The 55,466-nt window shown below is 71.8% G+C and carries 52 protein-coding genes (2 of these 52 running past the window's edge); 20 read left to right on the top strand and 32 right to left on the bottom strand.

Annotation, left to right across the window (positions count from 1 at the left end; translation table 11 throughout):
- A protein-coding gene (locus AB0J55_RS26275; protein ID WP_364253627.1) for an FdhF/YdeP family oxidoreductase crosses the window boundary here: on the top strand, nt 1-123 show its 3' portion. Its footprint begins 2,184 nt before the window's first position; only the last 123 of its 2,307 coding nucleotides appear in the window; its start codon lies off the left edge, out of view; its stop codon occupies nt 121-123.
- On the opposite strand, the gene AB0J55_RS26270 is transcribed toward AB0J55_RS26275, so the two are convergent.
- From AB0J55_RS26270 to AB0J55_RS26250, 5 genes are all read right to left on the bottom strand, one after another.
- Nucleotides 114-722, bottom strand: a complete 609-nt coding sequence (locus AB0J55_RS26270) for a hypothetical protein (RefSeq protein ID WP_364253624.1) — start codon at nt 720-722, stop codon at nt 114-116. The two genes, AB0J55_RS26275 and AB0J55_RS26270, sit on opposite strands and share 10 nt — an antisense overlap.
- A 227-nt stretch (nt 723-949) precedes the next feature.
- A complete protein-coding gene (locus AB0J55_RS26265) occupies nt 950-2,356 on the bottom strand; it encodes an LCP family protein (protein WP_364253621.1) in 1,407 nt (468 codons plus the stop codon).
- Between the two features lie 49 nt (nt 2,357-2,405).
- Complete coding sequence (locus tag AB0J55_RS26260) at nt 2,406-3,158, bottom strand: SDR family oxidoreductase (RefSeq protein WP_364253618.1); 753 nt, start codon at nt 3,156-3,158, stop codon at nt 2,406-2,408.
- Entirely contained in the window at nt 3,155-3,280 is a 126-nt protein-coding gene (locus tag AB0J55_RS26255) for a hypothetical protein (RefSeq protein WP_364253615.1), read from the bottom strand. Before AB0J55_RS26255 ends, AB0J55_RS26260 begins: the two co-directional genes overlap by 4 nt.
- Nucleotides 3,280-4,635, bottom strand: a complete 1,356-nt coding sequence (locus tag AB0J55_RS26250; protein WP_364253612.1) for an OFA family MFS transporter — start codon at nt 4,633-4,635, stop codon at nt 3,280-3,282. Before AB0J55_RS26250 ends, AB0J55_RS26255 begins: the two co-directional genes overlap by 1 nt.
- Before the next feature lie 102 nt (nt 4,636-4,737).
- Between AB0J55_RS26250 and fdhD the strand changes: the two genes are divergently transcribed.
- Nucleotides 4,738-5,562 carry a formate dehydrogenase accessory sulfurtransferase FdhD gene (gene fdhD, locus AB0J55_RS26245; protein ID WP_364253609.1) on the top strand — a complete coding sequence of 275 codons (825 nt, stop codon included), beginning with the start codon at nt 4,738-4,740 and terminating at the stop codon, nt 5,560-5,562.
- On the opposite strand, the gene AB0J55_RS26240 is transcribed toward fdhD, so the two are convergent.
- Nucleotides 5,559-6,998 (bottom strand): carotenoid oxygenase family protein, encoded by a 1,440-nt coding sequence (locus AB0J55_RS26240; protein ID WP_364253606.1) that lies wholly within the window; start codon nt 6,996-6,998, stop codon nt 5,559-5,561. The two genes, fdhD and AB0J55_RS26240, sit on opposite strands and share 4 nt — an antisense overlap.
- Nucleotides 6,999-7,059: 61 nt before the next feature.
- Between AB0J55_RS26240 and AB0J55_RS26235 the strand changes: the two genes are divergently transcribed.
- Together AB0J55_RS26235 and AB0J55_RS26230 are read left to right on the top strand one after the other, a co-directional pair.
- A complete protein-coding gene (locus AB0J55_RS26235; RefSeq protein ID WP_364253603.1) occupies nt 7,060-7,767 on the top strand; it encodes a TetR/AcrR family transcriptional regulator in 708 nt (235 codons plus the stop codon).
- A gap of 79 nt (nt 7,768-7,846) precedes the next feature.
- Nucleotides 7,847-8,800 (top strand): alpha/beta hydrolase-fold protein, encoded by a 954-nt coding sequence (locus tag AB0J55_RS26230; RefSeq protein ID WP_364253600.1) that lies wholly within the window; start codon nt 7,847-7,849, stop codon nt 8,798-8,800.
- Nucleotides 8,801-8,812: 12 nt separating this feature from the next.
- On the opposite strand, the gene AB0J55_RS26225 is transcribed toward AB0J55_RS26230, so the two are convergent.
- The 7 genes from AB0J55_RS26225 to AB0J55_RS26195 all read right to left on the bottom strand — a co-directional run bounded on the left by AB0J55_RS26225 (nt 8,813) and on the right by AB0J55_RS26195 (nt 15,478).
- Nucleotides 8,813-9,733, bottom strand: coding sequence for an anti-sigma factor RsbA family regulatory protein (locus AB0J55_RS26225; protein WP_364253597.1), 921 nt, complete (start codon nt 9,731-9,733; stop codon nt 8,813-8,815).
- Between the two features lie 52 nt (nt 9,734-9,785).
- Nucleotides 9,786-10,193 carry a hypothetical protein gene (locus tag AB0J55_RS26220; protein WP_364253594.1) on the bottom strand — a complete coding sequence of 136 codons (408 nt, stop codon included), beginning with the start codon at nt 10,191-10,193 and terminating at the stop codon, nt 9,786-9,788.
- Nucleotides 10,194-10,243: 50 nt separating this feature from the next.
- Nucleotides 10,244-11,539 (bottom strand): ATP-dependent Clp protease ATP-binding subunit ClpX, encoded by a 1,296-nt coding sequence (gene clpX, locus AB0J55_RS26215; protein ID WP_004562779.1) that lies wholly within the window; start codon nt 11,537-11,539, stop codon nt 10,244-10,246.
- 230 nt (nt 11,540-11,769) lie between these two features.
- Nucleotides 11,770-12,423: an ATP-dependent Clp protease proteolytic subunit gene (locus AB0J55_RS26210; protein WP_364253591.1), complete on the bottom strand. Its 654-nt coding sequence runs from the start codon at nt 12,421-12,423 to the stop codon at nt 11,770-11,772.
- Between the two features lie 25 nt (nt 12,424-12,448).
- The gene (locus tag AB0J55_RS26205) at nt 12,449-13,054 is read right to left on the bottom strand and encodes an ATP-dependent Clp protease proteolytic subunit (RefSeq protein ID WP_364253588.1); all 606 of its coding nucleotides are present in this window, start codon (nt 13,052-13,054) and stop codon (nt 12,449-12,451) included.
- Between the two features lie 138 nt (nt 13,055-13,192).
- Entirely contained in the window at nt 13,193-14,584 is a 1,392-nt protein-coding gene (gene tig / locus AB0J55_RS26200) for a trigger factor (RefSeq protein ID WP_364253584.1), read from the bottom strand.
- Nucleotides 14,585-14,887: 303 nt separating this feature from the next.
- Entirely contained in the window at nt 14,888-15,478 is a 591-nt protein-coding gene (locus AB0J55_RS26195) for a TetR family transcriptional regulator (protein WP_364253581.1), read from the bottom strand.
- A gap of 138 nt (nt 15,479-15,616) precedes the next feature.
- Between AB0J55_RS26195 and AB0J55_RS26190 the strand changes: the two genes are divergently transcribed.
- Nucleotides 15,617-17,716, top strand: coding sequence for a fatty acid desaturase (locus AB0J55_RS26190; RefSeq protein WP_364253579.1), 2,100 nt, complete (start codon nt 15,617-15,619; stop codon nt 17,714-17,716).
- Nucleotides 17,717-17,733: 17 nt separating this feature from the next.
- Here AB0J55_RS26190 and AB0J55_RS26185 read toward each other — a convergent pair whose 3' ends face one another.
- Nucleotides 17,734-18,303, bottom strand: a complete 570-nt coding sequence (locus AB0J55_RS26185; protein WP_364253577.1) for a hypothetical protein — start codon at nt 18,301-18,303, stop codon at nt 17,734-17,736.
- A gap of 184 nt (nt 18,304-18,487) precedes the next feature.
- Here AB0J55_RS26185 and AB0J55_RS26180 point away from each other — a divergent pair, with 184 nt between their 5' ends.
- The 3 genes from AB0J55_RS26180 (at nt 18,488) to AB0J55_RS26170 (ending at nt 22,624) form a co-directional block, all read left to right on the top strand.
- On the top strand, nt 18,488-20,023 hold the full coding sequence (locus AB0J55_RS26180; protein ID WP_364253574.1) for a HAMP domain-containing sensor histidine kinase: 1,536 nt from the start codon (nt 18,488-18,490) through the stop codon (nt 20,021-20,023).
- A gap of 4 nt (nt 20,024-20,027) precedes the next feature.
- Nucleotides 20,028-21,959, top strand: coding sequence for a glycosyltransferase family 39 protein (locus tag AB0J55_RS26175; protein ID WP_364253571.1), 1,932 nt, complete (start codon nt 20,028-20,030; stop codon nt 21,957-21,959).
- Nucleotides 21,960-22,066: 107 nt separating this feature from the next.
- Nucleotides 22,067-22,624 carry a GNAT family N-acetyltransferase gene (locus tag AB0J55_RS26170; protein WP_364253568.1) on the top strand — a complete coding sequence of 186 codons (558 nt, stop codon included), beginning with the start codon at nt 22,067-22,069 and terminating at the stop codon, nt 22,622-22,624.
- Here AB0J55_RS26170 and AB0J55_RS26165 read toward each other — a convergent pair.
- Together AB0J55_RS26165 and AB0J55_RS26160 are read right to left on the bottom strand one after the other, a co-directional pair.
- Nucleotides 22,569-23,672 (bottom strand): hypothetical protein, encoded by a 1,104-nt coding sequence (locus tag AB0J55_RS26165; RefSeq protein ID WP_364253565.1) that lies wholly within the window; start codon nt 23,670-23,672, stop codon nt 22,569-22,571. The two genes, AB0J55_RS26170 and AB0J55_RS26165, sit on opposite strands and share 56 nt — an antisense overlap.
- Nucleotides 23,673-23,743: 71 nt before the next feature.
- Nucleotides 23,744-24,811: a helix-turn-helix transcriptional regulator gene (locus AB0J55_RS26160; RefSeq protein ID WP_364253562.1), complete on the bottom strand. Its 1,068-nt coding sequence runs from the start codon at nt 24,809-24,811 to the stop codon at nt 23,744-23,746.
- Nucleotides 24,812-25,044: 233 nt separating this feature from the next.
- Here AB0J55_RS26160 and AB0J55_RS26155 point away from each other — a divergent pair, with 233 nt between their 5' ends.
- From AB0J55_RS26155 to AB0J55_RS26130, 6 genes are all read left to right on the top strand, one after another.
- A complete protein-coding gene (locus AB0J55_RS26155; RefSeq protein WP_364253559.1) occupies nt 25,045-25,665 on the top strand; it encodes a hypothetical protein in 621 nt (206 codons plus the stop codon).
- A gap of 21 nt (nt 25,666-25,686) precedes the next feature.
- The gene (locus AB0J55_RS26150; protein WP_364253556.1) at nt 25,687-26,349 is read left to right on the top strand and encodes a Crp/Fnr family transcriptional regulator; all 663 of its coding nucleotides are present in this window, start codon (nt 25,687-25,689) and stop codon (nt 26,347-26,349) included.
- 82 nt (nt 26,350-26,431) lie between these two features.
- The gene (locus AB0J55_RS26145) at nt 26,432-26,704 is read left to right on the top strand and encodes a hypothetical protein (RefSeq protein ID WP_364253553.1); all 273 of its coding nucleotides are present in this window, start codon (nt 26,432-26,434) and stop codon (nt 26,702-26,704) included.
- The gene (locus AB0J55_RS26140) at nt 26,701-27,324 is read left to right on the top strand and encodes a hypothetical protein (protein ID WP_364253550.1); all 624 of its coding nucleotides are present in this window, start codon (nt 26,701-26,703) and stop codon (nt 27,322-27,324) included. Before AB0J55_RS26145 ends, AB0J55_RS26140 begins: the two co-directional genes overlap by 4 nt.
- Before the next feature lie 94 nt (nt 27,325-27,418).
- Nucleotides 27,419-28,675, top strand: coding sequence for a bifunctional glycosyltransferase family 2/GtrA family protein (locus AB0J55_RS26135; protein WP_364253547.1), 1,257 nt, complete (start codon nt 27,419-27,421; stop codon nt 28,673-28,675).
- Nucleotides 28,675-30,513: a glycosyltransferase family 39 protein gene (locus AB0J55_RS26130; protein ID WP_364253545.1), complete on the top strand. Its 1,839-nt coding sequence runs from the start codon at nt 28,675-28,677 to the stop codon at nt 30,511-30,513. The genes AB0J55_RS26135 and AB0J55_RS26130 overlap by 1 nt, the downstream gene beginning before the upstream one ends.
- 26 nt (nt 30,514-30,539) lie before the next feature.
- Here the strand turns inward: AB0J55_RS26130 and AB0J55_RS26125 are convergent, their stop codons facing one another.
- Nucleotides 30,540-30,968: a nuclear transport factor 2 family protein gene (locus tag AB0J55_RS26125; protein ID WP_364253543.1), complete on the bottom strand. Its 429-nt coding sequence runs from the start codon at nt 30,966-30,968 to the stop codon at nt 30,540-30,542.
- An 86-nt stretch (nt 30,969-31,054) separates the two neighbouring features.
- On the opposite strand from AB0J55_RS26125, the gene AB0J55_RS26120 reads away from it, so the two are divergent.
- On the top strand, nt 31,055-31,798 hold the full coding sequence (locus tag AB0J55_RS26120; protein ID WP_364253540.1) for a twin-arginine translocation signal domain-containing protein: 744 nt from the start codon (nt 31,055-31,057) through the stop codon (nt 31,796-31,798).
- On the opposite strand, the gene AB0J55_RS26115 is transcribed toward AB0J55_RS26120, so the two are convergent.
- Complete coding sequence (locus tag AB0J55_RS26115) at nt 31,786-32,520, bottom strand: AfsR/SARP family transcriptional regulator (RefSeq protein ID WP_364253537.1); 735 nt, start codon at nt 32,518-32,520, stop codon at nt 31,786-31,788. The genes AB0J55_RS26120 and AB0J55_RS26115 overlap by 13 nt on opposite strands.
- Nucleotides 32,521-32,632: 112 nt before the next feature.
- Here AB0J55_RS26115 and AB0J55_RS26110 point away from each other — a divergent pair, with 112 nt between their 5' ends.
- Entirely contained in the window at nt 32,633-33,343 is a 711-nt protein-coding gene (locus tag AB0J55_RS26110) for a serine/threonine protein phosphatase (protein ID WP_364253534.1), read from the top strand.
- A gap of 31 nt (nt 33,344-33,374) precedes the next feature.
- Here AB0J55_RS26110 and AB0J55_RS26105 read toward each other — a convergent pair whose 3' ends face one another.
- Together AB0J55_RS26105 and AB0J55_RS26100 are read right to left on the bottom strand one after the other, a co-directional pair.
- On the bottom strand, nt 33,375-33,872 hold the full coding sequence (locus tag AB0J55_RS26105) for a DUF2127 domain-containing protein (protein ID WP_364253531.1): 498 nt from the start codon (nt 33,870-33,872) through the stop codon (nt 33,375-33,377).
- 82 nt (nt 33,873-33,954) lie between these two features.
- Entirely contained in the window at nt 33,955-36,285 is a 2,331-nt protein-coding gene (locus tag AB0J55_RS26100) for a GH92 family glycosyl hydrolase (protein WP_364253528.1), read from the bottom strand.
- Nucleotides 36,286-36,404: 119 nt separating this feature from the next.
- Between AB0J55_RS26100 and AB0J55_RS26095 the strand changes: the two genes are divergently transcribed.
- Nucleotides 36,405-37,190, top strand: coding sequence for a MerR family transcriptional regulator (locus AB0J55_RS26095; protein ID WP_364253526.1), 786 nt, complete (start codon nt 36,405-36,407; stop codon nt 37,188-37,190).
- Nucleotides 37,191-38,513 (top strand): erythromycin esterase family protein, encoded by a 1,323-nt coding sequence (locus AB0J55_RS26090; protein ID WP_364253523.1) that lies wholly within the window; start codon nt 37,191-37,193, stop codon nt 38,511-38,513. It begins immediately after the preceding gene.
- Here AB0J55_RS26090 and AB0J55_RS26085 read toward each other — a convergent pair.
- The 4 genes from AB0J55_RS26085 to AB0J55_RS26070 form a co-directional block, all read right to left on the bottom strand.
- A complete protein-coding gene (locus AB0J55_RS26085; RefSeq protein WP_364253520.1) occupies nt 38,497-39,945 on the bottom strand; it encodes an amidohydrolase family protein in 1,449 nt (482 codons plus the stop codon). The genes AB0J55_RS26090 and AB0J55_RS26085 overlap by 17 nt on opposite strands.
- Before the next feature lie 309 nt (nt 39,946-40,254).
- A complete protein-coding gene (locus AB0J55_RS26080; protein WP_364253517.1) occupies nt 40,255-41,820 on the bottom strand; it encodes an ABC transporter permease in 1,566 nt (521 codons plus the stop codon).
- Nucleotides 41,817-42,725, bottom strand: coding sequence for an ABC transporter ATP-binding protein (locus tag AB0J55_RS26075; RefSeq protein ID WP_364253514.1), 909 nt, complete (start codon nt 42,723-42,725; stop codon nt 41,817-41,819). Before AB0J55_RS26075 ends, AB0J55_RS26080 begins: the two co-directional genes overlap by 4 nt.
- 2 nt (nt 42,726-42,727) lie before the next feature.
- On the bottom strand, nt 42,728-43,342 hold the full coding sequence (locus tag AB0J55_RS26070; protein WP_364253511.1) for a TetR/AcrR family transcriptional regulator: 615 nt from the start codon (nt 43,340-43,342) through the stop codon (nt 42,728-42,730).
- Between the two features lie 236 nt (nt 43,343-43,578).
- Between AB0J55_RS26070 and AB0J55_RS26065 the strand changes: the two genes are divergently transcribed.
- A complete protein-coding gene (locus AB0J55_RS26065) occupies nt 43,579-46,812 on the top strand; it encodes a S8 family serine peptidase (RefSeq protein WP_364253508.1) in 3,234 nt (1,077 codons plus the stop codon).
- A 55-nt stretch (nt 46,813-46,867) separates the two neighbouring features.
- On the opposite strand, the gene AB0J55_RS26060 is transcribed toward AB0J55_RS26065, so the two are convergent.
- Nucleotides 46,868-48,031, bottom strand: a complete 1,164-nt coding sequence (locus tag AB0J55_RS26060) for an ROK family transcriptional regulator (RefSeq protein WP_364253505.1) — start codon at nt 48,029-48,031, stop codon at nt 46,868-46,870.
- 97 nt (nt 48,032-48,128) lie between these two features.
- On the opposite strand from AB0J55_RS26060, the gene xylA reads away from it, so the two are divergent.
- Nucleotides 48,129-49,277: a xylose isomerase gene (xylA, locus tag AB0J55_RS26055; protein WP_364253502.1), complete on the top strand. Its 1,149-nt coding sequence runs from the start codon at nt 48,129-48,131 to the stop codon at nt 49,275-49,277.
- Nucleotides 49,278-49,324: 47 nt separating this feature from the next.
- Here xylA and AB0J55_RS26050 read toward each other — a convergent pair whose 3' ends face one another.
- The 7 genes in view from AB0J55_RS26050 to AB0J55_RS26020 are tightly spaced (at most 22 nt apart) and all read right to left on the bottom strand, a layout consistent with a single transcriptional unit that may run on beyond the window.
- Nucleotides 49,325-50,326 carry a sugar phosphate isomerase/epimerase family protein gene (locus tag AB0J55_RS26050; protein ID WP_364253499.1) on the bottom strand — a complete coding sequence of 334 codons (1,002 nt, stop codon included), beginning with the start codon at nt 50,324-50,326 and terminating at the stop codon, nt 49,325-49,327.
- A 22-nt stretch (nt 50,327-50,348) separates the two neighbouring features.
- A complete protein-coding gene (locus AB0J55_RS26045; protein ID WP_364253496.1) occupies nt 50,349-51,722 on the bottom strand; it encodes a nucleotide pyrophosphatase/phosphodiesterase family protein in 1,374 nt (457 codons plus the stop codon).
- Nucleotides 51,719-52,846, bottom strand: coding sequence for a metabolite traffic protein EboE (eboE, locus tag AB0J55_RS26040; protein WP_364253493.1), 1,128 nt, complete (start codon nt 52,844-52,846; stop codon nt 51,719-51,721). The genes AB0J55_RS26045 and eboE overlap by 4 nt, the downstream gene beginning before the upstream one ends.
- Nucleotides 52,843-53,694, bottom strand: a complete 852-nt coding sequence (locus AB0J55_RS26035; protein ID WP_364253490.1) for a TatD family hydrolase — start codon at nt 53,692-53,694, stop codon at nt 52,843-52,845. Before AB0J55_RS26035 ends, eboE begins: the two co-directional genes overlap by 4 nt.
- Entirely contained in the window at nt 53,694-54,239 is a 546-nt protein-coding gene (locus AB0J55_RS26030; protein ID WP_364253487.1) for an EboA domain-containing protein, read from the bottom strand. Before AB0J55_RS26030 ends, AB0J55_RS26035 begins: the two co-directional genes overlap by 1 nt.
- Nucleotides 54,236-55,057: a sugar phosphate isomerase/epimerase family protein gene (locus AB0J55_RS26025; RefSeq protein WP_364253484.1), complete on the bottom strand. Its 822-nt coding sequence runs from the start codon at nt 55,055-55,057 to the stop codon at nt 54,236-54,238. Before AB0J55_RS26025 ends, AB0J55_RS26030 begins: the two co-directional genes overlap by 4 nt.
- Nucleotides 55,054-55,466, bottom strand: the final stretch of a protein-coding gene (locus AB0J55_RS26020; RefSeq protein ID WP_364253831.1) for an SCO3242 family prenyltransferase. The gene runs 415 nt beyond the window's last position; the window shows 413 of its 828 coding nt (coding positions 416-828); its start codon lies off the right edge, out of view — the gene reads right to left on this strand; it ends in the stop codon at nt 55,054-55,056. Before AB0J55_RS26020 ends, AB0J55_RS26025 begins: the two co-directional genes overlap by 4 nt.

Genomic DNA, 55,466 nt, shown 5'->3' with positions numbered 1-55,466 from the left:
CGCGGCTGCGCGGCGGCGTACTTCCCGGAGGCGAACGCGCTGGTGCCGCTGGACTCGGTCGCGGACAAGTCGAACACGCCGGTGTCGAAGGCGATCGTGGTGCGGCTCGAACCTCAGCCCTGAAAGTTGCGCTGCAGGGTGCCGGTCATGTCCGTCATCGCGGCCTGGACGTTGTCCAGCGTCGCGGCCGTGATCAGCGCGGCCTCGGTGCCGCCGTCGGCCATGGCCAGCCCCAGCACGACGTTCCCGGTGCGCACGGCGGCCCACTGCTCGGCGACCCCGGCCTCGTCCCCGACCCCGGTGACGAGCCGGACGCCGGAGTGGTCGCCGAGCGCGTCGGTCATCAGCTGGCTCGCCTTCGTGGCGCCCTGCTCGGGGTCGGAATCGGTGAACCGCACCACGGCGATCGTCACCACCCGGTAGTCCTGCGGGTCGGCCTTCCCGCCGCCGAGGTCACGGGCGAACACGCGCTTGCAGCCGGTGGCCTCCGTGCCGTCGCCGGGCTGGTCCTCCGGGACCACCTTCGTGTCGGCGGTCTTCACCGAGCCGGCCGGGATTTCGACGGTCCCGGGCGCGAGCTGCGCCTGCAGGTTGACGCCGGGCAGCCGGCAGGCGTCGATCGCGCCGGGGTAGTGGACCGAAGCGGACGCCGACTGGCATCCGGCACAAAGCACGGCGAGGATCGGCAAGATCCACCGGCCGCGGGTGACGCTGCTGCGCATAAATCCCGGACTTTCCGTTTTCCCTGAAATTGACTTTCCACCGGGCTCACCGATCGGGTGAACTTTTCGGGCCGCCACGGGGTCCTGCCCGCCGACGGTCACCGCACCCTGCCTCACCAGTGCGGCAACGTCAAGACCAGTGACCCGGGTGGTCCGCCGTGGTCCGGTGCCGGGGAATTCCGGCAACATTTCAGGGAATCCGTCGAAATCCGGTTGCCCGGTGTCGATCAATAAACGCAGACGACCCCGCTCGAGGTGATCGTCTCGTCCCCGCCGGGGGCACCCCCGCCACCGGTCGCGCCGGGGCCGGAGTAGACCGTCCCGAGGACGACCTCGATGTGCCCGGCGGGGACCGCCGCGGACTCCTGCGTCGCCAGCCCGCCGAGCAGCTTCGCCACTTCGGCACCGCGCTCGGCGAGATCGGGGCCGAACCGGACCACCGACGTCCGCCGGCCGGCGGTGTTGCCGGTCGAACCCGGGGTGAACCCCTTGTCCTTGAGCACGCCCGCCACGCGGGCCGCGAGACCCTCCTTCGGGCCCGCGTTGGCGACGTCGACGGTGACCGGGGCGGCCGGCTTGCCGGACGGCGCCGGCGGGGTCCCGATCAGGCTCGCCGCGAAGGCCTTCACCGCGGCCGGGTCGACCTGCACCGCCGTCGCGCGCGGGTCGCTCTTGCTGTAGCGGTAGTCGACGTTCACCACCGGGATCGTCGCGAACTGGATCCCGCCACCGCTGACCCCGCGCATCTGGGCGACGAAGTCGAGGAGGTTCCACGAGGCGTCCAGCACCACCGAGCGCTTGACGGCGTCGATCAGGTCCGACAGCTTCCCCGGGTCGGTCAGCGTGCCCGCCGACAGCACCTGCCGCGCCAGCCCGGCGAGGAACACCTGCTGCCGCCGGACGCGGGCGAGGTCGGTACCCGGGAGGCCGTCACGCTGCCGGACGAAGGCGAGCGCGTCGGCCCCGGAGATGCGCTGCTCCCCGGCCGGGAAGTCCGCACCCGAGTTCTTGTCCTTGGTGGCTTCCTTGAGGCAGACGTCGACACCGCCGACGGCCTTGCTGATCTCGTAGAAGCTGAGCAGGTTGACCTCGGCGAAGTGGTCGATCTTGACGCCGGTGAGGTCCTCGACGGCCTGCCGCGTCGCACGCCGTCCGGCCGTCAGGGCGCCCTGGTCGATCTTGGCCTTGTCGGTCTCGCCCGCCTCGCGCAGCCGCCGCGCCTCGGCGGCCTTCGCCCGCCCGAAGGCGGCGTTGATCTTCCCGTTCCCGCCCGGCATCGACACGTAGCTGTCGCGCGGGATGGAGAAGGCCTTGACCTCCTTGGTGCCGTTCGGGATGCGCAGCACGATCAGGGTGTCGGTGAGGTCGTCGCCGTTGGCCCCGACGCGCAGCTCCCGCAGGACGTCCGGAGGCAGCGGGTTGCCCTGCTGGTCGGCGCGCGAATCCCGGCCGACGAGCAGGATGTCGAGCGAGCCGTCGGCGGGCTGCTCCCCCGGCTTCGTCCCGGGATCGGCGTCGATGACGCTGTCCCGCGACACCTCGTCGAGGGAGTGGAGGTTCGCGTAGCCGTACGCCGTGCCGCCGAAGACGACCAGGGCCAGCCCGGCGACGGCGATCTTCCCCAGAACATGCACGCCCTACTCGACGCCCGGGCGGCGCGCCCTGCTGCACGGGTGACCGGAGTCACATCCGCAGGTGCGAAGCTCCGTTGAGGTCGAGGATCGCGCCGGAGGCCCAGGTCGCTTCGGCGGAAGCGAGGTACACCACCGCCGCCGCGACCTCCTCGGGCGTGCCGACCCGGCCGAACGGGCTCTGCGCGCGCAGGGCGTCGTCGATCCGGTCCGCCACGCGCTCGGTGGCGGTGAAGCCGGGCGCCACCGACGTGACGGAGATCCCGTGCGGCGCGAGGGAGACGGCGAGCGACTGGCCGAAGGCGTGCAGCGCGGCCTTGCTCGCCCCGTACGCCGGGTGGTCGGGCTCGCCCTTGAAGGCGCCCCGCGACCCGATGTTGACGATCCGGCCCGGGACACCGCGCCCGATCAGGTGGCGGGCGACGCAGTAGCTCAGGTTCGCGGCGCCGACGAGGTTGACGTCGACGGTGCGCCGCCAGATCGCCTGCCAGTCCGCATAGGACACCGCGCCGACCGGGTGCGCGGTGTCCGGCGACGTCGCGACCGCGGCGTTGTTGACCAGCACGTCGACCCCGCCGAGCCCGGCCTCGGCCGCGTCGGCGATCTTGCGGGCCGCCTCGGGGTCGGCGAGGTCACCGCTGATCAGCAGGTGCCCTTCGCCGGGGAGCGCTTTCAGCGTCTCTTCGGCGTCGGCGACGCGATGTCCATAGTGGACGGCCACGCGGTCGCCGCGGGCCGCGAACGCCGTGGCCACGGCGCGCCCGATACCGCGGGACGCGCCGGTGACCAGGACTCCCCTGCTCATCCGAACAGCTGCACCAGCTTCAGGAACAGCTGGTACACCCCGTACCCGAACGGGAGCACCACCCACGCCCAGGCCAGCACGATCAGCGGCACCCGGGCGGGTTTCGTCGACGGTTCGCTCATCACGCCTCACTCCTCGCGGCCGCGACCGCCGGCCGCGGCTCGTGGAACTTCTCCTTGACCGGGCGCACCAGCTCGTTGGCCACGAAACCGACCACCAGCAGGCCGATCATGATGTAGAACGACGTCGTGTACAGGTCGGGGCCGGACTTGCCCGCCGCCTTCTCGCCGTCGGCGATGCGGTTGACGATCAGCGGGCCGAGCACGCCGGCCACCGACCACGCCGTGAGCAGGCGGCCGTGGATCGCGCCCACCTGGTAGGTGCCGAAGAGGTCCTTCAGGTACGCCGGGACCGTCGCGAACCCGCCGCCGTAGAACGACAGGATCACCATCGCGCACAGGATGAACACGAGCTTCGACGAGTTCTGCGTCAGCGCGATCACCAGGTACAGCAGCGCGCCCACCCCGAGGTAGGTGCGGTAGATGTTCTTGCGGCCGACCAGGTCCGAAGTGGACGACCAGACGAACCGGCCGAGCATGTTGCACAGCGACAGCAGCGCGACGAACCCGGCCGCCGCGGCCACGCCCACCGGTGTCGACGTGCCCTTGAAGAAGTCCTGGATCATCGGCGACGCCTTCTCCAGGATGCCGATGCCAGCTGTGACGTTGAAGCACAGGACGACCCACAGGCACCAGAACTGCGGCGTCTTGATCGCGTTGGCGGCCGAGACGTTCGCCGTGCTGATCATCGCCCGGCCGTGGTCGGTCTTCGGCTCCCAGCCCGCCGGCTTCCAGTCGTCGGCCGGGACGCGCACGAGCAGCCAGCCCATCGACATGAACACCGCGTAGACGATCCCGTGGATCAGGAACGCCGTCGCGATCGTGCTCGTCGTCGGCGCGGTGCCCAGCATCGACGACGACCACGGCGAGGCGATCAGCGCGCCGCCGCCGAAGCCCATGATCGCGATCCCGGTGGCCATGCCCGGCCGGTCCGGGAACCACTTGATCAGCGTCGACACCGGCGAGATGTAGCCGATCCCGAGCCCGACCCCGCCGATGCCGCCGTAGCCGACCACGACCAGCCAGAACTGCCCGGTCGCCACGCCGAGCGCGGCGACGAGGAACCCGCTGGCGAAGCAGCACATCGACACGAACATCGCCCAGCGCGGGCCGTTCTTCTCGACGAGCGTGCCGCCGAACGCGGCGGACAGCCCGAGCATGACGATGCCGAGCTGGAACGGCAGCGAACTCTGCGTGCCGTTGAGGTGCATCGTCTTCTCGAGCGGGGTCTTGAAGACGCTCCACGCGTAGGCCTGCCCGATCGACAGGTGTACCGAAAGGGCCGCCGGCGGCACCAGCCAGCGCGTCCAGCCTGGCGGTGCCACGATCCGGGATCGGTCCAGGAAGCCGAGAGCCATCGGTTCCCTCCGTACTCTGGGGGTGATGGTGGGAATGTATTACCAAATACCCGCTGTTGCACCATACGAGTGTCAAACTTCCGGGCAGGGAAAGGTGTGCCGATGGGCAGGGTTACCGTGCGCAGGCCGGTGCGGCGGATCTCCGCGGCCGGGGACCGGCGCCGTCCCGACGCGCTCGCCGCCGAAGAACCCCTGGAACTACGGGTCGGCGGCCGCGCGCTGGCGGTCACCATGCGCACGCCCGGGCACGACGTCGAGCTGGCCCACGGCTTCCTGTTGTCCGAAGGTGTCATCGGCGGCCGCGAGGACATCGCCGTCGCCCGCTACTGCGACGGCGTCGACGACCAGGGCCGCAACACCTACAACGTGCTGGACATCGCGCTGGCCGACGGCGTGGCGCCGCCGGACACGGGCGTCGAGCGCAACTTCTACACCACCTCTTCGTGTGGCGTCTGCGGCAAGGCGGCCCTCGACGCGGTCAAGCTCCGCACCCGCTTCTCCCCCGCTTCGGCGGCGTTCGCGGTGAAGAGCGAGACGCTGGCCGGGTTGCCGGACGCCCTGCGCGCCCGGCAGAAGGTGTTCGCCAGCACCGGCGGCCTCCACGCGGCGGCCCTGTTCACCCCGGACGGCGGGCTCGACGTCGTCCGCGAGGACGTCGGACGGCACAACGCTGTCGACAAGGTCCTCGGCTGGGCCGTCCTCGACGGCCGGATCCCGGCGCCCGGCCACGGCCTGCTGGTGTCCGGGCGCGCCTCGTTCGAGCTGGTGCAGAAGGCCGCGATGGCCGGGATCGGCCTGCTGGCCGCGGTGTCCGCGCCGTCGTCGCTGGCGGTGGAGCTGGCCGAGGAGAACGGGATGACCCTCGTCGGCTTCCTGCGCGGCGACTCGATGAACCTCTACACCGGCGACCACCGCGTCCTGACCTAGACCGACTCCACCCAGTTGCCGTGGAAGCCGTGCGGCACGCGGTCGGGCAGGTGGACCGCCGCCACCGTCTCCAGCGTGCCCGCGTCCAGGATGGTCAGGTCGCTGCGCCGGGTCGCCGGGTCGAACACGAAACCCAGCAGGACACCGTCGTCCTCCGCCGCGTCCTCGTGGCGGGGGACGAACACGAATTCGCCGGGCTGGCGGCCCGCGCCGAACGCGCGCTCGGCGCGGGCGCCGGTCTGGAAGTCGTGTTTGTACAGCGAGCCGCCGGGCTCCGCGCCGCCGTCGGCCGACATCGCGTAGCCGTAGCGGTGGCGGCGGCCGACCAGGCGCTCGTCGACGCGCGGGAACTCCTGGCCGCGGTCGTCGAGCCGCTCCTCCAGCACCTTGCCCGCGGCCAGGTCGACGGTCCAGCGGTCCAGCGTCGGGCCGCCTTCGCCCGGGCCGTGCAGCTCGGTGTCGAACATCTTCGGGTGGCGGACGACGTCGAGCACGATGCTGTCGCCGTCGTCGTAGGCGTTGAGCGGGTGGAAGACGTAGCACGGCTCGACCTCGAACCAGCGGACGTCGCCGGCGCCGCCCTCGCGCGGCATGACCCCGATCCGGGCCGGGTACTTCGGGTTCCAGCGGTAGGGCAGGCCGCCGTTCGCGCCGGTCTTGCGGGCCATCATCGCGGTCACCGGGTCCGGCACGCGGACCTTGCCGACCATGGCCGACACGACCAGCTTCGCCGGTGTGCGCAGGACCCCCGGCACGCTCGCGGAGACCGCGCGCTCGGCGTCGAACGTGACCGGCAGGTCGTAGAAGACGACGTGGCGCTCGGTCAGCGAGAAGTCGTGCATCATCGGCGCCCCGGTGACCTCGACGTCGACCGTGCGGCGGACGCGGCCGCCCGCGTCGATCACCGAGTACTGGACCTTGTTCCCCATGCCGAAGAAGTACGAGACGGCGTGCAGCTCGCCGGTGCGCGGGTCGCGCTTGGGGTGGGCGGTGTAACCGCCGGGCAGCGTGCCGTCGAAGTCGCAGCGGCCGACGGTGTCGAGCTCGTCGGTGAGCTCGTAGATCGGCGCGCCCGCCTCCATCAGGGCGAGCGTCTTGCCCGCGTGCCCGATGACGTTGGTGTTGGCGCCGAGGGCGTCCAGCCCGCAGAACCGGCTCGCGTCCTCACCGTTCAGCGTCGCGGCGACGGCGGGGTTGCGGATCCACCGGTTGCGGTACCACTCGGCCTTCCCGTCGCGCAGGCGCACGCCGTGGACCATGCCGTCGCCCATGAACCAGTGGTAGGCCGCCGGGTCCACTTCGGACAGCGGATTGGGGCCGTTGCGCAGGTAGCGGCCGTCGAGGAACTCCGGGATCGCACCCGTGACGGCGAGCTCGGTGATCGTGTACTCCCGGCTGACCGGGGCGAAGTTGCCCTCGAGGAACTTGTTGCCCATGCGATCCTCCATAACGTGGTTATGCATCCAGGTATAACAGGGTTATGGGATACTGGCAAGCATGAGCCCGAAACCGCGCGCGACCGACGTCAAGGCCCGGCTCGTCGAGGCCGCCATCCGGCTGCTCGACGAGAGCGGCCCGGAAGCCCTGCAGGCCCGCAAGCTGGCCGCGGAGGTCGGCGTCTCGACGATGGCGGTGTACACGCACTTCGGCGGCATGGCCGCGCTGGTCGACGAGGTCGCGCGGGCCGGGTTCGTGCGGCTGGCGGAGTGGCTGGCGCAGGTCGGCGAGACCGCCGACCCGGTGGCGGACATCTTCAGCCTGGCCCGCACCTACCGGCAGGCGGTCGCCGAGCAGCCGCAGTTGTACGCGGTGGCGTTCGGCCAGTCCGCACCCGGCGGCAAGCGGGCGACGCTGTCCGACCTGACCACGGAGGCGGGCCGCGAAGCCGCCCAGGAAGGACTGGAGGCGTTCGCTCCCATCGTCCGGGCCACCGCGCGGGCGATCGCGGCCGGCCGGTTCCGGCCCGCGGACGAGTACCAGGCCGCCGCCCAGCTGTGGAGCGCGCTGCACGGCTTCGTCACGCTGGAGGCGTCCGGCCACTTCGGCCCCGCCGAACAGGGCATAGACCACATTCTGGTCCCCCTCGGGATCACCATGGCAGTGGGTCTCGGGGACACTGTGGACCGGGCCAGGGGCTCGGCCGAAGCGGCGAAGGCGGCCTGGCGAGCGAGGACCGGAAACACCGGGCAGGGTGGTAACGATTGACCCGGTGAACAGGGGCGCGAGGGAACGCGGAGCGGCTGCGCGGCGTCTTTGAATACGGGGGCAGGGGGATGGAGACAGGGTGAACGAGGAAAACGGGGACGCGGAGCCGGCCGGGACGGTCGCCGAGGCGGTCCAGGGCGCCCGGCGGTGGCTGAGCCGCCGATCGGTGCTGATCGCGGGCGCGTCCGGGCTGGCCGTGACCGGTCTCGCCGTCGGCACGGCGACCGGCAAGCTGCCGTTCAGCCAGGCCCTGCAGCGGACGCTCGGCGTGACGTCGTCGAACCCGACGACCCAGCTGGGCAGCACCCGCGTCGAGCGCGTCTACTCGGCCGCCCGCGGGCGGATGGTCGACCTGGTGTTCATCCTGCCGTCGAAGACCCCGCCGAAGGGGCTGCCGATGTCGCTGATGCTGCACGGCCTGCACGGCAACGCCCGCAGCGCGGCCCCGACCGGCACGCTCAAGCAGCTGGCCAGCGACGTCGCCCGCAAGGCGGTCCCGGCGTTCGGCTTCGTGGCCGTCGACGGCGGCGACAACTACTGGCACGAGGTGCACCCCGGCGACGACCCGATGGCGATGCTGCTGGAGGAGGTCCCGCAGTGGCTGCGGGCCCGCGGCTTCGCCGGGCCGACCGGGCAGCCGTTCGCCTGCACGGGCGTGTCGATGGGCGGGTTCGGCGCGCTGGTGTACACGCGCCGCCGGGTCGAGCGGCGCCAGCCGCCCGCCGCCGTCGCGACGCTGGCCCCGGCGCTGATCACGTCGTGGCCGGAGATGGCCAAGCGGCACATCTTCACCGGCATCCAGGACTGGACGGCCCTGGACCCGCTGCGCCACATCGACGAGACCAAGGGCGTGGCCAACGGCATCTGGTGCGGCACGGAGGACTCGTTCATCACCGGCGTCCGCCGCTACATCGACGCGGCCCACCCGGCGGTCGCCCACACCGCGCACGGCAAGCACGGCGACCCGTTCAACCGGACGGTGGTGCCGAGCCTGATCAGCTTCCTCGGCAAGCACGTCCCCCGCGCCGACTGACCCCGTAACCCGTCAGCGGGTGAAGTGGATCCGGGTGGTCGTGCGGCCCGGGATCCAGTACTGGCGGACCAGGTCGGCCAGGCGGTTGACCAGCAGGAGGCCGCGGCCGCCGAGGGTGGTCGCCGACGGGGGGATGCGGCCGGCCAGGGGCTCGGTGATCGTGCCCGTGTCAGTGACCTCGGCGACCACCTGGGACGCCTCCGCCCACAGCCACAGCACACCCGTGCCGCCGCCGTAGAGCACGCTGTTCGTGGTCAGTTCCGCGATCGCCAGCGCGAAGTCGTCGCGGCGGGGCCGGCGCAGGCCGTTCCGGGCCGCCCAGATCTCCGCGAAGCCGCGCACCGACGCCAGCTGCCCCAGGTCGAACCCGCGCTCGACCGCGCCCGGCGGGGGCTCCAGGGGACGCGTGAAGTCTTCGCGGACGCCGTCGGGGTCGAAGTGCGGGCTGCGGAACGGCCCGGCCACACCCCACATCTCCGGATGCGTCCGCTCGGCGTCGGCCAGGACCGGCGGCGGCAGCGCCCCGACGTCGTACGGGCACAGGATCGCCAGGTCACGCCCGGCGAAGGCGTTGTTGATGAGGGCTTCGTGCACCACGCACGCCGGGTACTCCGCCTCCGAGCGGCCGGCCCAGATCGGCTCGCCCACCAGGCGCACCGGACCGTCGTGCTCGCCGGCGAAGGCGTGCAGAACCGACGGCAGGATCGCGCCGGGGTTGCGGCCCGCTCGCTGCATGTCGATCAGCCGGACCTCGTGCGCCCGGTCTTCCAGGGCCTTCTCGATCAGCAGCAGGTTGTGCCCGGGAACGGCGACGGCCGCAGGCTCACCCCGGTCGAGACCTTCGAGCAGAAACGGAATGACACCGTCCAGATACTCAGTGTCACCGCGATAGAGAAGGGCAGGATGCCGGAAGGGTCCCAGGGCATCTACCACGAGGTCGTCATACCCAACCGCCGCCGGCCTCAAACCCTACGGACGTCGGAATTCACTCCACCCAGCGGCCGACCACCGAGATCAGCCAGAACCCCACCAGGGTTGCGAGGGCGAAGAGCAGGATCCAGTTGAACAGCTGACGCCGGCTGGTGACGCCCCGGGCCCGCCACAGCGCGTACCCGCCGACGACGAACAGCGGCACCGGGATCAGCGGCAACGGCGACAGCCGGGCCACCACGGCCACGACGCAGGTCCCGGTGAACACCGCCAGCACGCCCATCAGCACGCGGTTCAGCCACGGGTACCGGTCGAAGACGGACGCGATCACGCGTTCGCTCAGCTCGCGGAACCCGAGGACGGGCCCCGCGGCGGGCTCGACGGGCACCGGGGCCGGCGGTGGCGGCGCCTGCACGCCACCACCGGGAACGGCCCCGGAACCCGGGAGAGAGTCAGCAGTCATTCAGCTTTCCTGTCGGGTCTCCGACCCGGGCGGCCCGGAGACGCCCGGCGTCAGGCCGACTTCTCGCCGCGCTCGCTGCGCGCGCGCCGCGTCGGCTGCCGGGCGACGATCGTCGGGTTCACGTTCTCCCGGACGGTCTGCTCGGTGATGACGACCTTCGCCACGTCGTCGCGGCTCGGGATGTCGTACATCACCGGCTGGAGCACTTCTTCCATGATCGCACGCAGCCCGCGGGCACCGGTCCCGCGCAGGACCGCCTGGTCGGCGATGGCCTCGAGCGCGGTCTTGGTGAACTCGAGCTCGACGTTGTCCATCTCGAAGAGCTTCTTGTACTGCTTCACCAGGGCGTTGCGCGGCTGGGTCAGGATGTTGACCAGCGAGTCCTTGTCCAGGTGGTTCACCGTCGCCACGACCGGGAGACGGCCGATGAACTCCGGGATCAGCCCGAACTTGATCAGGTCCTCGGGCATGGTGTCGGAGAAGACGTCGCTCTCCTCGATCTCGGACTTGGTGCGGATCTCCGCGCCGAAGCCGAGGCCGCGCTTGCCGACCCGCTCGTTGATGATCTTCTCCAGCCCGGCGAACGCGCCGGCCACGATGAACAGCACGTTCGTCGTGTCGATCTGGATGAACTCCTGGTGCGGGTGCTTGCGGCCGCCCTGCGGCGGAACCGAGGCGGTGGTGCCCTCGAGGATCTTCAGCAGCGCCTGCTGGACGCCCTCGCCGGAGACGTCCCGGGTGATCGACGGGTTCTCGCTCTTGCGGGCGATCTTGTCGACCTCGTCGATGTAGATGATCCCGGTCTCGGCCCGCTTGACGTCGTAGTCCGCCGCCTGGATGAGCTTGAGCAGGATGTTCTCGACGTCCTCGCCGACGTAGCCGGCCTCGGTCAGCGCCGTGGCGTCCGCGATGGCGAACGGCACGTTCAGCAGCTTCGCGAGGGTCTGCGCGAGGTAGGTCTTGCCGCACCCGGTGGGACCGAGCATCAGGATGTTCGACTTGGCGAGCTCGACCGACTCCTCCTTGGAGTCCTTCGGCCCGGCCTTGTCGTCCGCCTGGATCCGCTTGTAGTGGTTGTAGACCGCTACCGCGAGGGTCCGCTTGGCGTCTTCCTGCCCGATGATGTACTGCTCGAGGAACTCGTGGATGTCGGCGGGCTTGGGCAGCTCGTCGAGCTTGACGTCGCCGGCCTCGGCCAGCTCCTCCTCGATGATCTCATTGCAGAGGTCGATGCACTCATCGCAGATGTAGACCCCGGGGCCGGCAATGAGCTTCTTCACCTGCTTCTGGCTCTTCCCGCAGAAAGAACACTTCAGCAGGTCTCCGCCGTCACCGATCCGTGCCATGGCCGTTGACCTCGTCCCCTCCGGCGCGGGTTTCCGCGCCTGACGTGTGTTGCGACGGTGCGACCCGCCGGTCACGCCGGACCGGGCGGAGCCTCACGCATTGCCACTGACGGTACCCGTCCGATGCCGCGGGCGGGAACACCCACGAGCTCCGGCAGCACGTCAGAGGACGACCCTAAACCAGGATGCCGGTGTGTGTCGTCTTCTCGACACACACCGGCCTGGCGGATCTACAGAGCCGACGCCTTACGGTACGGCAGCACCTCGTCGATGATGCCGTACGCCTTGGCCTCTTCGGCGGTCAGGATCTTGTCCCGCTCGATGTCGGTCTTGATCTGGTCCGGGTCCTTGTTCGTGTGCTTGGCCAGGATGACCTCCATCTGGCGCCGCACCCGCTGGATCTCGTTCGCCTGGATCTCCAGGTCGGAGACCTGGCCGTAGGTGCCCTCGGTGGCCGGCTGGTGGATCAGCACGCGCGAGTTCGGCAGCGCGTAGCGCTTGCCCGGCGTGCCGGCCGACAGCAGCACCGCGGCGGCCGAAGCGGCCTGGCCGAGGCAGTACGTCTGGATGTCCGGGCGGACGAACTGCATCGTGTCGTAGATCGCCATCAGCGAGGTGAAGGAGCCACCCGGCGAGTTGATGTAGATCAGGATGTCGCGGTCCGGGTCCTCGTGCTCGAGGTGCAGCAGCTGGGCCATCACGTCGTTGGCCGACGCGTCGTCCACCTGCACGCCGAGGAAGATGACCCGCTCTTCGTACAGCTTGTTGTACGGGTTCGACTCCTTGACGCCGTAGCTGGTGCGCTCGACGTAGGAGGGCAGGATGTACCGCGACTGGGGGATGTTCGGGGCCCGGAAGTCACCCGGGAGCCTGAAGTTGCTCATCGAAAGTCTCCTTGGTGCTTCGGGCTCAGCGAGAGCCCGGCCGGGCGATGTCGGCGGTGAGGACGTGGTCCACGAAGCCGTAGTCCTTCGCCTCCTGCGCGGTGAACCAGCGGTCGCGGTCGCCGTCCTTGATGATCTGCTCGACCGTCTGGCCGGTCTGGTCCGCGGTGATCTGCGCCAGCTCCCGCTTCCACTTGTTGAACAGGTCCGCCTGGATCGCGATGTCCGACGCCGTGCCGCCGACCCCGGCCGACGGCTGGTGCATCAGGATGCGCGCGTGCGGGAGGGCGTAGCGCTTGCCCCGCGTGCCCGAGGAGAGCAGGAACTGCCCCATCGAGGCCGCCATGCCCATCGCGTAGGTCGCGACGTCCGGGCGGATCAGCTGCATGGTGTCGTAGATGGCGAAGCCGGCGGTGACCGAACCACCCGGCGAGTTGATGTAGAAGCGGATGTCGGACTCGGCGTCGTCGGCGTCCAGCAGCAACAGCTGCGCGGTGATCCGGTTGGCGATCTCGTCGTTGACCTCGGAACCGAGGACGACGATGCGCTCCTGGAGCAACCGCTCGAACACCGAGTCGGTGAGGGTGAGCCCTGCGGTGCCGGTCCGCGCCTCGGGCGTGTGCTGCGTCACGTCTGCCTGCCTTTTCGCCGGCGGTGGCCCGGTGCTGACGGCCACCGCTGTCGTTTCAGATGCTTGAGATCTTGTAACCGACCCTAACGAACTTGGGCGGCGCAGAATGCCTGACACCGCCCAAGTTCGCTCACAGCTTCACTCCGCCGGAGTCTTCGCCGTCTCGTCGGTGACCTGCGTCTCTTCGGTTGCCGCGTCGACGGCCGGCTCGTCGCTGCCGAACAGCTCCGAAAGGTCGACCTCCGCACCCGAGCCGTCGGTCACGGTGGTCTTCCGGACCACCGAGGCGAGGGCCTTGCCGCGCCGCACGTCGGCGTAGATCGCGGTCAGCTGACCGGACTGCTGGGCGCGCTGGACGTACTCGTCCGGGCTGATCCCGAAGCGCTGGGCCTGGTAGATGATCCGCTCGGTGAGCTCGCCGTCGTTGACCGACACCTCGTCGCGGTCGGCGATGGTGTCCAGCAGCAGCTGCGTGCGGACGGCCTTCTCCGACTCGGCGCGGGTCTCCGCGTCGAACTCCTCGAGCGTGCGGCCCTCGGCCTCGAGGGCCTTCGCGAACTGGGCCTCGTCGTGGTCGAACGGGTGGATCGCGTCGTGCTTGCGGTTCTCGATCTCGGCGTCGAGGACCTTCTCCGGGATCGGCACCTCGGTGCGCTCCAGGAGCTCGTCGAGCACCTTGTCGCGCGCCTGGACGCCCTGCTGCATCTTCTTGACGCGGCCGAGCCGCTCGCGCAGGTCGTTCTTGAGCTCTTCGATCGTGTCGAACTCGCTGGCCATCTGGGCGAACTCGTCGTCGGCCTCGGGCAGCTCGCGCGTCTTGACCGACTGGACGGTCACGGTCACCTCGGCGTCCTTGCCGGCGTGCTCCCCGGCGACGAGCTGGGTGGTGAACGTCTTGGTCTCGCCGGCGTTCGCGCCGACGATCGCCTCGTCGATGCCGTCGACGAGCTGGCCGGAGCCGATCTCGTAGGACAGCCCGGTGGTGCTCGCCTCTTCGACGGTCTCGCCGTCGACGGTCGCGGACAGGTCGATCGAGACGAAGTCGCCGGTCTCGGCCGGGCGCTCCACGCCGGTCAGCGTGCCGAAGCGGGCGCGCAGCTCGTCGAGCTGCTCGTCGACCTCCGCGTCGGTCAGCTCGACGTCGTCGACGGTGATGGCGAAGCCGTCCAGGTCGGGCAGCTCGATCTCCGGGCGCACGTCGACCTCGGCGGTGAACTCGAGCACGTCGCGGTCCTCGAGCTTGGTCACGTCGAACTCGGGATTGCCGAGCGTGCGGACCTCGTTGGCGCGGACGGCCTCGATGTACTTGGCCGGGATGGCCTCGTTGACGACCTCGTCGAGCACCGGGCCACGCCCGATCCGGCTTTCCAGGACGCGAGCGGGCGCCTTGCCGGGCCGGAAGCCCGGGATGCGCACCTGCTGGGCGATCTTGCGGTAGGCGCGGTCGAAGTTCGGCTTGAGCTCGTCGAACGGCACCTCGACATTGATCTTGACTCGCGTCGGGCTGAGCTGCTCGACGGTGCTCTTCAAGGTCTTCTCCTCGAGCGGTAACGATTGTGGTGGACAATCCTGCGGAAATGGCCCCGGCTGACGTGCAGGCCGGGACGTCCGAGTCTAGGCCAGTGGCCTTCGCGACCGGGCCGGGGGCCACCTGCGAGGTCAGGCGCCCGGCATCCGGCCGATCACGCGGCGCATCCGGCCGCTCGCGACCCGCTGGGCGGCGGGGGTGGGAGAGCGCCGTTCACTCCGGGAGGAGTCGGCGGCCGCCTTCACCCGCGCCGCGCGCGACGAGCCGCCGCCGCGCCGCCCGACCCGAGCACCCTTGGCCGCGGGTCAACCGCCCAGTATCCGGCCGATCACCCAGCGCATCTGGCCGCTCGCGTGCGCCACCGAGCCGCTCGGCTGGACCAAGTGCGACAGCAGCAGCCGGACGAAGGCCTCGACCGCGACCGTCCACTCGGAAGACGTCAGCCCGGCCTCCGGATAACACCGCGCGAACACCGCTGCCACCGTGTCGACCGAGCGCTCCAGCACACCCTCGGGCCGCGTTGTCAGCAATGGGAGGAAATCGTCGCGGCCGCCCTTCGGGCAGCCGAGCGCGATCAGCAGCAGCGGATTGACCCGAGCCGCTTCGAGAGTCTCCCGGAACGCAGCAGTCACGCCGTCGGCCGCGCGGCCCGGGTGGGCGGCGGCGACCTCGGTCACGCGCTCGGCGAACCGCTCGGTTTCCCGCAGCAGCAACGCCTCGGCCAGCTCGGCCTTGGAGCCGAGTTCGTTGTAGACGGTCTGCCTGCTGACGCCGACGTGCGCGGCCAGCTTGCCCATCGTCACCGCGGCCCAGCCGTCGCCGGCGATCAGGACGGCGGCCGCGTCCAGCAGCCGGTCCCGGGTGCGTGCCGGGGCGGGAGGGGTGACGGCCTTCACAAGGGCAGCTTACCTGCCGCTTGCGTTCGGCTGGCCCAAACCTTTTTTCGAAGCCTGGCACAACGTTTACAAACGACGGCGGGTTGTCTACGGTGACTCCCGCCTCGCCAGGAGCTTCTCGACCGAGGAGACCGCTCGATGCCCGTCGTCGATACCCCGCCGCGCGGCTCCCGGACGTCCGGATCGCCGCCGTCGGCGCCCGGCCGTCGCCCGGTGCCTTCGCCCCGGATCCCGTTGCCGCGCCTGTCGGTCCCGACGCTCCTGTTGTTCGCCGGCGGCGTCGCGCTGTGGGGCACCGCGACCTGGCTGCTGCTGGCCGGGATCGCGCCGCCGGTGTTCACCGTGCCCCTGCACGCGATCGTCACCTTCACGATGTTCACCGTGGTGCACGAATCGGCCCACCACGCCGCAGGGAAGCTGACATGGGTCAACGAGCTGCTCGGCCGGCTGGCGATGCCGTTCGTCGCCGCGTACGCGTCGTTTCCGCTGCTGCGGTTCGTCCACAGTGAACACCACCGCAACACGAACGCCGACTCCCACACCGATCCGGACGCGTGGACGTCGCAGGGATCCTGGTGGTCGCTGCCGTTCCGCTGGCTCACCATCGACTTCTGGTACGCGCATTTCTACACCTCCCGCGCGCGGAGCCGGCCCGCGCCGGAGCGGGCGGAGTCGATCGTGCTGCTGTCGCTCGCGTTCGTCGCCGCCGCCATCCTGATCGCCTGCGGGCACGGCACCGAGCTGCTGCTGGGGTACGTGCTGCCGCAGCGGATCGGGCTGGCCGTGCTCGCGTGGTGGTTCGACTGGCTGCCCCACCACGGCCTGCCCGCGGCGAAACCGCGGGACAAGTACGGCACCACGCGGGTGCGCGTGGGGCTGGAGTGGCTGATGACGCCGATGATGCTGTTCCAGAACTACCACCTGGTGCACCACCTGCACCCCGCCGTCCCCTTCTACCGTTACCTGCGGGCATGGCGGGATAACCGGGACGCCTACCTGGCCCGCGACGTCCCGATCATCACCGCGTGGGGCCGCGAGCTGACGCCGGCGGAGTACCGCGCGTGGCGGCGGCTGGCCGACGGCCTCGGCGACGACGAACCCGGCCCCGAGCCGCCGCCGCTGCTCGGGCCGAGCCGGTTCCACCGGCTGCGGGTGCGGGAGGTCCGGCCGCTGACCGCGGACGCCGTCGCGATCACCTTCGACGTCCCGCCGCGCCTGGCCCCGGAGTTCCGCTTCACCCCCGGCCAGCACGTGGCCGTCCGCGCGGTGGTCGACGGCCGCCCGGTGCGGCGGACGTACTCGATCTGCGCGCCGGCGGGCTCGGGCGAGCTGCGGATCGCGGTGAAGCGGCGCGCGGGCGGCGCGTTCTCCGGCTACGCGACGACGACGCTGGCCGCCGGCGACCACCTCGACGTGCTGCCGCCGTCCGGCGCGTTCACGCACGTCCCGGACCCGGCGCGGACCGCGCATTACGTGGCGCTGGCGGCGGGCAGCGGGATCACGCCGGTGCTGTCCATCCTGGTCAGCACGCTCACCGCGGAGCCGCACAGCCGGGCGACGCTGCTGTACGTCAACACCTCGGGCGCCACGACCCTGTTCGCGACGGAGCTGAGCGAGCTCGCCGAGGGGTTCGGCGGGCGGCTGCACGTCGTCCACTACCGCACCGACGAGCGCGACCCGGACCTGCACGCGCACCGGCCCCGGCACTTCGACACGGTCGGCGAGGCGCTCGCCATCTCGCACGTGCGCTACCAGCGCGGGCGCCTCGACGGGACGCGGCTGCGCGCGCTGCTGCAGAACCGCCTGCATCCGGCGAAGGTGGACGAGTGGTTCCTGTGCGGGCCGCGCGGCCTCCTGGACCTGGCCCGGCGCACCCTGGCCGACGCGGACGTCCCGGAGGAGAACGTCCACTTCGAACTGTTCCGCGGCGCGGCACCCCCGAGGGACCCGGCGGGCGCGGCGGCGACGGTGGCGGTGACCCTGGGCGGCGCGACCACGCGCGTGCCGGCGGAGGCGGGCGAGACGGTCCTGGACGCGGCCCTGCGAGCGGGCTTCGAGGTGCCGTACTCGTGCACGGGCGGCGCGTGCGGCACCTGCCGGGCGACGCTGCTGCACGGCCAGGTCGACATGGACGTCCGCTACGCGCTGACGGAGGACGACGTCGCGGCGAACCGGATCCTGACCTGCCGTTCCCGGGCGACGACCCCGGAGGTCGCGGTCGACTACGACCGCCGCTGACCCCCGGGGCCGCCGGATCAGCCGGTCTGCGCCGGGGCGCCCGAAGGCGGGGTGCCCTGGCCGCCGCCCGGGGCCTGGCCCTGCTGGCCCTGGGGGCCCGACTCGCCGTCCGTCACCGACGTCGCGGTGGCCGTGCTGCCGGACTCCGTGGCCACCACCGTGACCGTGTCGCCCGTGGCCAGGCCGGTCGCCTGGGCCGAGGTGATCGTGTACGTCTTCGAGAAGCCGTCGTCGCTCTTGGCGGTCAGGGACGTCGCGCTCAGCTCCGTCACCTCGCCCGTCTGCATGATCTTCGTGACGTAGCCGCCGTTGCCGTCCGACGCCACGTATTCACCGTGCAGCGCCCCGCCCAGGCCGCCGCCCGCCATGCCGCCGGGACCGCCCGTCATCCCGCCCGGACCGGCCTGCGCGTCGGTGGCCGCCGACGACGAAGCGGCCCAGATCGCCGCTCCCCCGCCGGCCACGATCACCGCCGCGACGGCGCCCGCCGCGACCTTCTTGCCCGGCGACCAAGCCGGCTTCGCGGCCGGCGCGGGCGTCGCACCCCACGTCTGGTCCGGAGTGGACGGTGCCTGCGGTGTGGTCATGGTTCGCTCCTTGCTGTTCGGGACGAGGTCCACGGTGGAGCCGCCGGCTGTGTACCGACTGTGCCCGCCGTCAGCCGTTCCTGTGACCGGAGGAACCGGACATCCCGTCACGGGCCGGTCACCGCACAGCCGCCTCACAGGCAGCACACAACCCGCACACACGGCGCCGACGGACGCTGGATCCATGGCCGCGCGAACCGTTCCGTCACGCCCCCGCCGGGGGCGGCTTTCGCTGCGCGCGAAGCTGACCGGCTCGATGGTCGTGCTGCTCACCGTCGTGTGCCTGCTCGTCGGGGTGGTCAGCGAGTTCGCGCTCGACCTGTTCCTCACCCGCCAGATCGACCAGCAGCTGTCGGCCGCGGCGAACCGCTCGCTGGTCTTCGCCGGCAACGTCCGGCCGCCGGACGGCGGGCCGCCGCCGGAGCTGCAGGGCGCGCACCCGCTCGGGCAGAACGTCGGCACGGTCAGCGCCACCTTCTCGGGGCAGACGCTGGTGCACGACGACAGCATCGCCGAGCACGGCGGACGGCTGTACCTGTCGGCGGACCAGCAGGCCTTGATGCGGTCGGTGCCCGCCGACGGCAAGCCGCACACGATGTCCTTCGCCGACCTCGGCGAGTACCGGCTGATGGCGCTGCCGGTCGCCGGCACGTCCGAAGTGGTGGTCACCGGCCTGCCGATGAAGCCGGTCACCGACACGCTGCTCACCGTCGGGCTGATCCTGTTCGGCGTGGCCGCGGCGGGCGTGCTCGGGGTGGCCGTCCTGGGCGCGTTCGCGGTCCGCCGCACCCTGCGCCCGCTCGACCGCGTGGCGGCCACCGCCGGGCGCGTCACCGAGCTGCCGCTCGACCGCGGCCAGGTGGCGCTGTCCATCCGCGTCCCGGAGGGCGACACCGACCCGCGGACCGAGGTCGGCCAGGTCGGCTCGGCCCTGAACCTGATGCTGGGCCACGTCGCCCAGGCCCTCGAAGCGCGCCACGACAGCGAAATCCGGGTCCGGCAGTTCGTCGCGGACGCCAGCCACGAGCTGCGCACGCCCCTGGCCGCCATCCGCGGGTACGCCGAGCTGGCCGCCCGCGGCAGCGCGCTGGTGCCGCCGGACGTCGCGCATTCGATGGGCCGGATCCAGTCCGAAGCCGTCCGGATGTCGTCCCTCGTGGAGGACCTGCTGCTGCTCGCACGCCTCGACGCGGGCCGGCCGCTGGACGTGCGCGAGGTCGACCTCACCCGCCTGGTCGCCGACGCGGTCGGCGACGCCCGGGTCGCCGGGCGCGAGCACCGGTGGCTCCTGGAACTGCCCCCGGAGCCGGTGCTCGTGCTCGGCGACGTCCAGCGCCTGCACCAGGTCCTGGCGAACCTGCTGGTCAACGCCCGCACGCACACCCCACCCGGCACGGCGGTGGTGACGGCTCTCGCCCGTTCGGCAGACGGCAACGCGGTGCTCACCGTGACCGACGACGGCCCCGGCATCGCGCCGGACCTGCTGCCGGACGTCTTCGAGCGGTTCGCCCGCGGGGACTCGTCGCGGTCGCGCACCGCGGGCAGCACCGGGCTCGGCATGGCGATCGCGTCGGCCGTCGTGGTGGCCCACCACGGCACGATCCAGGTGCACAGCAGGCCCGGCCGGACGGAGTTCGCGGTGCGCCTGCCCGTGGCCGTCCCCGCACAGCGCGTGCACAGCATCGGCACAACCCGGCCCCAGCTGGGCACCGGAAGCTGATCGCATGACCGCAGTGACATCCGGGGCTTCGCCCCAGGCCGGGGGCTCCGCCTCCGGGAGCCCCCGAAAAGGCGCCGTGGCAACCCGCGAAACCGTCGTGCCCCCTTCAGCCCCGGCTGGCCGTTCCCGGCACCGGGCGCTCCTGGCCGTCCTCCTGCTCGGCACCGCCGTGCTCTACCTGTGGGGCCTCGGCGCCTCCGGCTGGGCCAACGCGTTCTACTCCGCGGCCGCCCAGGCGGGCTCGCAGAGCTGGAAAGCGCTGTTCTTCGGCTCCAGCGACGCGGCCAACGCGATCACCGTCGACAAGACCCCGGCGGCACTGTGGGTGATGGGCCTGTCGGCGCGGCTGTTCGGCGTGAACGCGTGGAGCATCCTGGTGCCGCAGGCGCTGATGGGCGTCGGCTCGGTCTGGCTGCTGTCCGCGACGGTTCGCCGCTCGGCCGGCCCGGCGGCCGGGCTGGTCGCGGGGTTGGTGCTCGCCCTGACCCCCGCGGCGGCGCTGATGTTCCGGTTCAACAACCCGGACGCGCTGCTGGTGCTGCTGCTGGTGGCGGGCGCGTACTGCGTGGTGCGCGCACTGGAGAAGGCGAGCCCGCGCTGGCTCGCGCTGGCCGGCGTCGCGGTCGGCTTCGGCTTCCTGGCGAAGATGCTGCAGGCGTTCCTCGTGCTGCCCGCGTTCGCCGTCGCCTACCTCGTGGCCGCGCCAGTGCCGCTCGGCAAGCGGCTGCTGCACCTGCTCGGCGCCCTCGGGGCGACGCTCGCGGCGGCGGGCTGGTACCTGGTGGTCGTGGCCCTGTGGCCGGCGGCTTCGCGGCCCTACATCGGCGGGTCCCAGACGAACTCGCTGTGGGAGCTGGTCTTCGGCTACAACGGCTTCGGCCGCATCACCGGCGACGAGGTGGGCAGCGTCGGCGGCGGTGGGGGCCGCGGCTGGGGTTCGACCGGCCTGGCCAGGCTGTTCGGCAGCGAGATGGCGGGCGGCATCGCGTGGCTGCTGCCGGCGGCCCTGCTGGCGCTGGGCGCGGGCCTGTGGTTCACCCGCCGCGCCCCGCGCACGGACGCGTCCCGGGCGGCGCTGCTGCTGTGGGGCGGCTGGCTGCTGGTGACGGCCCTGGTGTTCAGCTACATGGGCGGCATCATCCACCCGTACTACACGGTGGCGCTGGCCCCGGCGGTCGGCGCGCTGGTGGGCACGGCGGCGGTCCAGTTGTGGCGGCTGCGAGCCCATCCGGCGGCGTCCGGGCTGCTCAGCGGCGGCGTGGCGCTGACGGCGCTCACGGCGTACCTGCTGCTGGGCTCGTCGTGGCAGCCGTGGCTGGCACCGGCGGTGCTGGTGGCGGGCCTGCTGGCGGCGGTGGCCCTGTTCTTCGCGGCCCACCTGACCCGCTGGGCGGCGGCTTCCGTGGCGGCGCTGTCCCTGGTCGTCCTGCTCACCGGCACCGGCGCGTACACGCTGGCGACGGCGGCGGCGACGCACAGCGGCGCGATCCCGTCGGCCGGCCCGTCGGCCGGGTTCGGCGGCCGGTTCGGTGGCCCCGGCGGCTTCGGCGGCGGTCGCGGCGGCGGCCCGGGCGCGCTGCTTTCGACGACGCTGCCCGGCCCGTCGCTCACGGCGTTGCTCGAGCAGGACGCGTCCCGGTACACCTGGACGGCGGCCACGGTGCTGTCCAACGCGGCCGCGGGCTACCAGCTGGCGAGCGGGGCTCCGGTGCTGGCGGTCGGCGGGTTCAACGGGACGGATCCGTACCCGACGCTGGCGCAGTTCCAGCAGTACGTGGCGAACGGGCGGATCCACTACTTCCTGGGCGAGGGCACGACGATGCCGGGGTCGACCGGCTCCGACGCGGCCCAGCAGATCGCCGAGTGGGTGGCTTCGCGGTACCACGCGTCCACTGTGGACGGTGTAACGGTCTACGACCTCACCGCGACCGCGTGAGACAAGACGAAAGCAGGGTGTGACGCCGGCCCGGACCCGGGCAACCTGGTCAAGAACCGGCTCACTCCGGCACACTGTGGTGCCCAGGCGAACAGGAGTTTCTGCTGATGATGGAGCCCCACGTACGACCGGCCCGCATCGCAGACCTGGATTCGTTCGCTGCCGCCCTCGGTGACCGCGGATTCTTCGTCGATCGCTACGAGCGACAGCGGAAAGGCCTCGGCGAGCTCTACCTGGCCCGGCTGGGCCCGCGGCCCGCCGGCGCGGTGTACCTGTGGCGCGAGCAGGCCGAGGAAGAGCCCATCCGCTGGTACCTGCCCGGCGTCCCGCTGATCACGCACCTGGAGGTCCACCGGGACCTGCGGAACCTCGGCGTCGGCCAGGCACTGGTCGGCGCGGCCGAGCGCCGCACCGTCGAGCGCGGTCACGACCGGGTCGCGCTCGCCGTGCGGACCGACAACCACGACGCCGCCCGCCTGTACGACCGCCTCGGTTACCGCGACTGGGGCCACGGCGAGGTGACCTGCTTCGCCCGGACGACTGCGCCGGACGGCACGCTGCTGGTCGAGGCGGAAGAGTGCTACGTGCTCGTCAAGGACCTGGTGCCGGTCACACCCGTGCCACGGAGCGAGGCGCACCCGATCGGTGCTTCGAGCCCGTACTGAGCGTGACGTCGTACGCGGCCTGAGCCAGCGGAGGGATGCCCAGCGCCTCGACGGCGTGCTCGATGCCCGACCCGCCGTGGTGGTCGCGCCGCAGGTCGGTGACCCGCTGCCGCCAGGTCACGCAGTCCTGCTGCCAGGCGCGGAGGTAGCGCACGCACAGCTCGGGGGTGATCAGTTCGCTGCGGCCGATCGCCGCGCGCAGGGAGGCGACCATCCGCGTCTGCTGGCCGGCCTCGATCGGCGCCGCCTTCACCAGTTCGACGGTGTTCCGGATGATCCGGCGGCGGTCGGCCAGGAACTCCCGCCAGTACGCCTGGTCGGCCTGCGCGAGACCGAGACGGTTGTCGAACAGCCCGAAGACCCCTTCGGCCAGGTTGTCGCCCAGTTCCTCCGCACGGGCGCGGCGGGTGTCCCGGTAGGGGTCGTAGGGCTTCTGGATCGCCGTTCCGGTGATCGCGGACGGTCGCAGTTTCATGCCGTCCAGCAGGAAGAACCAGTCTTCGTTGTAGATGTTGGGGAAGAACGAGCTGAAGGCCGCCTCCCCCACCGCGAGGGCGCCGCCGCCGATGAAGGTGTCCTGCGGGCCTCCCGCGTCCCGGATCGCGTGGCAGACAACGGAGTTGTCCGGCATGCCGGCGTTCGCGAGACCGACGACCGGGTATCGATCGAGCAGGCCGGCCGCGACGCCGAGATCCGCGGGGTCGGGCAGCTCGATGTCGTCGTCGAGGAAAAGGATCCGCTTCCAGCCGGCGAGGACCGCGATGAGCAACGCCAAGTTGCGCTTGAAGCTCGTGTCGGTCTGCCGCCGGAACCGGGTGAAGCGCAGCAGCCGGTCGGTGGCGAAGTCCGGCACGAGCCCGGGATTGAGCAGGTCGACGTCGATGGCGAGCGCGCGGACGCCCGCGTTCTTCGCCTCCAGGACCGCACCGGGAACGGTGGACCTCTTGCTGCACAGGAAAAGCAGGAAGACGTCGCGCTCCTTGGCCGCGGCGATGGCCTGCCGGAGATAGGCGGACGGGCGGGCGGTGGGGACGATGATCGCGTCCATCACCGCACCGGAAACGTCCGCCCGATCGTGGTGCGCCAGGAGATTCTGGTGCGATACGTGCTGTCGCGTGTTCACTCGGCAGCCTCGGGCCACTCGTGCAACCGGTTCTCCTCGAGCGTCCAGTCGGGAGTCAGGCCCTGCCCTCCGACGACAGGGACCCGGCTGATGATGCTGAAGGATGACACATCACCGAACCGCTCTTGTACGTACGCGATGTTCCGGTCCCGGAAGCGCGCATCCGTCAGCGCTCGAACCGCACCCAGTGTTCCTCGACCGTACATACCATTGCACACGGTCACGGTGCGCTTCCGGTTGAACGGACTTTCGTCGCGGTAGAAGTGAGCGACGTCCTCCAACAAGTGCTCCTGGCTGTCGAGCTTCGGTTCGAACAGCTTCGATTGGCCGTTTTCCTCGACCAGAAACCCGCCGTGCTCGGCATCGTCCGCCCGGGCGACCTGCTTCACCGGAAGCTTCACCCGTTCGATGACAGTCCGGGTCACCGAGTTGAAGTCGACGCCGCCGAGTAGGACGAGGTGACTCGTGTAGTCGTCGGCCCCCAGCTCGTCGCTGGTACAGAACTTGACGTTGTTGTCCGGGTTGCGCGAGCGGATGTGCCCGTACAGCTCGATCAGCGCGTCGGGGTCGGCATAGGTGTAGAGCGAAACGAAGTCGGCGCTCTCCGGGTCCGCGTACGACAGGTGCTGACGGTACTTCTCAGGCAGCCGGGCACAGACGATGGTGATGTTCTGCTCCCCGTCGAAAGTCCAGATGTCCGCCACCGGCGCCGGAGCGGCGGGGTTCATGCCTTCACGCAGCCACAGCAGCTCTTCCAGGAGCGCCTTGCGCCGGGTCCGCTCCTCGTCCGTCAGTTCTTGGACAGGGAGAACGCGAAGCGTTCCGCCGTCCAGCGACCGCCGGGTGGCGAACAGGGTGGCGTAGGCCTCGAGCCGCCTGGTCGGCGGCGCGATCGGCCTGTCTGCGTTTTCCCACGAGGAGATCAGCGAGATGCTGAGCCGCTTGTCGCCGCCGAGCGCCCGGGCCAGTTGTCCCTGGGTGATCCCGGCGTCCGGCCACAACGACTCGCGCAGGGCACGCAGGCGGCGGGCGAGCGCGGGCCGCGGCTGCTGGACTGGGGACACGACCGGCCACCCTTCAGGAAATTTCAGTACTCCCGACAAGGGCCCCGATACTACTCCCCGTCACTAGTGGCGGAGTCGGCGCCCTGCCGAACCTGGGACTGAAACGTTACGCCCAGCGGAACTTCCCTGCACCGAACAGATAACACCGATTCATCTCAGTTGATCCAGGGTACTTCACGCCTTACAGTCTCCTTGACTGAACTTCAGTTTTGACCTGAAGGCAGGAGCAGGCCATGAGTAGTCCAGCGCAGCACGTTCCCCTCCACCGGGCCATGGTGGCGGTCGACATCGAGGGCTCGACGACGCGGACCAACACGGTCCGGGCTCAGCTCCGCGCCGTCCTGTTCGAGCTGCTGGACGAGGCCCTCCTGGCCGGCGGGATCACCAGGAAGGTCCGCGACGGCTTCGTCGACCGGGGTGACGGCGCGCTGTGCCTGGTCCGGCCGGTCGACCAGGCGCCGAAGCCGGTGCTGCTCACCACCGTCGTCCCCGCGCTGGCCGGGCTGCTGGCCCGGCACGCCGAATCCCATCCCGACCTCGCCTTCCGGCTGCGGGTCGCCGTGCACGCCGGTGAGGTGCACTACGACAACCGCGGCCCGTACGGCGAGGACGTCGACGTCGTCTGCCGTCTCGTCGACGCGCGGGAACTCCGGCGGCAGCTGCGTATCACGACCGCCCCGCTCGTGCTCGTCATTTCACCGGAGATGCACCGCTCGGTCGTCCGCCACGGTTATCCCGGGATCGACCACACCGCGTACTTCCCGGCGGTGCCGGTCAAGGTCGGCACCCAGCGGCTCCGCGGGTGGATCCACATCCCGGAAGCCGCCCGCCGCCCGGAGGACATGCCCGCGTAGCCCGAACCGAGGTGGGGACCAGTGGAACCGACGGGATTCTGGGCCGATCTGCCCCCGGCGGATCGCCGGGCCGTGACGGAGGCCGCGACGCGGCGCTCCTACCGGCGTGGCGAAACCGTGTGGCGGGAGGGCGACCGCACCCACGTCGTGCTGGTGCTGCTGTCCGGGCACGTGCGGATCGTCCAGGGCACGCCGGAAGGGCGCGAGGTCGTCGTCGGGGTGCGGGGCGCGGGCGAAGTCGTCGGCGAACTCTCCGCGATCGACGCGCAGCCGCGGTCGGCGACCGTCGAGGCGCTGGAGGACCTCGAGGTGCTGGAGATCCCGGGTGACCGGTTCGTCGCCCTGTGCCGGGCGCGGTCGCGGATGTCCTGGGCGCTGCTGCTCGTGCTGTCCTCCCGACTGCGGTCGGTCGGACGGCAGTGGCTGGACGTCGGCGGCGGGGCCGCGGCGCGCCGGGTCGCGGCGCAGCTGATGCAGCTGGCCGTCCAGCACGGCGTGCGGCGCGGGGACGACATCCGGATCGCGGTCCCGGCCACGCAGGCCGAACTGGCGATGACGGCGGCGATCTCCCGCGAGTCCTGGGCGCGCGCGACGCGCGAACTGCGCCGGCTCGGGGTGATCAGCACCGGCAGAAGGCAGGTGACGATCCACCGCCTGGCCGAACTTCGACGACTGGCGAGCTGAATTCCCGCCTTCTGTGTCAGCTGACACAGAACGCCCGGCGAGCCGGAGGTTTCCTGGATTCAAGCGAGGAGGAGGGGCTTTCATGGATTTCTACACCACACCACCGCGCCCGAGCCGCTGGCGCCGTGGCGTCTACGCGGCCGGTCTCGTCATCCCGTTCACCGCTTCGCAGCTGTGGGCGCTGCTGGTGCTGCTGCGGCTCGCCCCGCTCGACGGGCTGGTGGGCCAGGCTTTCGTGCTCGTCCTGCTGGGGTCCGCCACCGCGATCTGGGCGGGGTGGCGCTGGACCTGGCAGCTCGGCCGCGACCGCGACGTGAAACCCGAACCCACCCCGAAGACCCGGATCCCGACATGACGTCCGGGCCGGTCATCGTCGCCGCCCTCGTGCTGGCCGCCGGTACCGGACGTCTCCTGCGCCACCTCGGCGGTGTCCTGCGCCGCCGGCCGACCGGAAGGAGCACGGAAATGACGAGCACGCAGCCGGCGTTCCCGCTACGGGTGTACCACTGGCGGTGGGAGATCCTGGCCGTGACGCTGCTGCCCTACGGCGTGGTCACGTTCGCGCTGTGGGCCGGACCGCTGTGGGCGACGGCGGTCTTCTCCGCCGGGCTCGGCCTGGCGCTGCTGCGGCGCCACCGGATCCGGGCCCGGATCCACGCGATCCGGCTGCAGCACCGGCTGCGGGCGGTGTTCCCGCAGCTGCGCCTGCCCGGCGGCCGCCGCCCGGCGATCCTGTGGAGCCGTCCCCGCGGCGGCGACATCGTGGTGTCGCTGTACGGCCGCGAGGCGTTCGAGGACCTGCACCGCCACCGCACGGTCCTGGCGGCCGCCTGCGCGGTCCCGGAGGTGTACGTGGACCGCCACCCGCGGTACGCGAGCCTGGTGACGTTGACGATCAGCCCGACGCCGCCGAAGCACGAACCCGGCCGCGCGTCCCTGCCGAGCAACGTCGTGCCGCTGCGCGTGCACAGCTGAGTTCCGCCGGTGCCCGGCCCGCGGCCGGGCACCGCACAGGAACCGCACAGAGAGAACACACGATCACCAAAGCGGCGGCCGCGACCGTGGGGGCATGACAGCCACCGCCCCCGCCTCGCGCCCCGGGACCGTGCCGGTCGATCTGGCCGGTCCGCAGCCCGTTCTCGACGTCGTCATCCCGGTCCACAACGAAGAGACCGACCTCGAACCGTGCATCCGACGGCTGCACGCCCACCTGGCCGAGCACGTCGCCTACCCGTTCCGGATCACCGTCGCCGACAACGCGAGCACCGACGCGACGCTGCCGGTGGCCGAACGGCTCGCCCGGGAGTTCCCCGAGGTGGCCGTGCACCACCTCGACGAGAAGGGCCGCGGCCGCGCGCTCAACGCCGTCTGGCGGGCCTCCGACGCCGCTGTGCTCGCCTACATGGACGTCGACCTCTCCACCGATCTCGCCGCGCTCGGGCCGCTCGTCGCGCCGCTGCTGTCCGGGCACTCCGACCTCGCCATCGGCAGCAGGCTCGCCCGGGGGGCGCGAGTCGTGCGCGGCCCGAAGCGCGAGTTCATCTCCCGCTGCTACAACCTGATCCTCCGCTCGACGCTGGCCGCGAAGTTCAGCGACGCGCAGTGCGGGTTCAAGGCCATCCGCGCCGACGTCGCGCGTGAGCTGCTGCCGCACGTCGTGGACACCGGGTGGTTCTTCGACACCGAGCTGCTCGTCCTGGCCCAGCGGGCCGGGCTGCGGATCCATGAGGTGCCGGTCGACTGGGTCGACGACCCGGACTCGTCGGTCAACATCGTCCGCACGGCCACCGAGGACCTCAAGGGCATCGTCCGCGTCACCAAGGCCACCTTCACCGGCGAGATCCCGGTCAGCCGGCTGCGCGAGCAGCTCGGCAGGCAGCCGATCGGCGTCGACGCGCCGGGCGTGCCGCCGCGGCTGGTCACGCAGCTCGTGCGGTTCGCCGCGATCGGCGTCAGCAGCACGCTCGCCTACCTCGTGCTGTTCCTGCTGCTGCGGACGGCCGTCGGCGCGCAGCCGGCGAACTTCGCCGCGCTGCTGGTGACGGCGGTCGGGAACACCGCGCTGAACCGGCGGCTCACGTTCGGCATCCGCGGCCGCGCCGGCGCCGGGCGCCACCAGTTCGAGGGACTGATCGTGTTCGGCCTCGGGCTCGCGCTCACGAGCGGGGCGCTGGCCCTGCTCAACGGGTCCACCACCCCGGGCCTCGTCCTGGAGCTCACCGTCCTGGTGCTGGCGAACCTCGCCGCGACGGTGCTCCGCTTCCTGCTCCTGCGCGGCTGGGTGTTCCACCCGCGCCGCCAGGCCACCACCCCGAAGGAGTACTGATGACCGCCGTCCTGCCCGCTCCGGTGTCCGAACCCCGGCACCGCAAGGAGTCCGCCGCGCACGCACCACCGCGCTGGGCCCGCCCGGCGGTGTTCGGGCTGCTGGCCGCGACCGCGGTGCTGTACTTCTGGAACCTCACCGCGTCCGGCTACGGCAACTCGTTCTACGCCGCCGCCGTCCAGTCCGGGACGCAGAGCTGGAAGGCGTGGCTGTTCGGGTCGCTGGACTCCGGCAACGTGCTGACCGTCGACAAGCCGCCCGCGGCCCTGTGGGTCGGCACGGCGTTCGCCCGGATCTTCGGCTTCTCGAGCTTCACCGTGCTGGCGCCGCAAGCGTTGATGGGCGTCGCGTCCGTCGGGATCCTGTACCTGGCGGTGAAACGGACGTCCGGCCCGGCCGCGGGCTTGCTGGCCGGGGCGATGCTGGCGGTGACGCCGGTCGCGGCGCTGATGTTCCGCTTCAACAACCCGGACGCGCTGCTCGTCCTGCTGCTGGTCGCCGGCGCCTACTTCGTCGTGCGGGCCACGGAAAAGGCGAGCCCGAAGTGGCTGGCGCTGGCCGGCGTCGCACTCGGGTTCGGCTTCCTGACGAAGATGCTGCAGGCGTTCCTGGTGCTGCCGGCGTTCGGCCTGGCGTACCTGATCGCGGCGCCGGCGTCGCTGGGCAAACGGCTGCTGCACCTCGGCGGCGCGGTCGTGGCGCTGGTCGTCTCGGCGGGCTGGTTCATCGCGCTGGTGGACCTGTGGCCGGCGGCTTCGCGGCCCTACATCGGCGGGTCCGAAGGGGACAGCCTGCTCGAACTGGCGTTGGGCTACAACGGCTTGGGCCGCATCTTCGGCGGCGAGGGCAACGGCGGCGGCATGGGTGGCGGCGGCATGGGCGGCAACACCGGGTTCGGCGGGTCGACCGGCCTGTTCCGGATGTTCGGCGCCAGCTTCGGCACGGAGATTTCGTGGCTGCTGCCGGCCGCGCTGATCGGCCTGGCCGCCGGGCTGTGGTTCACCCGCCGCGCACCGCGGACGGACCGGACCCGGGCGGCGCTGGTGCTGTGGGGCGGCTGGCTGGTCGTCACGGCCGCGGTGTTCAGCTTCATGAGCGGCACGGTGCACCCGTACTACGCGGTCGCGCTGGCCCCGGCGATCACCGCGCTGGTCGCGATTTCGGGCCACGCTTTGTGGCGGGGCCGGGCCCACCTGGCGCCGCGGGCCGCGCTGGCCGGGATGGTCGTGGCGACGGCGGTGTGGTCGTTCATCCTGCTGGACCGGACGCCGGAGTGGTTCCCGGCGCTGCGGTGGATCGTCGCGGTGCTCGGGGTGCTCGTCGGGACGGTGCTCATCATGGGCGCGCCCGCTTCGCGCCGCCTGGTCGCGGTGCTCGCGGCGGCCGTGGCCCTGACCATCGGTGTGTCGTCCGCGGCGTACGGCGTCGAGACGGCTTCGGTGGCCCACAGCGGATCGATCCCGACCTCGGGCCCGACGTCGAGCGCGATGGGCGGCTTCGGCGGCGGCCCTGACTCGTCCTCCAGCGCGATCGGCGCGCTGCTGGCGAAGACGACGACGAAATGGGCGGCGGCGACGACGGGTTCGCAGAGCGCGGCGTCGCTGGAGCTGGCGAGCGGCAGGGCGGTCATCGGCATCGGCGGCTGGAGCGGCTCGGATCCGGCGCCCACCCTGGCCGAGTTCAAGGCGTACGTGGCGGCGGGCGAGGTGAAGTACTACATCGAGGGCGGCCGCGGCGGCGGCCCGGGCGGCGGCTCGTCGGAGATCACGGAGTGGGTGACGGCGAACTTCACCGCGACGACGGTCGACGGCCAGACGGTGTACGACCTGCAGAGCTGAGGAAGGGCGAAGGGGCCGTGAGCCGCTCACGGCCCCTTCGCACGCAGGTGGTGGCTGACGTCGCCGACGAGGTCGACCGTCGCCCGGCGTTCGGTGAAGTGCCAGCGGCCGTCTTCCCGGGTGAACCGGTCTTCGTACCGGCCCGCCGCGATCGTCTGCAGCGGAAAGCCGGGGACCGCCTGCAGCACGGTGAAGTACGCGCGGCCCGACGCCACGAAACCGGACACCTCGAGCGCGATGTTCGTCGTGACGTGCTTCGTCCTCGGTGTCCCGTCTTCGTACACGATCACCGACTCGCGCAGCATCCGCTCGACCTCCGCCGCGCCCCGGAGCACGCCTCCGCTGCCCGCGAACGCCCCGGCCGCGAACAACGCGCCCACCCCGGCGAAGTCCCCCGCGTCGACCAGCGCCGCGTAGGAAAAGATCAGATTCTGCAGGGCGCGGTAGTCGTCCACGGCACGATCGTACAGAGAAAATATAGGACTCTTCCGTACCTTGGCGGCGAACGGCGGCAGGGGGCCGCCGTGACAGGGGGTACACCATGGATCGCCGTAATCTGCTCAAAGCCGGGGCCGCCGCCGCGGCCGGGGTGGCGCTCGCCGCCGCGGGGACCGGGACCGCGTTCGCCGATTCCGGGCTGCCGCCCGTGCCCGGGATGCTCGGGGACCGGCGCGCCAACGAACTCTGGTACCAGCTCGACGAAATCGCGCTGTACCACCCGTCGCAGGAAGTCACGGACGCCTACACCGCCCTCGGCTCGTTCCTCAAGGAGAACGCGCCGGAGGGCCTCTACCAGAAATGGCGGGAACTGAGCCGGGAACCCGGCTACCCGCGGAACTACGCCGAGCTGGTCAAGCCGATGGAACAGCCGTTCCGCACGCTGTCGACCCTGCAGCTCGACAACTTCGACCGCTTCTACCGCTGGGACGAAACGGGGCTCGTCAGCGCCTTCGCATCCTTCGGGCAGGGCGTGCTCTTCGACCCGCGTCGCGCCGACGTCGAATCGGAAGTGCACACCATGAACGGGAACCCGCCGAGCAGCTACCACTTCTGGTACGCCATCCAGCGCGCGCAGATGCTGCTCGGCATCGACCGGCACCGGTGGGCGCGGATCGGGCCCATGACCGGCTTCGCCTGGGGGCTGCAGTCCATCGCGAAACCCGACCACCGCCACGTCAACCCGCCGCTGCCGCGGGAGCAGGTCCAGCACGAGGCCCGCTACTGGCTGCGGCGGACCCCGGCCGAGCTCGACCGGGACTTCCAGTCCTCGCCCTACCCGGGCTGAACGTCCAGGACCCGCCGGTACGCCGCCTGCAGCGCGGGGCCCGGCGCCATCCCGAGCCGCTCGTCGAGCAGGCGGCGGCCGTGGTGGTACACCTCCACCGCGTCCGCCGGCCTGCCGCTCGCCCCGAGCGCCGCCATGAGCAGGGCCCGCGCGCGTTCACGCAGCGGGTGTTCGAGGACGAACGCGGTCGCGTCGGGCACCACGCGCACGGGGTCACCGGAGGCGATCTCGGCTTCGAACCGACCCTCCAGCACCGCCAGGCGCAGCTCGTCGAACCGCGCCGCCTCGCCCGCCCGGAGCGGTTCGGCGACGTCGGCGAGCACCGGGCCGCGCCACAGCTCCAGTGCGGCGCGGAACAGCTCCGCCGCGCGGACCGGCCGGCCCGCGCGCAGCTCGTCGTGGCCCACCGCGGCCAGCCGTTCGAACTCTTCGGCGTCGACGGTCCCGCCCGGCGTCAGCTGGTAGCCGCCGCCCACCCGGACGAGCCGCGCCGGCCGCCCGAGGGCCTTCCGCAGCCGGGACGCGTAGGTGCAGACCTGCGCGTCGACGGTCGACGGCCGTACGCCCTCCCACAGCAGCGAAACCAGCCGCTCGTCGGGCACCACGCGGCCGCGGGCCAGCAGCAGCGCGGCCAGCAGCGTGCGCGGCTTCCGGCCGCCGAGCGCGGCCGGGCGGCCGTCGGCGCGCAACACCGCCAACGGCCCGAGAATCCGGAACTCCATGCCCCACCCCGTTCCCACGGTACGCGGACCGGCTGCCGCCGGCACCGGAAAGTCTCAGACGGCGCTTAGGTTGGGCGCGGATCATGGAGGTCGGGGGGATGAGGAGGCCGCGATGAGCACCACACGTCCGGATTACCCACGCTGGCACACCGCGAGCGCGCAAGGGCCGCGCTCGCTCAACGCGGACGCCGTCGGCGCATACGCCGCAGCCGGTGCTCCCGGGATCGCCTTCGCGCTCGCCGACGGGGTCGGGGACGATCCGGCCGCCGCGCGCGCCGCCCGGGTCGCCGCCGCGGCCGCCGCCCGGACCTCGGTCCACAAAGGACCGGTCGAGGCCGTGCTCGCCGCGCAGCGGGCGGTCCGGGAGCAGACGTCGGGGGACGCCGTGCTCGTCGTCGCGATGCCGGACGGCAACGGTGGATACCGCATCGCCTGGGTGGGTGACGCCCGCGCGTACGCGTGGGACGGCACCACGCTGAGCCGCCTGACCACCGACCACACGCTCGCCGAGTACTTCCGCGCCCGCCACCAGCCGGTGACCCCCCGGATGGAGCACGTGGTGACGACCAGCGTCCGCACCGCAGGCGAGAACGAGATCGGCACGGCGGAGACCACGAGCGCGGGCCTGCTGCTGACCAGCGACGGCGTCCACAAGCCCCTCACCGGCAGCGGCATCCGCGCGGTGCTGGCCCGGCCGGGCACGGGCGCGGCGGAACTGGTGGAAGCCGCGCTGGCCCGCGGTGGCTCGGACAACGCGACCGCCCTCTACGTCGAACCCCTGGAGGTCGACAGCACGACGGTCCGGTTTCCCGTCGCCGCGTGAGCCGTAGGCGGCTCGGGAGACCGGTGGCAGGTCAGGATCCGGGTGCCTCCCGGCCCGCGCGCTTGAGCTGCCGGTACTCCCGCAGCACCAGCACGATGATCACCACGTCCAGCGCGGCGAAGAACGGCAGCGCGATCGAATGCGTGTGCACCGCGCGGAAGATCTCGTACACCACGAACGCCGCCAGGATCACCGCCGCGACCGGGTAGGCGCGGACGATCTTGCGGGCCAGGGCCCACACCAGGCCCAGCTTGATCAGGCCGTGGGCCAGCAGGTACGCCACCGCGAACGTCTTGGTGTCGCCGTGGAGGAAGTTCTCCGTCGCCGACTCCAGGTGGCGGGCCAGGGTGCCCGACGGGTCGCCGAGGAGGTCGCGGGTGATCACCGCGTGGGTGAAGCCGCTGACCGCCGCCGCCGGGACGAACGCGAGGATCAGGGCTCCGGCGACCTGCAGGGCGCCGTCGAGGCCCTTGATCGCGATCGCGATCCGGAAGAACCGCTCGGTGGCGGTCGTTTTCTGGTCGGGCATGCCCCCAGCTCAGCAGAAACGGCGGGGCACCGCACGGGGAGGCACCTTTTCGTGCCGCCTTGTCCGGTACCCCGCCGCCGGCCTACACCGCGGGCGGGGCCGTCTTCGTGCCCCACGTCGTGGGCGTGTCGCTCAGCGAGAAGCGGATCTTGCCTGCGCGGAGCAGGTCCTCGTGGGAGATCCAGCTGCGGTCGTGACCACGGTGGCCGACCTGGACGGCCTTCGTGTACTGCAGCTTCGCCGCGCTCGCGCCCGGCGCCTCGATCTCGATCCGGCGGCCGCCGGCCGGGCGGATCTCGACCTTCTCGAACATCGGCGTGCTCAGCAGGTACGTCCCGGAGCCCGGCTGGGCCTCGAAGACGCCCGTCATGCCGAAGACGAGCCACGACGAGATGGTGCCGAGGTCGTCGTTGCCCGGCATGCCGTACGGCGTGTCGGTGAACAACGTCCGCGCCGCGCGCAGGACCGCCGACGTCTTCCACGGCGCGCCCGTCCAGCTGTACATCCAGGGCGCGTGCAGGTCGGGCTCGTTGTTCGGGTTGAAGGCGAAGTTGTTGTGGTAGTCGTACGCGCCGTGGACCCAGGAGTCCTTCGCCGCCTTCGCCGGGTCGGTGAGCAGCAGCGGCATGTCGAAGAACGTGTCGAGCCGCTTCTCCGCCTGCGCCGGGCCGCCCATCAGGGCGAACAGCTTCGCGGTGTCCTGCTGGGCGAGCCACTGGTACTGCCACGGCGTGCCCTCGTGGAAGCCGGTCGACTTCGCCGGGTCGGGGTCGCCGACGCCGGTGCCGTCCGCCGCCTTCGTCCGCGGGAAGCCGGTGAAGCCATGGGATTCCACGCTCGTGTCCCACAGGTGCGAGAAGTTGCCGCAGCGCGCCCGCAGCGTCGCCGCCTTGTCGCCGTAGCCCAGGCCGGCGGCCATTGTGGACAGTGCGCAGTCGGCGAGGGCGTACTCGAGGGTCGCCGACCCGGCCTGGCGCGTGTCGCCGTAGGTGTAGCCGGGCAGGTCCTGGTAGCCGATCCAGCCGTTCTTCACGTACGTCGGGTTGCCGTCGCGGCCGCGGAAGATCGACTGGTCCGCCGGCACCTCGTTGGCGTTGCGCCACAACGCGTCGAACAGCTGGCGCGCGGTCCGGTCGTCGAGCAGGCCACGGCGGTAGTTGTCGACCACCCACGGCGTGACCGGGTCGCCGCTCATCACGTTCGTCTCGCCGCCCGCCAGTGCCCAGCGCGGGACCCAGCCGCCGTCCTGGTGGATCTTGAGGACGGACTTCGTCATGTCCGCGGCCTTGTCCGGGTGCAGCAGCGCCACCAGCTGGTTCTGCGAACGGTAGGTGTCCCAGAGCGAGAACATCTGGTAGTACGTGTCGCGGCTGCGGTGGACGGCGTCGTCGAAGCCGCGGTACGAACCGTCCACATCGGACCCGACGGACGGGTGCAGCAGCGACCGGTACAGCGCGCTGTAGTAGGTGCGCTGGTCGGCCGTCGTCCCGCCCGCCACGCGCATCCGGTTCAGCTCGTCGCGCCAGGTGTCGTGCGCGGCCTTCCGCGCCTTGTCGAACGACCTGGGCTGCTCGGCCGTGCGGTTCAGGCGGGCGCCGTCGATGGAGGTGTACGACAGGCCGACCGAGGCGCCGACCTGGTTCTTCGCCGGGTCGAAGGTGAGCCACGCGCCGGTGCGCTGGCTGCCGAGCTCGGCATCGCGCCGGTTCGGCGTCAGCTTGCCGTCGGTCCAGGTGCCGAAGCTCGCGAACTTCCGGTCGAACTTGGCGCTGAAGAAGACCTTGTACCGCTCCTTCTGCGTCTCCCAGCAGAAGTTGCCGCCCTGCAGCCAGCCCTCGACGGTGTCGTCCCCGACGACGTGGACGTCGCCGGCGTAGGTGTAGCCGTTGCTCTCGCCGACCTCGATGAGGACGTTTTCGCTGGTCGCGGCGCCGGGGAAGGTGTACCGGTGCTGGCCGGTGCGCTGGGTGGCGGTCAGCTCGGCGTCGATGCCGTTGGCGAGCTTGACGCCGTAGTACCCGGGCTCGCGGGTTTCGTCGGCGTGGCTGAACTTGGCGCCGTACTTCGCGGGATCGCTGCTGGTGACGGCGCCGGTGGTCGGCATGAACCGGAAGTTGCCCATGGTCTGGCAGCCGACACCGGAGAGGTGGGTGTGGCTGAAGCCGAGCGTGGTGTCCTGCGCGTAGTCGTAGGACGCGTACTTCTTGAGCTGGGTGTCCGGGCTGAGCTGGACCATCCCGAAGGGCGTGGTGGCGCCGGGGAAGGTGGTGCCGTCGCCGTTGTTGCCGATCGAGGTGTCGACGAGCGTGGTGGGGTCGTCGGCGAATCGGGGTCCCGCTTCGGCGGGGGTGGCGAGAGCCAGCGTCGTGGCTCCGGCGAGCAGGGTGGCCAGGACGCGCGTACGCGTTCTCATCCGTGTCCTCCTGACAACGTTGTCACATGCACGGTGGGATCTTTTCCGTTGTCCGGTGGACAAATCAAGCCCCCGGAAAGCCTTGAACCTGACGCCGCGTCAGGTTCTACCGTCGAGGCGTGAGCGAGCGCAGGTGGAGCATCGGCGAGCTGGCCCGGGCCAGCGGCGTCACGGTGCGCACGTTGCACCACTACGACCGGATCGGCCTGGTGTCCCCGGGCGAACGCACGGCGGCCGGGCACCGGCGGTACCTCGAGGCGGACATCCGCCGGCTCTACCGGGTCCGGACGCTGTGCGGGATGGGGCTTTCGCTGGACGAGGTGGCCGTCGTGCTGCGGAACGCGGGCGACGATCCCGGTTCGCTGCGGGGCCTGCTGACCGCGCAGCTCGCCGATCTGGAGGCCAGGGCCGCCCGCATCGCGGAATCGGCCCAGCGGCTGCGGGGCCTGCTCGCCCGGCTGGCCGGGGAAACCATGCCGGCGCCGGAGCAGTTCCTCGCCGCCCTGGAGCCGATGTCCGTCGACGCCGGCCGGTACCTGTCCGCCGCTCAGCTCGCGACGATCACCGAACGGGCCGCGCAACTGGGCAGCGGGGCCGTCGAGACCCTGAAGACCGAGTGGCTCGAGCTCTTCACCCGGCTCCGGCAGCACGTGCTCGACGGGACCCCGGTCGACGATCCGGCGGTGCGGGAACTGGTCGCCCGGTGGCGGGCGACGGCGGCCGCGTTCCACCCCGGCGACCGCCCGTTCGAAGCGGCGACCACGGCGCTGTGGGAGGACAACCGCGCCGGGCTGGGCCGGGAGCTCGACGAGCGTCTCGGCTGGTCCGGGCCGGGCGGTGCCGCCGAAGTCCTCGACTACCTGCGCAAGGCCCGCGCCGCGGGCGAAGAGGAAAAGGACGGGTGAATGGACATCGACATCACCGGGTGGCTCCGGGAGAACCTCGTCCGGCTGCGGACGCTCGAGCCGGACGACGCCGGCCACGACGAGCTGGAGCCGTTGCGCGACATCGTCGGCGACGCCCGTGTCGTCGCGATCGGCGAGAGCACGCACCGGGTGCACGAGTTCTACCGGCTGCGCCACCTGGTGACCCGGTTCCTGGTCGAGGAGATGGGGTTCACCGGGTTCGCGATGGAGTCCGGCTTCCCGGAAGGCTGGGCGGTCCACGACTGGGTGCTCGGCGGCGACGGCGACCTGGACCGGCTGCTGCGCACCGGGATCACCTATCACATGGGCAAGTGCGCGGAAATGCGCGACCACCTGGAGTGGATGCGCGAGCACAACCGCACCCACGACCGCAAGGTCCGCTTCTACGGCATGGACCTGCCGGACTCCAGCGCGTCCGCCCTGCCCGGGGTCACCGCCGCGTTGGCGTTCCTGGACGAAGCCGACCCGGCCTACGCCGCCGCGGCCCGCGAAAACCTGGTGCCGCTGTTCGGCTACCTCCCCGCCGACCGGACCGGGCTCGCCTGGGCCGCGCCCGCGATCCACGCCTACCTCGCGCTCGGCACCGCGCACCGCCACGAGCTGACCGCCCGGATCGGCGAGCTGACCGAACGCCTCCGCGCCCTGCGCGTCCCTTACTCCACTGTGGACGCAACCGGCGCCGACATCGCGTTGCAGTGCGCGGTCACCGCGCGGTACGCCGACGCGTTCCTGGCCGCCATGGCCGCCGCGCCGGGGCGGACCTACCGGGGCGCCAACGTCCGCGACGCGGCGATGGCCGACAACGTCGAATGGATCCTCGGCCGGGAGGAACGCCTCGTCGTCGGAGCCGCCAACGGGCACCTGCAGCGCTGGCCGTACCGCGTGCCCCCGATCATCAACGAGGAGCAGGTGATGCTCGGCCAGCACCTGGAGCGCTCACTCGGCGACCGGATGGTGGTCATCGCGACCACCTACGACGGCGGCCGCGTGTTCGGTCACCGCCCGCTGCCCGACGGGCCACCCGGCCACACCGAGGTGTTCTACGAGGACGTCGCTCCCTTCACCGAGCCGGGCAGCCTCGACGTCCTGCTCGCCGGCGCCGGGGAACCGCTCGCTCTCCTGGATCTGCGCCGCGTCCCGGACGACGGCGACGTCGCCCGCGCCTTCGCCGGGATCGACGGCACCCGGAACGGGCCCTACAAGCAGCTGGTGAACCCGCTCGTGGCCTTCGACGCCGTCGTGCACGTCGACAGGATCTCGCCGTGGCACACCTTCGTCGACGGGGTCACACCTGGTGCGTGACGCGCCCGTCGAGGATCGTCGCGGTCACCGGGAGGGCGCGCAGGTCGGCCGGGGACAGCAGCGACGGGTCCGTCGCCGTCACGATCAGGTCCGCGACGTCGCCCACCGCCACCCCGCGGCGCCCGCCCGAGGACGCGGCCAGCGCCTCGGCGAACGGGATCGCCTGCTCCGGGTGCCACGGCGGGCGGTCGTCGTCCGTGCGGGCGATCGCCGAGGCGATGCCGTCCCACGGGTCCAAGGGCGCCACCGGGGCGTCCGAACCGAACTCCAGCCGGGCTCCCGACTCCAGCAACGCGCGGTACGGGAAGGCGCGCTCCGTGCGGCCGTGCCAGTGCCGGTCCGCGACGTCGCGGTCGTCGGGCTGGTGCGACGGCTGGACGGCCGCGATGATGCCCAGCGCGGCGAACCGCGGAACGTCGCCCGGGGCCAGCAGCTGGGCGTGCTCGATCCGGCCCGGGCAGCCGACCTGCTCGAACGCGTCCAGCGCGATCGTGTTCGCGCGGTCGCCGATCGCGTGCACCGCCGGGAGCAGGCCGTGGTCGAACGCCCGCTGCATCAACGGGATCAGCTCGGCGGGCGGGAGTTCGAGCTGCCCCGGCGAGTCGCTGCCGGGGTAGGGGTCGTGGCAGTAGGCCGTGCGGGTGTTGAGGGAACCGTCCACGAAGAGCTTGAACGGCCCCACCGTCAGCAGCCCGCGGGAGTCCGGGAGGACGTCGCCCGTGCGGTGGCCGCGTTCGATGGTCCGGTCCAGCAGGTGCCTGGCGATCACGCACGAGATCCGCGCGGCGGGCGCACCCCGGCGGGTCCAGTCCGCCACCGTGTCCGCGTATTCGTAGTCGACGATCTGCGTCACGCCCCGCGCGGCCGCCGCGGCCACCGCCTCCGCCACCCAGCGGTCCTGGACGTCGATCGCCGCCGTCGGGAGCTGGGCCGTCGCGCTCATGCAGTCGCCCTCCAGGAGGACGCCCGTCGGGTGGTCGCGGCCGATGAGTTTCAGCGCCGCGGGGCTCAGCCACAGCGTGTGCAGGTCCGCGCTGAACAACGCGACCGCGCGGCCGGGCAGCGCGCGCTGCAGGAGATCCTTGTGCGGCTTGTCCGGCCACAGCCCGTCGCGGAAGCCGGCGCCCACGACGAGTTCCGTCTGCGGCGCGGGTGTCGCCAGCAGGTGCGCGAGCAGCAGTTCGATGGCCTCGCCCGCCGAGCGCGCCGCGTCCAGGGGAATCCGCCGCCGGAACGTCGCCCACTGCAGGAGGTGGACGTGTGCGTCGACCAGCCCCGGCAGCAGCGTCCCACCGTGCCCGTCGACGACCCGCGCCGCGAACCCGGTGGACCCCGGTTCGGTGATCGCGGTGACCCGGCCGTCGGTCACCCGGACGTCCGCGAGGTCGCCACCGAGACCCGGCCGGACGCGGCGCAGCAGGAGATCATCCATGCGGACAACCATGCCAGCCCGACCCGTCCGGGTGAAGCACGGCTTGAGATGGGAAATACCGGGGAACCAGCTACCGTTGGAACAGATGGCAGCCGTCGCCCGCCGAAGGGTCAGGGCCGGTTAGGAGCGCCGCCTTCACAAGCCGCGCAGGGTTCGACTCCCTCGGTTGCCGCGCGATTGCTCGGGGCGAGATGTGTCCGCGGAAAGCGCGGACGCACCTCGCCTCGCGGTGTCTCCTGGGGGTCGAACCCCCAGACCCCCGCCAGGGGGCAAGCCCCCTGGACCCCCGGCCGTGGTCGCGTTTGGTGGTCAGCCCACTGGGATGTCCCGCCGCCGTAAGGCGAGCAGGCTGGCGACCACCGCCGTCGCCGCGATCAGGACCAGGCAGAGCGCCGGTGTCACCGAGAACGTGCCGCCCGGGAGGCGCGGGAGGTGCTGGAACGGCGAGATTCCCAACACCGTCGAACTCCACTGCAACGCCGTCCCCACCAGCGACAGCAACAGGAACGCCGCCAGCAGTCCCCACGCCGCCGCGGCGAACCGCGGGAGGAAGCCGATCAGCAGCGCCGCGAGGCCGGCGAGTACCCACACCGCCGGCAGCTGGGCCAAGGCCGCGGGCACCAGCGCGAAACCGCTGCCGTACGCGATGCCCGTCGCGGCGCCCGTCACCGCCAGCACGAACGCCGATCCGGCCAGGGCGAACGTCAGGTGGGCCAGTGCCCAGCCCCGCCGCCCGACCGCCGTCGCCAGCACCGGTTCCGCGCGGCCCGCCGTCTCCTCCGCGCGCAGCTTCAGCGTCGCCTGCACCGCGTAACCCGCCGCCGCCAGGCCGAACAACGTCATCGTCCCCGCCAGGTACGCGTCCAGCACCGCACCGCCGCCGCCCATGCGGGAGAACACCTCCGCGACCGCCCGGTTGTCCCGCATCATCTCCGCGACGTTCTGCGCGACCCCGCCCATCAGCAGCCCCACCAGCGCGAGGCACACGGTCCAGACCAGCAGCGCCCCGCGCTGCAGCCGCCAGGCCAGCGCCAGCGGCGAGCGCAGCGACGCCTTCGCCGTCTCGCGCCCGAGCCGGGCCGGCAGCAGCGCTGCCCCGAGGTCGCGCCGAGCGGACAACGCCACCGCCGCCACCACGAGCAACGCCGTCGCCAGGACACCCGGCGAGAGCACCCACCACTGCTCCCCCGCGAACGGCCGCAGCCGGTGCGCCCAGCCGATCGGCGACAGCCACGCGAGCCAGCCGGCCGAACTGCCGTCACCGGCCGCGCGCAGCAGGAACGCCAGCACCAAAGCCGCGATCCCGATCCCCCGTGCGCCGCTCGCGCCCCACGTCAGCTGGGCGGCGACCGCGCCGGCACCGGCGAACACCCAGCCCGCCAAGGCGAATCCGGCCCCGAGCGCCAGCGCGCCCGCCACCGGCTCGCCCTGCGCGGCCACGCCCAGCGCGGTCAGCAGGCCGAACGCCAGGCATGCGGCGCAGGCGGCGAGCACCGCCGCCGCCAGCCCGGCGTGCCGGCCGACGACGGTGGCACCGGTGAGCTCGCGGCGGCCCGCCTCCTCCTCGGTCCGGGTGTGGCGAACCACGGTGAGCAGCGCGATCAGCCCCACCACGACCGGGACGAACCCGCACTGCCAGGCCAGCAGATTCCCCACCGACGAGCCGTACAGCGGGCCGTTGCGCACGACGAAGGTCGCGCTCGAGGCGTTGAGGTCGTAAAAGTGCTGCCGTGCCACGGCATCCGGGTACGCCGCCTTGATCGACGACAGGTAACCGACCGGCGCGAGCGCGAGCGCGAGCCCGAGGATCCAGAGCGGCATCAGCCACCGGTCGCGGCGCAGCGCCAGCCGCAGCAGCGCCCAGGTCCCGGTCATCGCGCCGCTCCGACCGGCGCGTCCTGCCGGTAGTGGCGCAGGAACAGCTCCTCGAGCGTCGGCGGGCGGCTCACCAGGCTCCGCAGCCCCGCCCCGGCCAGGTGCCGCATCACGTCGTCCAGCGCCGGCTGGTCGACGGACAGGTGGACGTGCGAGCCGTACGAGCTCAGGTCGTGCACGCCGGGCAGCGACCCGAGGTCCGCCGGCACGTGCGCGAGCGACGCGTCGATGGTGATCCGGCCCAGGTGGCGCAGCTCGTCCAGGGTTCCGGCCTCGACCGTGCGGCCGGCCCGGATGATCGTGACCCGGTCGCACAGCGCCTCGACCTCGGACAGGATGTGCGACGACAGCAGCACCGTGCGGTCGCCGCGTTCCCGCTCCTCCGCGACGACCTGCCGGAACTCCTCCTCCATCAGCGGATCGAGGCCGGACGTCGGCTCGTCGAGGATCAGCAGCTCCACATCGGACGCCAGCGCGGCGACGAGCGCGACCTTCTGCCGGTTGCCCTTGGAATACGTGCGGCCCTTCTTGCGCGGGTCGAGGCCGAAGCGCTCGACGAGGTCCGCGCGCCGCTTGCCGTCGAGGCCGCCGCGCAGCCGGCCGAGCAGGTCGATCACCTCGCCGCCGGTGAGGTTGGGCCAGAGCGTGACGTCGCCCGGCACGTACGCGAGCCGCCGGTGCAGCTCGGTGGCGTCGGCCCAGGGATCGCCGCCGAGCAGGGTGGCGCGGCCGCCGTCGGCCCGCATCAGCCCCAGCAGGACGCGGATCGTGGTGGTCTTGCCGGCGCCGTTGGGCCCGAGGAACCCGTGCACCTCGCCGGTGTGGACGGTCAGGTCGAGCCCGTCGAGGGCTTTCGTCCGGCCGAACGCCTTGGTGAGGCCGTCGGCGGTGATCGCTTCGGCCATCGTCATTCCTTCCGTTGGTAGGCGGCCAGCGCTTCGCGGGCCTTTTCGAGGACTTCGGTGGTGGCGAGCGGGTTCAGGAACAGGTGGCCGGCGGCGGCCGACATCCGCAGCATCGCCTCGTGCGTGCCCGGCTCCTCGCCGAGCGCGCGGGCGACGTGGTCCTGCAGGATCATCAGCCCGCCGGTCATCGCGGCGAGGGCGGCCGCGGCGCCCCGCGGGTCCGGCATGTCCATGCCCTGCTCGCGGAAGTAGCGCTCGGTTTCGTCGACGATCCCGGTGAACTGCGCCTGGGCGGCCGCCGAGCCGTCGATCATGGCGCGGCCCAGGTACCGGCGGTAGAGCAGCTGGCGGGTGTCGAAGGCGGGCAGGAACCCCGGGTTCGCGGCGCCCTTCGCCAGCACCTCCTCCTTGAACTTCACCAGTTCGTCGAAGACGTGGGTGTCGCACGCCTCGCGCAGGCCGTCCTTGGAGCCGAAGTGGTGGCGGATCAGGCCGCCGGACACCCCGGCTTCCGCGGCGATGTCGAGGATCGACGTCTTTTCCATGCCGCGCTCGGTGAAGAGCTTGATGGCGGCCTCGCGGATGCGGGCCCGCGCGGTGAGGTCTTCGGTGCTCATACCTGTCCTATATGTGCGTGTAGCCGACTACACGTGAATGTAGCCCCCTATACGCTCATATAGCAATGGGGAGATCTGGCCACTCCACAGCCGTTTCCGGTGACCGCCCAACCGGGCAGTGCATTACTCCATTTGGCTCGCAACCAATTGCGGTCTTTGGGCTAACTGTCTGATTGCTGCCGAAGATCTCGCCCTGTGTACTTCTCGAACGCATATCTTCACGAAGGGTCGTTTCAGTGACACAGCACAGATCGCGCTGGAGACGGCGGGCCGGGATCACCGTCCTCGCCACCGCACTCGGCGCCTCCGTCCTCGGCGTCGCCGTCCCGGTGGCCTCCGCCCAGCAGGCCCCGCCGACCAACGGCGCGGCCGACGGCAAGACCCTCGACGAGCACGACCGCGCGCTCGTCGCCGAAGCCGAGAAGGCCGGTAAGCCCGACGTCACCCTGCTGATCGCCGCGGAAAAGGGCCAGACCGGCACCGCCGTGAACGAGCTCAAGGCCCTCGGCGGCGTCGTCCAGTCCACGGACACGAAGCTCGACTACGTCAAGGTCAGCATCCCCACCGCCAAGGCCGAGAAGGCCGCGAAGCTCAAGTCGGTGAACGCCGTCGACGTCGACGGGCTCATCGTGCGCGACGACCCGAAGCCCGACGGCGCGACCACCCCGCTGCCGCAGCCGGCCCCGGGCAAGGACACCCCGCGCGTCAACCCGTACCTGCCGACCGGGGACACCTACGCGGCGCAGTTCGGCCAGGTCCTGCCCAACTGGGACGGCAAGGACACCACGGTCGCGGTGCTCGACTCCGGCGTCGACCTCGACTCCCCCGCGCTGGCCACCACCAGCCACGGCGAACGCAAGATCGTCGACTGGTACAACGCCAACGCCACCAACTCCGGCGACGGCACCTGGGTCAAGCAGTCCACCCAGACCTACACCGGCACCTTCACCGCCAACGGCAAGACTTGGACGGCGCCCGCCACCGGTGGCCCGTACACGTTCGGCGTGTTCGGCGAGACCGCGGGCGACCTGGGCGCCGCGGACAGCGAAACCGGCGGTGACATCAACCGCGACGGCGACCGCGCCGACTCCTGGGGCGTGCTGCTCGACCCGGCGACCAAGGAGGTCCGGGTCGACCTCAACGGCAACGGCGACTTCACCGACGAGAAGCCGATGACCGACTACAACAAGAAGTACGACGTCGGCTTCTTCGGCACCGACAACCCGGCGACCGACATCGCCGAGCGGATGGCCTTCGTGGTCCAGACCGACAAGCCGGGGTACGTCGGCATCGGCATCGCGGGCGCGGAGCACGGTTCGCACGTCGCCGGCATCGCCACCGGCAACGACCTGTTCGGCGGCAAGATGGACGGCGCGGCTCCGGGCGCGAAGGTCCTGGCCGTCAAGGTCTGCCTCACCAGCGCCGGCTGCACGTCGTCGGGCCTGATCGACGGCGTCGTCTACGCGGCCAGCCACGGCGCCGACGTCATCAACATCTCGATCGGCGGCCTGCCGGCCCTCAACGACGGCAACAACGCCCGTGCGGAGCTCTACAACCGCACGATCGCCGAGTACAACGTCCAGATCTTCATCTCGGCCGGCAACAGCGGCGCCGGGGCGAACACCGTCGGCGACCCGTCGGTGGCCACGGACGCGATCTCGGTCGGCTCGTACATCACCAAGGAGACCTGGCTGTCGAACTACGGCTCGGTCACCAGGAACCCCGAGTCGATGCACCCGTTCTCCTCGCGGGGCCCGCGTGAGGACGGCGGCTTCAAGCCGGACATCATCGCGCCCGGCGCGGCCATCGCCACCGTTCCGCGGTGGGAGCAGCCGAGCCCGGTGGCCGGCACGTACACCCTGCCCGCCGGCTACGCGATGCTGCAGGGCACGTCGATGGCGGCGCCGCAGGCGACCGGCGCGGCGGCGCTGCTGGTGAGCGCGTACAAGGCGACGCACAACGGCCAGCGGCCGCCGGTGGCGCAGCTGCGCGCGGCGATCAAGTCGACCGCGCGGTTCGTGCCGGGCATCGGCGCGTACGCCCAGGGCGCGGGCCTGTTCAACGTCCCGGCCGCGTTCGTCGCGCTTTCGCTCAACCCGAAGCCGGACGTCGTCTCGACGTCGGTCGAGGTGCACACCGTCCAGTCGGGCCTGCTGGCCACGCCGAACACGGGCGTGGGCATCCACGACCGCGAAGGCGTCACCACGGGCAAGGCCTACACCCGCACCTACACGATCACCCGCACCACGGGCTCGGCGCACCCGGTGCCGTACTTCGTGCGGTGGGTCGGCAACGACGGCACGTTCTCCTCGGGTTCGACGGTGGCGCTGCCGCTGAACACCCCGGTGAAGTTCGACGTGAAGGTCAACCCGAAGAACGCCGGGGTCCACTCGGCCCTGCTCTACCTGGACAACCCGCTGACCATCGGCATCGACGTGCAGACCCTGAACACGGTCTTCGCGCCGCAGGAATTCGTCGCGGGCAAGGGTTTCCAGGTCGACAACTCGGGCAAGGCCGCCCGCAACCAGGCGACCAGCTACTTCGTGCGGGTGCCGCAGGGCGCCAGCGCGCTGAAGGTGGACATCGACGCCGGTGGCGGCGCCCCCGGCAAGGGCCAGGTGCGGTTCCTGCGGTACGACCCGACCGGTGTCCCGGCCGAGGCCAGCACCGCGACGACCGCGTGCTACCTGCCCGACGCGGGTGCGGGCTGCGCCGGCGGCACGCCGACCAGCCGGACCATCGCCAACCCGCTGCCGGGCGTGTGGGAGATCGTCGTCGAGGCGCGCCGGACGTCCGATGTGGACGAAGCGCCGTACAAGCTGTCGGCGTCGGTGCTGGGCACGGCGATCTCGCCGAACCCGGACACGATCGCTTCGGCCACGCTGAACACGCCGATCGCGCGGTCCTACACCGTGCAGAACACGCTCGGCGCGTTCACCGGCAGGCTGACCGGCGCCACGCTGGGCAGCGCGAAGACGCAGCGGCCGACGATCACCGAGGGCACGCAGCAGCAGTACCAGATCGCGGTGACGCCGGGTTCGACGTCGCTGACCGCCACGATCGGCAACCCCGCCGTGGTGGGCACGGACCTCGACCTGGTGCTGTACAACTGCACGACCGGTTCCTGCGTGCAGGCGGGCGTCAGCGCGGACGGTGACTCCGAGGAGTCGGTGACCGTGCCCAACCCGGCGCCGGGTGTGTGGGTCGCGCTGGTCGACGGCTACGCGGTGCCGGGTGGCACCACGGCCTACGACTACCTCGACGTGTTCACCAACCCGGCGTTCGGTTCGGTCGCGGTGACCGACGCGAACGCGCTGCGGGCGTCGGGCAGCTCGTGGACGGTGCCGGCGACGGTGACCGCCACGGCGGCCCCGGCCGCGGGCCGGACCCTGCGTGGCCAGCTGGCCGTGCAGACCGACACTGGCGTCACGGTCGGCACCTCGCTGGTGCAGATCACCGCGGTGAGCTAGTTCCGTAGTCCGTGAAGGCCGTCCCGAGGATTCCACGGGGCGGCCTTCACGCTTTCTATGCTTCCTGTGCCCGGGTGACGAAGGGTGCCGGATCCGCCAGGACGCGGTGGATGATCCGGCCGGCCGCGCCGAGCGTGGCCGCGTCGCCGCCCAGGCGGGACGCCGTCAGCACCGGGGGTGTGGCACGCAGCCCGCCGAGGCGGGTCGTCAGGACCTCCGACACCGGGCCGGACAACCACGGGTACAGCTGGGTGAACACCCCGCCCAGCACGATCCGGTCCAGGTCCAGCAGGTTCACCGCGGACGTCAGGGCGATGCCGAGCGCGCGGCCCGCCGCCGCGCAGGCCGCCAGCGCCGGGCCGTCGCCGCCTTCCAGGGCGGCCAGCAACGCCGGGACCGAGGCCGCGTTTCCCGCCGCCAGCAAGGCTTCCTGCCCCGCGTACGTCTCCAGGCACCCGCTGCCGCCACAGCGGCACGGCGTTCCCTCCGGCGCCACGACGACGTGGCCCAGCTCGCCGGCCAGGCCGGTCGCGCCCGCGAACAGCGTGCCGTTCACCACCAGGCCCGCGCCGATGCCGATTTCGCCCGATACGTAAAGGAAGTCGCGCTCGCCGTCGCCGTACCAGAGCTCGCCCAGTGCCGCGAGGTTCGCTTCGTTGTCCAGCTCGACCGGGACCGGCAGGCGCAGCAGGTCGGCCGGGCGGACGTCCTGCCAGCCGAGGTTGGGGGCGCTGAACAGCACGCCGTCGCCGACCGGGCCGGACACCGCCAGCACCGCGCCCGCCACCTCCAGGCCGAGCCGGTGCGCCTCGGTGAGGGCTTCGGTGGCCAGTGCCTGCAGTTCGCCCAGGACCTTCTTCGGCCGCGAGCCGCGGTTGTCGCGCTCGCGGCGGGCGGCGAACCGGACGCCGCCGGTGAGGTCGAGCACGCGCACGGCGAGGTAGTCGACGTTGAGCTCCAGCCCCAGCGACGCCACGCGCGCACCGCTGAGCACGACCGCCACTCCCGGCCGGCCGCGTTCGCCCGCCCGCGCGGGGCCGGTCTCGGCCAGCAGTCCCGCGTCCACCAGGTCGCCGACCAGCTTCGAGACCGTCGACTTGGTCAGCCCGGTGACCTCGGCGAGCGCGGCGCGGGTCAGCGGCCCGCCGCGGCCGACCGCCCCCAGCACGACCTCGAGGTTGCGGGCGCGCATCTCCTCGTGCCGCACGGCCTGGGTCATCGCGTCCTCCTGCGAAGCACTCTAACCGTCCCCCTTGACGCCCGGGACCCCGCGGCGCATATTTAGTCTACAACGTGAACTAAATGAAGGGACAGTCATGAGCGACTACGCTCCCCAGCCGGCCGACAAGTTCACCTTCGGCCTCTGGACCGTGGGCTGGCCCGCGGCCGACCCGTTCGGGGTGGCGACGCGGCCGCCGCTGGACCCGGTGGAGAGCGTGCACCGGCTGGCGGAGCTGGGCGCCTACGGCGTGACCTTCCACGACGACGACCTGCTGGCCACCGAACCCGACCGCGACAAGGCGATCGAGCGGTTCCGCAAGGCGCTCGCCGAGACCGGCCTCAAGGTCCCGATGGCGACGACGAACCTGTTCACCCACCCGGTGTTCAAGGACGGCGGCCTGACCAGCAACGACCGGGACGTCCGGCGCTACGCGCTGCGGAAGGTGCGCCGCAACCTCGACCTCGCGGCCGAGCTCGGCGCGCAGACCTACGTCGTGTGGGGTGGCCGCGAAGGCGCCGAGTCCGACGCCGCGAAGGACGTCCGCGCGGCGCTGGACCGCTACAAGGAGGGCCTGGACCTGCTCGCCGACTACGTCGTCGAGAAGGGCTACAACCTGCGGTTCGCGCTCGAGCCGAAGCCGAACGAGCCGCGCGGCGACATCCTGCTGCCGACGATCGGGCACGCGCTGGGCTTCATCTCGCAGCTCGCGCGGCCGGAGCTGTTCGGGCTCAACCCCGAGGTCGGGCACGAGCAGATGGCCGGGCTGAACTTCGTCCACGGCATCTCGCAGGCGCTGTGGCAGGGCAAGCTGTTCCACATCGACCTCAACGGCCAGCACGGCCCGAAGTACGACCAGGACCTGGTCTTCGGCCACGGCGACCTGAAGAGCGCGTTCTTCCTGGTCGACCTGCTGGAGAACGGCGGCTACGACGGCCCGCGGCACTTCGACTACAAGCCGCTGCGCACCGAGGACACCGAGGACGTCTGGGTGTCGGCGGCGGCGAACATGCGGACGTACCTGATCCTCAAGGAGAAGGCGGCCGCGTTCCGCGCCGACCCCGAGGTCGCCGAGGCCCTGGCCGCGTCCCGCGTCCCGGACCTCTCGACGCCGACGCTGGCGCCGGGCGAGTCGTTCGACGACCTGCTGAACGACGACTTCGACCTCGACGCGGCCGCCCAGCGCGGGTACCACTTCACCCGGCTCAACCAGCTGGCCCTGGAGCACCTGCTCGGCGTCCGCTGAACGTCGGTGAAGGGCACCCTCGAAGCGACGAGGGTGCCCTTCACGGGCTATTTCGAGGAGAACGCGGCGTCGAACGCCGCCGCGGGCGGGGTGAAGTTGAGCTTCCGGACGAACTCCAGGGCTTCGGGCGCGCCGATCAGGCGGTCCATGCCCGCGTCCTCCCATTCGATCGAGATCGGGCCGTCGTAGCCGATCGCGTTCAGCATGCGGAAGACGTCCTCCCACGGCACGTCGCCGTGGCCCGTGCTGACGAAGTCCCAGCCACGGCGGGGGTCGGCCCAGGGCAGGTGGGAGCCGAGCCGTCCGTTGCGGCCGTCGAGCCGCTTGCGGGCCTCCTTGCAGTCGACGTGGTAGATGCGGTCCTTGAAGTCCCAGAGGAAGCCCACCGGGTCGAGGTCCTGCCAGACGAAGTGCGACGGGTCGAAGTTCAGCCCGAACGCCTCGCGGTGCCCGATCGCCTCCAGGGTGGCCACCGTGCTCCAGTAGTCGTAGGCGATTTCGCTCGGGTGCACCTCGTGCGCGAAGCGGACGCCGACCTCGTCGAACACGTCCAGGATCGGGTTCCAGCGGGTGGCGAAGTCGGCGTACCCGCGCTCGATCATCGACGGCGGCACCGGCGGGAACATCGCCACGGTGTGCCAGATGGACGAGCCGGTGAAACCGACCACAGTGGACACCCCGAGTTTCGCCGCGGCGCGGGCGGTGGCCTGCATCTCCGCCGCCGCCCGCTGCCGGACGCCTTCGGGCTCGCCGTCGCCCCAGATCCGCGCGGGCAGGATGGCCTCGTGCCGCTCGTCGATCGGGTGGTCGCAGACGGCCTGGCCGACCAGGTGGTTCGAGATCGCCCACACCTTCAGGTCGTACTTGGCGAGCGTTTCCAGCTTCGCGGGGACGTACCCGTCGTCGGCGAGGGCCTTGTCGACCTCGAAGTGGTCGCCCCAGCAGGCGATCTCCAGGCCCTCGTAGCCCCAGCCGCTCGCCAGCCGGCACACCTCTTCGAACGGCAGATCGGCCCACTGCCCGGTGAACAGGGTCAACGGTCGTGCCATGTCCTGACCTCCTCGGTGCGTTTCACTCGGTGCGGGCGACGGCGGCCGCCAGCAGCAGGTCCTTGACCTCGGTCGCGTGGAACTTCTCCCGGGCGAGGGCCGGGTCCGAGCAGAGCAGCACCGGCCCGTCAGCGGCCGAGTCGGGCAGCCGGCCGTGGCTGCCGCGCACCGGCGCGGGGTCGAGCGGGACCACCTGCATCGAATACCGCAGGCCGAGCTTCTTGCGGGCCAGCGCCGACGCCGCCTTGAGCTTGACCATCGGGTCGTCCGGGTCGAAGAACAGCTCGGCCGGGTCGTAGCCGGGCTTGCGGTGGATCTCGACGGTTTTCGCGAAGTCCGGCGCGCGGTCGTCGCTCAGCCAGTAGTAGTAGGTGAACCAGGCGTCCGGCTCGGCGACCGCCACCAGCTCCCCCGCGCGTTCATGGTCGATGCCCAGCCCGGCCTGCCCGGCGCGGTCGAGCACGACGTCCACTCCGGACAGTCCGGCCACGATGTCCCGCACCCGCGGGAGGTCCGCCGGGTCGGCGACGTAGACGTGCGCGATCTGGTGGTCGGCGACCGCGAACGCGCGGGACGTCCACGGGTCCAGGTACTCCATGCCGGCCTGGACGTACACGTTGAGCAGGCCCGCCCGGCGCAGCGCCCGGTTGACGTCGACCGGCCGGTTCGCGTTCGTGATCCCGTACTCCGACAGCGCGACGACGGTGTGCCCGCCCGCGGCCGCGAAGTCCAGCAGCGGCTTCAATGCGGTGTCGACCTCGCGTGCGGCGGCCGCCGCCTGCGGGGCGTCCGGGCCGAAGCGCTGCAGGTCGTAGTCCAGGTGCGGGATGTAGACGAGCGTGGTGTCCGGCCGGTCCTGGGTCATGATCTGCTGCGCGGCGGCGATGATCCACTGCGACGAGGTGATCGACGCCGTCGGGCCCCAGTAGGTGAACAGCGGGAACTCGCCGAGGCTGCCGACGAGCCGGTCGTGCAGCTGCGGCGGGTACGTGTAGGCGTCCGGGGACTTCTTGCCGTCGGCGTGGTAGATCGGCCGCGGGGTGACCGTCAGGTCGGTGTCCGCGCCCATCGCGTACCACCAGCAGATGTTGGCGACCTGGTGGCCGGGCTGCGCGCGGCGGGCCGCGTCCCAGAACTTGTCCCCCTGCACGAGCTTGTTGTGCTGGCGCCAGAGGAAGACTTCGCCGAGCTCGCGGAAGTACCAGCCGTTGCCGACGATCCCGTGCTCCGCCGGCTTCAGCCCGGTCAGGAACGTCGACTGCACCGAACACGTGACGGCGGGGAACACGGTGTCCAGCTGCGCGGTGAAGCCGGGCTCGGCCATCTTCCGCAGGTTGGGCATGTGCGGGAGCAGCCGCGGCGTCAGCCCCACGACGTCGAGGACGAGCAAACTCATGCGGAAACCTCTTCCAGGCCCAGGGTGGTCAAAGCGTGCCGGGTCCAGTCCAGCTCGGCCGCGATGCCCGCGACCAGCCCGGCGTCGTCGGCGGGTGCGTCCGGGAGCACCTGCCAGGTGTAGGTCTCGACCTCGACGTGGTCGGTGCGCGCGGTCGCGCCGCCGAACAGCTCGGCCAGCGTGGCAGCCAGCACCGGCCGGGTCGACGTCAGCGGCGGCGCCGGGTCGGCGTGCAGCGGCACGTGGAAGTGCACCCGCCACGGCGCCTCCCCCGGCAGGCCGCCGGCCAGCGCTTCGTCCAGATCGTCGGCGCCCGGCGGGGCACCTTCGTTGCTCTGGTGGAGAAATCGCCGCTCTACAAAGGACTCCAGCGCTCGCCGGGTGGCAGGGTCCTTCGGCGAGGCAGCTTCCAGCGCCGCCGACGCCTGGAGCTTGACGACGTCCAGCCCCGCGGCTTCGAGGCGGCCCAGCGCGGCGGCCGGGTCCTCGAACCCGACCGCCAGGTGGCAGGTGTCGAGGCAGACGCCCAGCCAGTCGGTGTCCACTTCGGACAACAGGGTCGCGGCCTGAGCCGTGGTCTCGATGGCGCAGCCCGGCTCGGGCTCGAACGCCACCCGCACCGGGCGGTCCTGCTCCGCCAGCCCCTTCGCCAGCAGCTCGAGCTGCCCGTCGTCGCCCCGCCAGTCCGTGCGCCAGCCCAGCGGCAGCGTCGACACACTGCCGCGCACGGCGTCGTCCGGCAGCAGCTCGGCGAGCAGCCGCGCGAGGTCCAGGGTGTACCGGGTGCGTTCGGGCGCCGCCCAGTCCGGCCGGTACACCTTGTGCTTGACGACCGGGTCGTGGAAACCCTGGTACGGGAACCCGTTGAAGGTGACGACCTCCAGGCCGCGCGCGGCGAGCTCGGCCTTCAGCTTCGTCACCGCCGCCGGGTCCGCCACCAGCTCGCTCGCCACTGGCCGGGCCAGCCACAGGCCGAGGCCGAGCCGGTCCACGCCCAGGCGCTCCCGGACCGGCTCGCCGAAGCGGGCCAGCTGGGCGAGCACGCCGTCGAGGTCCTCGGCCTGGTGCACGTTGGTGCAGTAGGCGAGGTGGACGACCGTGCCGTCCGGGTGCCGGAACCTCATTTGCGGGCCCCCCGCAGGATGGAGTTGCCCGCGAACTCGGCGGGTGCGGCGTCCGGTTCGAGCGCCAGCCGCCCGCTCTGGCCGTAGAACTCGACCGGGTTGCGCCACAGCACCCGGTCGACGTCGTCTTCGGTGAAGCCGGCGGCCAGCATCGCGTCGCCGGTCTTGCGGGTCTTGAGCGGGTCGCTCTTGCCCCAGTCGGCGGCGGAGTTGACGAGCACGCGCTCGGTGCCGTACTCCCGCAGGATCGCCACCATCCGGTCCTCGTCCATCTTCGTGTCCGGGTAGATGGAGAAGCCGAGCCAGCAGCCGGATTCCTTGACCATCCGCACGGTCAGCTCGTTGAGGTGGTCGAGCACCACGCGTTCCGGCGCGATCCCCGACTCGCGGACGACGGCGATGCTCCGCTCGGTCCCGGCCGCCTTGTCGCGGTGCGGGGTGTGCACGAGGGCGGGCAGGTCGTGGTCGATCGCCAGCGCGAGCTGCGCGGCGAACGCCTTGTCCTCCGCCGCGGTCATCGAGTCGTAGCCGATCTCGCCGACCGCGACCACGCCGTCCTTTTCCAGGTACCGCGGCAGCAGGTCGAGCACCGGCGTGCAGCGCGGGTCGTTGGCCTCCTTGGGGTTGAGCGCGATCGTGCAGTGGTGGGCGATGCCGTACTGGCTCGCCCGGAACGGCTCCCAGCCGACGAGCGCGTCGAAGTAGTCGGTGAAGCTGCCGACGCTCGTGCGCGGCTGGCCGAGCCAGAACGCCGGTTCGACGAGCGCGCGGACGCCGGCGGCGTGCATGGCCGCGTAGTCGTCGGTGGTCCGGGAGCTCATGTGGATGTGGGGGTCGAAGATGCGCATCAGATGTCCAGTTCGGTCAGCAGCGGGAGGAGGTCGGCGGGGACTTCGCGGCCGGCGGCGGTGCGCTCGGCGGCGAACGACCGCAGCATCCGCCGCAGCTCCTCGTCGGTCCGGCGGTCCAGCCCGGCCACCTCGGCCAGGGGGATGCCCATGAAGACGCACTTGAGGACGCCGTGCCGGTAGGCGGCGGCGTCCAGGTGCGTGGCGGCGTACTCGCCCATCGCGGCGGTGACGAGCCGGGTGTCGTTGGTGCGGAGGGCGTCCGCGACCAGCTCCACACCGGCGTCCCCGGTGTCCACGACGGACAGTCCGTACAGGACGGCTCGCTTCTCCGCCGCGTCGCCGTGGCGGTAGAGGCCGGGCATTTCCGCCGCGGCCCCGGGTGCCGCTTCGAGGAGCCGGACGCGAGCCACGTCGTCGACCGTCCGGCCGGGGGTGTCCGTCGGCCCCCGGCCGACCCGGCGGCCGACGGCCGGGAAGACCGTGCGCAGCGCCGTCGCGTCGGCGGCCACCTTGGCCAGGGCTTCGTCGAGCCAGGCGCTCACGCGGTCACCGCCTTCCGCAGGAACTCCAGGGACTCCCGCGCGATCCGCGGGGCCGCGTGGCTGTCCCGGGGAAGTTCGACGGCGACCAGCCCGGGGTAGGGCGCCAGCGCTTCGAGCACCGGCGGGAAGTCGATTTCCCCGCGGCCGAACTCGAGGTGCTCGTGCGTGCCGCGGCGCATGTCGTCGATCTGGACGTTCACCAGCCGCGGCAGGGCCCGCCGGACGCAGTCGGGCACGGACGCCGTCTCGTTGCACCGGCAGTGCCCGATGTCCAGCGTCAGCCCGAACCGCTCCGGGTCACCGAGCCGCCGCGAGAGCTCGAAGTAGCCGTCGAGGTCTTCGACGAGCATCCCCGGCTCCGGCTCGAAGCCGAGCTTGACGTCGTGCTCGTCGGCGGCCTTGAGCACGGCCGCGCACCCGTCGACGAGGTACGCCCAGGCGTCCTCAGTGGACAATTCCGCGGGCTTGTTCCCGCTCCAGAAGGACACTGCCTCGGCGTCGAGGTCCGCGGCGATTTCGACGGCCCGGGTCAGGAACTCGACGCGCCGCGCGCGATCGGGGTCGAGGAACGTCGGCGAGTGCTTGCGCCACGGGTCGAGCAGGAACCTCGCCCCGGTCTCGATCACCACGGCGAGGCCCAGCCGGTCCAGGTCCGCGGCGACGCCGTCGACGCGCCGGGCGAGGTCCGGCCCGAACGGGTCCAGGTGCTGGTGGTCGAGGGTGAGCGCGACGCCGTCGTAGCCGAGGTCGGCCAGCACGCGCAGGGTGTCCCCGAGCCGGTGGTTGGCGAAGCCGTTGGTGCCGTACCCGAATCTCATGTCGGCGACACCTTCCGGCCCAGCGCCCGGGCGAGGGGGAACGCGGCGGCGACGGCCAGCGCCGAGCGCCACGCGCCGGTCCGGGCGATCAGCCCGGCCTGCAACGGGATCATGCCGTGGATCCCGGCGCCGACCGCGCGCCGGATCTTCGGCGCGGCCGGGTCGCGGACGGCGTCGTACTGCGCCCCGCCGGCGGTCACGGCGTACGTGCCGAGCAACGCCGACGAAAGCAGCCCGCCCCGGCCTGCCACGACCCCGACCCCGGCCGTCGCGGCCAGGGTGGCCGCCGGCAGCGCGGGTTTCGCACCGTCCACTTCGGACCGCGAGAGCGCGGTTACGGCGTAGGTGTGCGCCCCGACCGTCAGCGCCGCGGGCAGCGCGGGCCGGGCGCCGCCCGCGCCGAGCAGGA

Source organism: Amycolatopsis sp. NPDC049688 (assembly GCF_040674975.1).
Taxonomy (GTDB): Bacteria; Actinomycetota; Actinomycetes; order Mycobacteriales; family Pseudonocardiaceae; genus Amycolatopsis.
The sequence above is the reverse complement of the archived record's forward strand: the minus strand, read 5'-3'. Positions and strand labels throughout refer to the sequence as shown.

Excerpts from the sequence above, each read along its gene's own strand:
- AB0J55_RS26240 (WP_364253606.1), bottom strand. The coding sequence starts at position 6,998 with ATGGGCAACAAGTTCCTCGAGGGCAACTTCGCCCCGGTCAGCCGGGAG.
- AB0J55_RS26120 (WP_364253540.1), top strand. The coding sequence starts at position 31,055 with ATGGATCGCCGTAATCTGCTCAAAGCCGGGGCCGCCGCCGCGGCCGGG.
- AB0J55_RS26050 (WP_364253499.1), bottom strand. The coding sequence starts at position 50,326 with ATGGCACGACCGTTGACCCTGTTCACCGGGCAGTGGGCCGATCTGCCG.
- AB0J55_RS26105 (WP_364253531.1), bottom strand. The coding sequence starts at position 33,872 with ATGCCCGACCAGAAAACGACCGCCACCGAGCGGTTCTTCCGGATCGCG.
- AB0J55_RS26045 (WP_364253496.1), bottom strand. The coding sequence starts at position 51,722 with ATGAGTTTGCTCGTCCTCGACGTCGTGGGGCTGACGCCGCGGCTGCTC.
- fdhD (WP_364253609.1), top strand. The coding sequence starts at position 4,738 with ATGGGCAGGGTTACCGTGCGCAGGCCGGTGCGGCGGATCTCCGCGGCC.
- AB0J55_RS26115 (WP_364253537.1), bottom strand. The coding sequence starts at position 32,520 with ATGGAGTTCCGGATTCTCGGGCCGTTGGCGGTGTTGCGCGCCGACGGC.
- AB0J55_RS26210 (WP_364253591.1), bottom strand. The coding sequence starts at position 12,423 with ATGAGCAACTTCAGGCTCCCGGGTGACTTCCGGGCCCCGAACATCCCC.
- AB0J55_RS26025 (WP_364253484.1), bottom strand. The coding sequence starts at position 55,057 with ATGAGATTCGGGTACGGCACCAACGGCTTCGCCAACCACCGGCTCGGG.
- AB0J55_RS26170 (WP_364253568.1), top strand. The coding sequence starts at position 22,067 with ATGATGGAGCCCCACGTACGACCGGCCCGCATCGCAGACCTGGATTCG.
- eboE (WP_364253493.1), bottom strand. The coding sequence starts at position 52,846 with ATGAGGTTCCGGCACCCGGACGGCACGGTCGTCCACCTCGCCTACTGC.
- AB0J55_RS26235 (WP_364253603.1), top strand. The coding sequence starts at position 7,060 with ATGAGCCCGAAACCGCGCGCGACCGACGTCAAGGCCCGGCTCGTCGAG.
- AB0J55_RS26270 (WP_364253624.1), bottom strand. The coding sequence starts at position 722 with ATGCGCAGCAGCGTCACCCGCGGCCGGTGGATCTTGCCGATCCTCGCC.
- clpX (WP_004562779.1), bottom strand. The coding sequence starts at position 11,539 with ATGGCACGGATCGGTGACGGCGGAGACCTGCTGAAGTGTTCTTTCTGC.
- AB0J55_RS26110 (WP_364253534.1), top strand. The coding sequence starts at position 32,633 with ATGAGCACCACACGTCCGGATTACCCACGCTGGCACACCGCGAGCGCG.
- AB0J55_RS26145 (WP_364253553.1), top strand. The coding sequence starts at position 26,432 with ATGGATTTCTACACCACACCACCGCGCCCGAGCCGCTGGCGCCGTGGC.
- AB0J55_RS26175 (WP_364253571.1), top strand. The coding sequence starts at position 20,028 with ATGACCGCAGTGACATCCGGGGCTTCGCCCCAGGCCGGGGGCTCCGCC.
- AB0J55_RS26090 (WP_364253523.1), top strand. The coding sequence starts at position 37,191 with ATGGACATCGACATCACCGGGTGGCTCCGGGAGAACCTCGTCCGGCTG.
- AB0J55_RS26255 (WP_364253615.1), bottom strand. The coding sequence starts at position 3,280 with ATGAGCGAACCGTCGACGAAACCCGCCCGGGTGCCGCTGATCGTGCTG.
- AB0J55_RS26155 (WP_364253559.1), top strand. The coding sequence starts at position 25,045 with ATGAGTAGTCCAGCGCAGCACGTTCCCCTCCACCGGGCCATGGTGGCG.
- AB0J55_RS26185 (WP_364253577.1), bottom strand. The coding sequence starts at position 18,303 with ATGACCACACCGCAGGCACCGTCCACTCCGGACCAGACGTGGGGTGCG.
- AB0J55_RS26060 (WP_364253505.1), bottom strand. The coding sequence starts at position 48,031 with ATGACCCAGGCCGTGCGGCACGAGGAGATGCGCGCCCGCAACCTCGAG.
- AB0J55_RS26100 (WP_364253528.1), bottom strand. The coding sequence starts at position 36,285 with ATGAGAACGCGTACGCGCGTCCTGGCCACCCTGCTCGCCGGAGCCACG.
- AB0J55_RS26070 (WP_364253511.1), bottom strand. The coding sequence starts at position 43,342 with ATGAGCACCGAAGACCTCACCGCGCGGGCCCGCATCCGCGAGGCCGCC.
- AB0J55_RS26165 (WP_364253565.1), bottom strand. The coding sequence starts at position 23,672 with ATGGACGCGATCATCGTCCCCACCGCCCGCCCGTCCGCCTATCTCCGG.
- AB0J55_RS26135 (WP_364253547.1), top strand. The coding sequence starts at position 27,419 with ATGACAGCCACCGCCCCCGCCTCGCGCCCCGGGACCGTGCCGGTCGAT.
- AB0J55_RS26250 (WP_364253612.1), bottom strand. The coding sequence starts at position 4,635 with ATGGCTCTCGGCTTCCTGGACCGATCCCGGATCGTGGCACCGCCAGGC.
- AB0J55_RS26180 (WP_364253574.1), top strand. The coding sequence starts at position 18,488 with ATGGCCGCGCGAACCGTTCCGTCACGCCCCCGCCGGGGGCGGCTTTCG.
- AB0J55_RS26035 (WP_364253490.1), bottom strand. The coding sequence starts at position 53,694 with ATGCGCATCTTCGACCCCCACATCCACATGAGCTCCCGGACCACCGAC.
- AB0J55_RS26260 (WP_364253618.1), bottom strand. The coding sequence starts at position 3,158 with ATGAGCAGGGGAGTCCTGGTCACCGGCGCGTCCCGCGGTATCGGGCGC.
- AB0J55_RS26220 (WP_364253594.1), bottom strand. The coding sequence starts at position 10,193 with ATGACTGCTGACTCTCTCCCGGGTTCCGGGGCCGTTCCCGGTGGTGGC.
- AB0J55_RS26085 (WP_364253520.1), bottom strand. The coding sequence starts at position 39,945 with ATGGATGATCTCCTGCTGCGCCGCGTCCGGCCGGGTCTCGGTGGCGAC.
- AB0J55_RS26075 (WP_364253514.1), bottom strand. The coding sequence starts at position 42,725 with ATGGCCGAAGCGATCACCGCCGACGGCCTCACCAAGGCGTTCGGCCGG.
- AB0J55_RS26140 (WP_364253550.1), top strand. The coding sequence starts at position 26,701 with ATGACGTCCGGGCCGGTCATCGTCGCCGCCCTCGTGCTGGCCGCCGGT.
- AB0J55_RS26130 (WP_364253545.1), top strand. The coding sequence starts at position 28,675 with ATGACCGCCGTCCTGCCCGCTCCGGTGTCCGAACCCCGGCACCGCAAG.
- AB0J55_RS26190 (WP_364253579.1), top strand. The coding sequence starts at position 15,617 with ATGCCCGTCGTCGATACCCCGCCGCGCGGCTCCCGGACGTCCGGATCG.
- AB0J55_RS26080 (WP_364253517.1), bottom strand. The coding sequence starts at position 41,820 with ATGACCGGGACCTGGGCGCTGCTGCGGCTGGCGCTGCGCCGCGACCGG.
- xylA (WP_364253502.1), top strand. The coding sequence starts at position 48,129 with ATGAGCGACTACGCTCCCCAGCCGGCCGACAAGTTCACCTTCGGCCTC.